At 71.0% G+C, this 53,764-nt stretch carries 46 protein-coding genes; 20 read left to right on the top strand and 26 right to left on the bottom strand.

The features are described 5' to 3' along the window. From HG542_RS28545 to thyX, 3 genes are all read right to left on the bottom strand, one after another. Positions 1-880: ribonuclease J (locus tag HG542_RS28545; RefSeq protein WP_171086430.1), on the bottom strand; the 880-nt coding region annotated here is incomplete at its 3' end. A gap of 187 nt (positions 881-1,067) precedes the next feature. Beyond that, positions 1,068-1,967, bottom strand: coding sequence for a 4-hydroxy-tetrahydrodipicolinate synthase (gene dapA / locus HG542_RS28540; protein ID WP_171086428.1), 900 nt, complete (start codon positions 1,965-1,967; stop codon positions 1,068-1,070). Between the two features lie 197 nt (positions 1,968-2,164). Further along, positions 2,165-2,935, bottom strand: a complete 771-nt coding sequence (gene thyX, locus HG542_RS28535; RefSeq protein WP_176607079.1) for an FAD-dependent thymidylate synthase — start codon at positions 2,933-2,935, stop codon at positions 2,165-2,167. Positions 2,936-3,122: 187 nt separating this feature from the next. Between thyX and HG542_RS28530 the strand changes: the two genes are divergently transcribed. Together HG542_RS28530 and HG542_RS28525 are read left to right on the top strand one after the other, a co-directional pair. Further along, the gene (locus HG542_RS28530) at positions 3,123-3,368 is read left to right on the top strand and encodes a hypothetical protein (RefSeq protein ID WP_171086424.1); all 246 of its coding nucleotides are present in this window, start codon (positions 3,123-3,125) and stop codon (positions 3,366-3,368) included. Between the two features lie 117 nt (positions 3,369-3,485). Further along, complete coding sequence (locus tag HG542_RS28525; RefSeq protein ID WP_171086422.1) at positions 3,486-4,013, top strand: SCO5741 family PH domain-containing membrane protein; 528 nt, start codon at positions 3,486-3,488, stop codon at positions 4,011-4,013. 13 nt (positions 4,014-4,026) lie between these two features. Here HG542_RS28525 and HG542_RS28520 read toward each other — a convergent pair whose 3' ends face one another. The 6 genes from HG542_RS28520 to eccD all read right to left on the bottom strand — a co-directional run bounded on the left by HG542_RS28520 (position 4,027) and on the right by eccD (position 11,038). After that, positions 4,027-4,473, bottom strand: coding sequence for a tetratricopeptide repeat protein (locus HG542_RS28520; protein ID WP_171086421.1), 447 nt, complete (start codon positions 4,471-4,473; stop codon positions 4,027-4,029). Between the two features lie 4 nt (positions 4,474-4,477). Next, positions 4,478-5,230 carry a 4-hydroxy-tetrahydrodipicolinate reductase gene (gene dapB / locus HG542_RS28515; protein WP_171086420.1) on the bottom strand — a complete coding sequence of 251 codons (753 nt, stop codon included), beginning with the start codon at positions 5,228-5,230 and terminating at the stop codon, positions 4,478-4,480. 38 nt (positions 5,231-5,268) lie between these two features. Further along, positions 5,269-6,648, bottom strand: a complete 1,380-nt coding sequence (locus HG542_RS28510) for a M16 family metallopeptidase (protein WP_171086419.1) — start codon at positions 6,646-6,648, stop codon at positions 5,269-5,271. Then, entirely contained in the window at positions 6,645-8,864 is a 2,220-nt protein-coding gene (locus HG542_RS28505) for a polyribonucleotide nucleotidyltransferase (protein WP_171086413.1), read from the bottom strand. Before HG542_RS28505 ends, HG542_RS28510 begins: the two co-directional genes overlap by 4 nt. A gap of 264 nt (positions 8,865-9,128) precedes the next feature. Then, positions 9,129-9,416: a 30S ribosomal protein S15 gene (gene rpsO / locus HG542_RS28500; protein WP_171086442.1), complete on the bottom strand. Its 288-nt coding sequence runs from the start codon at positions 9,414-9,416 to the stop codon at positions 9,129-9,131. 200 nt (positions 9,417-9,616) lie between these two features. After that, positions 9,617-11,038 (bottom strand): type VII secretion integral membrane protein EccD, encoded by a 1,422-nt coding sequence (gene eccD / locus HG542_RS28495; protein WP_229922924.1) that lies wholly within the window; start codon positions 11,036-11,038, stop codon positions 9,617-9,619. A 184-nt stretch (positions 11,039-11,222) separates the two neighbouring features. On the opposite strand from eccD, the gene eccCa reads away from it, so the two are divergent. From eccCa to HG542_RS28470, 5 genes are all read left to right on the top strand, one after another. After that, entirely contained in the window at positions 11,223-15,182 is a 3,960-nt protein-coding gene (gene eccCa / locus HG542_RS28490) for a type VII secretion protein EccCa (RefSeq protein WP_171086404.1), read from the top strand. 265 nt (positions 15,183-15,447) lie between these two features. Continuing rightward, positions 15,448-15,666: a hypothetical protein gene (locus tag HG542_RS28485; RefSeq protein ID WP_171086401.1), complete on the top strand. Its 219-nt coding sequence runs from the start codon at positions 15,448-15,450 to the stop codon at positions 15,664-15,666. Positions 15,667-15,681: 15 nt separating this feature from the next. Then, positions 15,682-16,341 (top strand): HAD family hydrolase, encoded by a 660-nt coding sequence (locus HG542_RS28480; protein WP_171086395.1) that lies wholly within the window; start codon positions 15,682-15,684, stop codon positions 16,339-16,341. Between the two features lie 20 nt (positions 16,342-16,361). Next, positions 16,362-17,174 carry an SAM-dependent methyltransferase gene (locus tag HG542_RS28475; RefSeq protein WP_171086394.1) on the top strand — a complete coding sequence of 271 codons (813 nt, stop codon included), beginning with the start codon at positions 16,362-16,364 and terminating at the stop codon, positions 17,172-17,174. 45 nt (positions 17,175-17,219) lie between these two features. Then, positions 17,220-17,747: a DinB family protein gene (locus tag HG542_RS28470; RefSeq protein WP_171086392.1), complete on the top strand. Its 528-nt coding sequence runs from the start codon at positions 17,220-17,222 to the stop codon at positions 17,745-17,747. A 102-nt stretch (positions 17,748-17,849) separates the two neighbouring features. On the opposite strand, the gene HG542_RS28465 is transcribed toward HG542_RS28470, so the two are convergent. After that, on the bottom strand, positions 17,850-18,215 hold the full coding sequence (locus HG542_RS28465; protein ID WP_171086391.1) for a hypothetical protein: 366 nt from the start codon (positions 18,213-18,215) through the stop codon (positions 17,850-17,852). A gap of 296 nt (positions 18,216-18,511) precedes the next feature. Between HG542_RS28465 and HG542_RS28460 the strand changes: the two genes are divergently transcribed. The 8 genes from HG542_RS28460 to HG542_RS28425 all read left to right on the top strand — a co-directional run bounded on the left by HG542_RS28460 (position 18,512) and on the right by HG542_RS28425 (position 24,439). Then, complete coding sequence (locus tag HG542_RS28460; protein ID WP_171086390.1) at positions 18,512-18,952, top strand: hypothetical protein; 441 nt, start codon at positions 18,512-18,514, stop codon at positions 18,950-18,952. An 87-nt stretch (positions 18,953-19,039) separates the two neighbouring features. Next, complete coding sequence (locus tag HG542_RS28455; RefSeq protein ID WP_227727983.1) at positions 19,040-19,789, top strand: TetR/AcrR family transcriptional regulator; 750 nt, start codon at positions 19,040-19,042, stop codon at positions 19,787-19,789. 29 nt (positions 19,790-19,818) lie between these two features. After that, the gene (locus HG542_RS28450) at positions 19,819-20,661 is read left to right on the top strand and encodes a M55 family metallopeptidase (protein WP_171086389.1); all 843 of its coding nucleotides are present in this window, start codon (positions 19,819-19,821) and stop codon (positions 20,659-20,661) included. A gap of 149 nt (positions 20,662-20,810) precedes the next feature. Further along, positions 20,811-21,344 carry a hypothetical protein gene (locus tag HG542_RS28445; RefSeq protein ID WP_171086388.1) on the top strand — a complete coding sequence of 178 codons (534 nt, stop codon included), beginning with the start codon at positions 20,811-20,813 and terminating at the stop codon, positions 21,342-21,344. A 200-nt stretch (positions 21,345-21,544) separates the two neighbouring features. Next, positions 21,545-22,018 carry a hypothetical protein gene (locus HG542_RS28440; protein WP_229922925.1) on the top strand — a complete coding sequence of 158 codons (474 nt, stop codon included), beginning with the start codon at positions 21,545-21,547 and terminating at the stop codon, positions 22,016-22,018. A 14-nt stretch (positions 22,019-22,032) separates the two neighbouring features. Further along, positions 22,033-23,364, top strand: a complete 1,332-nt coding sequence (locus HG542_RS28435; protein ID WP_171086387.1) for a hypothetical protein — start codon at positions 22,033-22,035, stop codon at positions 23,362-23,364. Beyond that, a complete protein-coding gene (locus HG542_RS28430) occupies positions 23,364-23,894 on the top strand; it encodes a hypothetical protein (protein WP_229922928.1) in 531 nt (176 codons plus the stop codon). Before HG542_RS28435 ends, HG542_RS28430 begins: the two co-directional genes overlap by 1 nt. A 23-nt stretch (positions 23,895-23,917) precedes the next feature. Continuing rightward, a complete protein-coding gene (locus HG542_RS28425; protein WP_171086386.1) occupies positions 23,918-24,439 on the top strand; it encodes a hypothetical protein in 522 nt (173 codons plus the stop codon). Between the two features lie 274 nt (positions 24,440-24,713). Here the strand turns inward: HG542_RS28425 and HG542_RS28420 are convergent, their stop codons facing one another. Beyond that, positions 24,714-25,523, bottom strand: a complete 810-nt coding sequence (locus tag HG542_RS28420; protein ID WP_171086385.1) for a helix-turn-helix domain-containing protein — start codon at positions 25,521-25,523, stop codon at positions 24,714-24,716. 282 nt (positions 25,524-25,805) lie between these two features. Between HG542_RS28420 and HG542_RS28415 the strand changes: the two genes are divergently transcribed. Continuing rightward, entirely contained in the window at positions 25,806-26,294 is a 489-nt protein-coding gene (locus HG542_RS28415; protein ID WP_171086383.1) for an ATP-binding protein, read from the top strand. 103 nt (positions 26,295-26,397) lie between these two features. On the opposite strand, the gene HG542_RS28410 is transcribed toward HG542_RS28415, so the two are convergent. The 4 genes from HG542_RS28410 to HG542_RS28395 all read right to left on the bottom strand — a co-directional run bounded on the left by HG542_RS28410 (position 26,398) and on the right by HG542_RS28395 (position 30,479). Then, positions 26,398-26,682 (bottom strand): WXG100 family type VII secretion target, encoded by a 285-nt coding sequence (locus HG542_RS28410; RefSeq protein ID WP_171086381.1) that lies wholly within the window; start codon positions 26,680-26,682, stop codon positions 26,398-26,400. A gap of 50 nt (positions 26,683-26,732) precedes the next feature. Beyond that, a complete protein-coding gene (locus HG542_RS28405; protein ID WP_171086377.1) occupies positions 26,733-27,122 on the bottom strand; it encodes a WXG100 family type VII secretion target in 390 nt (129 codons plus the stop codon). Positions 27,123-27,229: 107 nt separating this feature from the next. Further along, positions 27,230-28,294: a type VII secretion-associated serine protease mycosin gene (mycP, locus tag HG542_RS28400; protein ID WP_255316282.1), complete on the bottom strand. Its 1,065-nt coding sequence runs from the start codon at positions 28,292-28,294 to the stop codon at positions 27,230-27,232. Positions 28,295-30,026: 1,732 nt separating this feature from the next. Further along, positions 30,027-30,479, bottom strand: coding sequence for a DUF2563 family protein (locus tag HG542_RS28395; RefSeq protein WP_171086367.1), 453 nt, complete (start codon positions 30,477-30,479; stop codon positions 30,027-30,029). Positions 30,480-30,651: 172 nt separating this feature from the next. Here HG542_RS28395 and HG542_RS28390 point away from each other — a divergent pair, with 172 nt between their 5' ends. Next, positions 30,652-30,897, top strand: coding sequence for a DUF397 domain-containing protein (locus tag HG542_RS28390; protein ID WP_171086365.1), 246 nt, complete (start codon positions 30,652-30,654; stop codon positions 30,895-30,897). A 41-nt stretch (positions 30,898-30,938) separates the two neighbouring features. On the opposite strand, the gene HG542_RS28385 is transcribed toward HG542_RS28390, so the two are convergent. The 4 genes from HG542_RS28385 to eccB form a co-directional block, all read right to left on the bottom strand. Continuing rightward, a complete protein-coding gene (locus HG542_RS28385) occupies positions 30,939-32,348 on the bottom strand; it encodes an outer membrane protein assembly factor BamB family protein (RefSeq protein ID WP_171086364.1) in 1,410 nt (469 codons plus the stop codon). Between the two features lie 52 nt (positions 32,349-32,400). Beyond that, positions 32,401-33,723, bottom strand: coding sequence for an outer membrane protein assembly factor BamB family protein (locus tag HG542_RS28380; protein WP_171086362.1), 1,323 nt, complete (start codon positions 33,721-33,723; stop codon positions 32,401-32,403). Between the two features lie 205 nt (positions 33,724-33,928). Then, entirely contained in the window at positions 33,929-35,158 is a 1,230-nt protein-coding gene (mycP, locus tag HG542_RS28375) for a type VII secretion-associated serine protease mycosin (protein ID WP_171086360.1), read from the bottom strand. A gap of 12 nt (positions 35,159-35,170) precedes the next feature. Next, positions 35,171-36,736: a type VII secretion protein EccB gene (eccB, locus tag HG542_RS28370; protein ID WP_171086354.1), complete on the bottom strand. Its 1,566-nt coding sequence runs from the start codon at positions 36,734-36,736 to the stop codon at positions 35,171-35,173. Between the two features lie 167 nt (positions 36,737-36,903). On the opposite strand from eccB, the gene eccE reads away from it, so the two are divergent. From eccE to HG542_RS28355, 3 genes are all read left to right on the top strand, one after another. Next, positions 36,904-38,256, top strand: a complete 1,353-nt coding sequence (gene eccE, locus HG542_RS28365) for a type VII secretion protein EccE (RefSeq protein WP_171086348.1) — start codon at positions 36,904-36,906, stop codon at positions 38,254-38,256. Continuing rightward, on the top strand, positions 38,256-38,990 hold the full coding sequence (locus HG542_RS28360; protein WP_171086346.1) for a hypothetical protein: 735 nt from the start codon (positions 38,256-38,258) through the stop codon (positions 38,988-38,990). The genes eccE and HG542_RS28360 overlap by 1 nt, the downstream gene beginning before the upstream one ends. Before the next feature lie 316 nt (positions 38,991-39,306). Beyond that, positions 39,307-42,132 (top strand): SCO5717 family growth-regulating ATPase, encoded by a 2,826-nt coding sequence (locus HG542_RS28355; RefSeq protein WP_171086344.1) that lies wholly within the window; start codon positions 39,307-39,309, stop codon positions 42,130-42,132. Positions 42,133-42,162: 30 nt separating this feature from the next. Here HG542_RS28355 and HG542_RS28350 read toward each other — a convergent pair whose 3' ends face one another. The 7 genes from HG542_RS28350 to infB form a co-directional block, all read right to left on the bottom strand. Next, positions 42,163-43,908, bottom strand: coding sequence for an acyl-CoA dehydrogenase family protein (locus HG542_RS28350; protein WP_171086343.1), 1,746 nt, complete (start codon positions 43,906-43,908; stop codon positions 42,163-42,165). Positions 43,909-44,046: 138 nt separating this feature from the next. Further along, entirely contained in the window at positions 44,047-45,012 is a 966-nt protein-coding gene (locus HG542_RS28345) for a bifunctional riboflavin kinase/FAD synthetase (RefSeq protein WP_171086341.1), read from the bottom strand. Between the two features lie 50 nt (positions 45,013-45,062). Then, positions 45,063-49,661, bottom strand: a complete 4,599-nt coding sequence (locus HG542_RS28340; protein WP_229922921.1) for a serine protease — start codon at positions 49,659-49,661, stop codon at positions 45,063-45,065. A 224-nt stretch (positions 49,662-49,885) separates the two neighbouring features. After that, positions 49,886-50,788 (bottom strand): tRNA pseudouridine(55) synthase TruB, encoded by a 903-nt coding sequence (gene truB / locus HG542_RS28335; RefSeq protein ID WP_171086336.1) that lies wholly within the window; start codon positions 50,786-50,788, stop codon positions 49,886-49,888. Then, positions 50,785-51,231 carry a 30S ribosome-binding factor RbfA gene (rbfA, locus tag HG542_RS28330; RefSeq protein ID WP_171086334.1) on the bottom strand — a complete coding sequence of 149 codons (447 nt, stop codon included), beginning with the start codon at positions 51,229-51,231 and terminating at the stop codon, positions 50,785-50,787. Before rbfA ends, truB begins: the two co-directional genes overlap by 4 nt. A 54-nt stretch (positions 51,232-51,285) precedes the next feature. Then, on the bottom strand, positions 51,286-51,582 hold the full coding sequence (locus HG542_RS28325) for a DUF503 domain-containing protein (RefSeq protein ID WP_171086332.1): 297 nt from the start codon (positions 51,580-51,582) through the stop codon (positions 51,286-51,288). Positions 51,583-51,720: 138 nt separating this feature from the next. Next, positions 51,721-53,764 (bottom strand): translation initiation factor IF-2 (gene infB, locus HG542_RS28320; protein WP_171086330.1); only part of this gene is annotated, 2,044 nt, incomplete at its 5' end.

Here is a 53,764-nt window from a genome sequence, read left to right as displayed (position 1 = left end):
TCTTGACGTCCACGACCAGGCCGGCCGGGACGCGCAGGTAGCCCAGGTCGCGGGCGATGCCCATGTTGCGGACCATCGAGCGGCCGACGAAGGCGACCCGGCGGCCGTACTCGTGGGCGGCGTCGAGGATCTGCTGGATGCGGTGCACGTGGCTGGCGAAGCTGGCCACGATGATGCGCTTCTGGGCGCCCGCGAAGACCTGGCGCAGCACGCCCGAGATGTCGCGCTCGGGCGGGACGAAGCCGGGGACCTCGGCGTTGGTGGAGTCGACCAGCAGCAGGTCGATGCCCTCCTCGCCGAGCCGCGCGAAGGCGGGCAGGTCGGTGAGGCGGCGGTCCAGCGGGAGCTGGTCCATCTTGAAGTCGCCGGTGTGCACGGCCATGCCGGCGGGGGTGCGGATCGCGACCGCCAGGGCGTCCGGGATGGAGTGGTTGACCGCGATGAACTCGCAGTCGAAGGGGCCCAGGCGCTCGCGGTCGCCCTCGGCGACCTCGAGGGTGTACGGGCGGATGCGGTGCTCCTGGAGCTTGGCCTCGATCAGGGCGAGGGTCAGCTTGGAGCCGATCAGCGGGATGTCCGGCTTCTCGCGGAGGAGGAAGGGGACGCCGCCGATGTGGTCCTCGTGCCCGTGGGTGAGCACGATGCCGTCGATGTCGTCCAGGCGGTCCCGGATGGACGTGAAGTCCGGCAGGATCAGGTCGACTCCGGGCTGCTCCTCCTCGGGGAAGAGCACTCCGCAGTCGACGATCAGCAGACGGCCGCCGTACTCGAAGACCGTCATGTTGCGGCCGATCTCACCGAGGCCGCCGAGCGGGGTGACGCGCAGGCCGCCCTCGGGCAGCTTCGGCGGTGCGCCGAGTTCAGGGTGCGGGTGACTCAAAAGACTCTCCTCACCACGCACGCCACATGCCTCGGGGGCACATGGCGCGCGTGACCTTCGTGCACTTGCAAGTGATGTGTGGTGTTGCGTGGTGTTACGTGGTCTTGCGTATGGAGTTGTGAAGTCTGTGGTGCGCTGCGGTCACGCTGGGTGTCCGGCGCGGCGGCCCTCCCGGCCGCTCCCCCTGTTACAGCTGTACCCCGCCGGCCGCGAGATCGCGCTTGAGCTGCTCGGTCTCCTCGGGGCTCAGGCCGAGGAGCGGCAGCCGCAGCGGGCCCGCGGGCAGGCCCTGGAGGCCGAGGGCGGCCTTGGTGGTCATGGCGCCCTGGGTGCGGAAGATGCCGGTGAAGACCGGGAGCAGCCGCTGGTGGATCTCCGCGGCCTTGGCGACGTCGCCGGAGCGGTGCGCGTCGAGCATGGCGCGCAGTTCGGGGGCGACGAGGTGGCCCACGACGGAGACGAAGCCGACGGCGCCGATGGAGAGCAGCGGCAGGTTGAGCATGTCGTCGCCGGAGTACCAGGCGAGGCCCGACCGGGAGAGTGCCCAGCTCGCGGCCGCCAGGTCGCCCTTGGCGTCCTTGTTCGCCACGATGCACGGGTGCTCGGCGAGCCGGACGATGGTCTCGGTCTCGAGGGCGACGCCGCTGCGGCCGGGGATGTCGTAGAGCATCACCGGGAGGTCGGTGGCGTCGGCGACCGTCGTGAAGTGGCGGACGAGGCCTTCCTGCGGGGGCTTGTTGTAGTACGGCGTGACGACGAGCAGGCCGTGGGCGCCTGCGTCCTTCGCGGCGCGGGCGAGTTCGGTGCTGTGCCGGGTGTCGTTGGTGCCGGCTCCGGCGATGACGTGGGCTCGGTCTCCGACCGCTTCGACCACGGCACGTACGAGCTGGGCTTTCTCCGCATCGCTGGTGGTGGGGGACTCACCGGTGGTGCCGTTGACGACGAGGCCGTCGTTGCCTGCATCGACGAGGTGGCGGGCGAGCCGCTGCGCGCCGTCGAGATCGAGCGCACCCTCGCTGGTGAAAGGCGTGACCATGGCGGTCAGGACGCGCCCGAAGGGGGTCTGCGGTGTGGAGGTCGGAGCCATGGGGCCCACGCTACTCGTTGCTCACCGTGAGGTGCTCCCTCGGGGAGTGCCAAAGGGATCCCGGTACTGCCTGCTCGGGGGTTCAAGCAGTACCGGGTCCGTTTTTTCAGCCTAGATGAAGGTGTCGAAATGCCGCAATACGGACACCTGACGGGTGCCTGCCGCCCGCGCCGACAGGCACGGGCGATCGCCGCCGGCTACGGAGCGACACGGCCGTTCTTGTTGAAGGCCTCGTAGGTGAGCGGCATGAGCTTCGCCCACTCCGCCTCCATCTTCTCGCCCACCATCTCGATCTCCCGCTGCGGGAACGAGGGCACCGCCGCCAGCTCGTGCTGCGTGCGCAGGCCGAGGAAGTGCATCAGCGAACGGGCGTTGCACGTGGCGTACATCGAGGAGAAAAGGCCGACCGGCAGGACCGAACGGGCCACCTCGCGGGCCACGCCCGCGGCCAGCATCTCCTGGTAGGCCTCGTAGGCGTCCCGGTAGGAGCTCTCCATCACGCGCGCGGTCAGCTCGTGCTGCGCCTGGGTGCCCTCGACGAAGACGTACTTGCCGGGGCGGCCCTCCTGGACCAGCTTGCGAGACTCGCCCGGGACGTAGAAGACCGGCTGGAGCTCCCGGTAGCGGCCGGACTCCTCGTTGTACGACCAGCCCACGCGGTGCCGCATGAACTCGCGGAAGACGAAGATCGGGGCGCTGATGAAGAACGTCATCGAGTTGTGCTCGAAGGGGCTGCCGTGACGGTCGCGCATCAGGTAGTTGATGAGCCCCTTGGACCGCTCCGGGTCCTTGCTGATCTCTTCGAGGGACTGCTCGCCGGCCGTGGAGACGCGGGCCGCCCACAGCACATCGCTGTCGGCGGCGCTGTGCTTGACCAGCTCGACCGTCACGTCGCTGCGAAACGTCGGCTTGTCTGCCGTGGCGTCCTCGGTGGGGCTGTCGGTCACCGGCGGTCCTTCCAGTTGCATTGCTCGGGCGGCGCCAAGCCTACGGGCCACCACCGACAACGGGCCGGGGGACGCCGGTGCGAGCCGGGGGAAGAGGGGTGCCGGTTGAGATTTTTCACAGAAGTCACGGAAAACGGGCACCGTGAAGGCCGTTCGTACGTCCTTATGTGTGACACCACACGCGCCGAGGTTCCTAGGAGAGCCCACCATGTTCCGCCGGCGAGAGCCCGTACCGTTCGCCTTCGTCGCCGAAGCCGAGCGATACCGCAGCAACGTCACGCCGCCAGCCCCGGATCGCGCGAGCCGCTCGGAGATCGCCGGGCGCGCGCTCGTGGGGCTGACGGTGGCCGCCGGGCTGGTCGGTGCGCTGCTCTTCGGCTGGCCCGCGCTGCAGACGGCCGGCCCGCAGAGCGCACACCACACACAGCAGTCCGAGGCCAAAGACGGCCGTTGACCGACGAGTGCAGTCGGGCCCCGGAGCGGTATCGCTCCGGGGCCCGACTGTTTTTCGATCAGCAGGTAACCTCACCCGGCACAGACCTTCGAGCGTGCGTATGAGTGAGGAACCGTCGTGCCCCTGCCCTTTGTCGATGCGCCTGCGCCTGCCGCTCCGTCCCCGGTGTCCCTGTACGAGGACCCCGACCGGTGGCGACGGCCGTACCGGCCCGGGCCGTTGCGGGTCGGGGGCACGGCACTGGTGCTGCTGCTCGCGGCGTACGTACTCTGCTCGGCACTGATCATCGCCTGTGCCGGAGCGTTTCTCCTCGCCGGAATGTGGGGCGGGGTGGCCGTCGTCCTGCTCGTCCTGGCAGTGCGGCTGGTGCGCACGGGCATCTGGGTCGGCCCCGCAGGGCTGCGGCAGATCCGGCTCCTGTCGACCAGGACCCTGGCGTGGGCCGAGGTCGGCGCGGTGCGCGTGGTGGAGCAGCCGGTGCGCTGGCTGGGGCTGCCGCGGCGGGTTCCCGGGCGGGCCCTCGTCGTGGAGCCGTTCCCCGTGCTCGTCACCGATCACGGGGCGGATTTCCTGGAGCGGCCCCTGGCCTTCGCCGAGGCCGCTTCCGCATTGCAGGAGCGGGTGGCCGGGCTCGGGGGCCGCTGACGGAACCTGCCCCTTACGAGGCGCTCTTGGCGTGCAGGGCGATCGCGTGCTGCATCGCCTTGCGTGCCCTCGGGGTGTCCCGCGCGTCGTGGTACGCCACCGCCAGGCGGAACCACGAGCGCCAGTCCCCCGGTGCCGCCTCGGTCTCGGCCTGGCGGCGCCGGAACACCTCGTCCGCCGAGTCCCGGTCGATGCGGCCGCTCGGGGTGCGCACCAGCTCGTCCACCGGCAGGCCGCCCTCCGCCTCCAGCACCTGCGCCAGGCGGTTCGCGTCGCGCGCGAACTTGGTGGTCTTGTAGAGGAACCACGCGCCGATGAACGGCAGGACGAGCACGGCGACGCCGAAGGCGACCGTGATCACCGTCCCCTGCTCGATCAGCATCACGCCGCGGCTGCCGACCAGGACGAAGTAGACGACCAGGACGGCTGCCAGGGCGAAGTAGACGATCTTTGCGCGCATGTTCTCAGCCCAGGTCCAGGAAGTGTTCCAGGCCGAAGGTCAGGCCCGGGGTGGTCACCACGCGCCGCGCGCCGAGCAGGATGCCCGGCATGAAGCAGCTGTGGTGCAGCGAGTCGTGGCGGATGGTGAGCGTCTCGCCGGTGTCGCCGAGGAGCACCTCCTGGTGCGCCAGCAGGCCGCGCAGCCGCACGGCGTGCACCGGCACCCCGTCGACGTCCGCGCCGCGGGCGCCCTCCAGGGCCGTGGTCGTGGCGTCGGGCTGCGGGGCGCAGCCCGCCTCGCGGCGCGCGGCGGCGATCAGCTGCGCCGTGCGGGTGGCGGTGCCGGAGGGGGCGTCCGCCTTGTTCGGGTGGTGCAGCTCGACGACCTCGACGGACTCGAAGAACCGGGCCGCCTGCTGGGCGAAGGTCATGGTCAGGACCGCGCCGATGGAGAAGTTGGGGGCGATGAGCACGCCGGTGCCCGGCTTGGCGTCCAGCCAGGAGGTCAGCTGCGCGAGGCGCTCCTCGGTCCAGCCGGTGGTGCCGACCACGCCGTGGATGCCGTGGGCGACGCAGAACTCGAGGTTGTCCATCACCGAGTCGGGGTGGGTCAGCTCGACCGCGACCTGGGCTCCCGCCCCGGTCAGGGTCTCCAGGCTGTCGCCCCGGCCCAGCGCGGCCACCAGTTCCATGTCCTCGGCGGCCTCCACGGCCCGTACGGCCTCGGAGCCGATGCGGCCCTTGGCACCGATGACGGCCACGCGCAGCTTGCTCATCGTCCCTGCTTCCCTTGCTCGCCTGTTTGCGAAACGGCTTATGAAACGGCCTCGTGCAGGCGGGCTGCCTGCTTGTCCTTCAGCGGGCCGATGACGGACAGCGAAGGACGCTGTCCCAGTACATCGCGTGCCACTTCGCGGATCTCGTCCGGGGTGACGGCGGCGATGCGGGCCAGCATGTCGGAGACCGACATCTGGTCGCCCCAGCACAGCTCGCTCTTGCCGATGCGGTTCATCAGCGCACCGGTGTCCTCCAGGCCGAGGACCGTGGAGCCGGACAGCTGGCCGATGGCGCGGGCGATCTCGTCCTCCGGCAGACCCTCGGCGGCGACCCGGTCCAGCTCGTCGCGGCAGATCCTGAGCACGTCGTGGACCTGGGCGGGACGGCAGCCGGCGTAGACGCCGAAGAGGCCGCAGTCGGCGAAGCCGGAGGTGTAGGAGTAGACGGAGTAGGCCAGTCCGCGCTTCTCCCGGACCTCCTGGAAGAGCCGCGAGCTCATGCCGCCGCCGAGGGCGGTGTTGAGCACGCCGAGCGCCCAGCGGCGGTCGTCGGTGCGGGCCAGGCCGGGGACGCCGAGGACGACGTGCGCCTGCTCGGTCTTGCGGCCGAGCAGTTCCACGCGGCCGGCGGTGCGGATCGTGCGGCTGCCGTCGCGCGGGGCGACCGGCTCCGCGTCCGTACGGGTCAGGGCGCCGGCCTTCTCGAAGGCGGCCCGGACCTGGCGTACGACCTTGGCGTGGTCGACGTTGCCCGCGGCGGCCACGACCAGGTGGGTCGGGTCGTAGTGGCGCTTGTAGAAGCGGGCGATCTGGTCACGGCTCAGCGCGTTGATCGTGTCGACGGTGCCCAGCACCGGGCGGCCGAGGGGGGTGTCGCCGAGCATGGTGTGCGCGAACAGGTCGTGCACGCAGTCGCCCGGGTCGTCCTCGGTCATGGCGATCTCTTCGAGGATCACGCCGCGTTCGGCGTCCACGTCCTCGGCGGCGATCAGCGAGCCGGTGAGCATGTCGCAGACGACGTCGATGGCCAGCGGCAGATCCGTGTCGAGCACCCGCGCGTAGTAGCAGGTGTACTCCTTGGCCGTGAACGCGTTCATCTCGCCGCCGACCGCGTCGATGGCGGCGGAGATGTCGAGCGCGCTGCGCCTGGCCGTGCCCTTGAAGAGCAGGTGCTCCAGGTAGTGCGTGGCGCCGTTGAGCGTCGGGGTCTCGTCGCGGGAGCCGACGTTGGCCCAGATGCCGAAGGTCGCGGAGCGGACGGAGGGCAGGGTCTCGGTGACGACCCGCAGGCCGCCGGGGAGGGTGGTCCGGCGGACCGTGCCGATGCCGTTCTCGCCCTTGAGAAGCGTTTGGGTACGGGCGACGGCCCGCCCCTCCGAGGAGGTGCGGGCCGTCTTCCGGGGACTACGGGACGTCACTTGTCGGACTCGTCCTTGGTCTCGTCGTTGCTGTCCTCGCCCTCGATGACCGGGATCAGGGAGAGCTTGCCGCGCTGGTCGATCTCGGCGATCTCGACCTGGACCTTGGTACCGACCCCGAGCACGTCCTCGACGTTCTCCACGCGCTTGCCGCCGGCGAGCTTGCGGATCTGCGAGATGTGCAGCAGGCCGTCCTTGCCCGGGAGCAGGGAGACGAACGCACCGAAGGTCGTGGTCTTGACGACCGTGCCCAGGTAGCGCTCGCCGACCTCCGGCATGGTCGGGTTGGCGATGCCGTTGATCGTGGCGCGGGCGGCCTCGGCGGAGGGGCCGTCGGCGGCACCGATGTAGATGGTGCCGTCGTCCTCGATCGTGATCTCGGCGCCGGTGTCCTCCTGGATCTGGTTGATCATCTTGCCCTTGGGGCCGATGACCTCACCGATCTTGTCGACCGGGATCTTGACGGTGATGATCCGCGGGGCGTGCGGGGACATCTCGTCCGGACGGTCGATGGCCTCCATCATCACGTCGAGGATGTGCAGGCGGGCGTCGCGGGCCTGCTTCAGCGCGGCGGCCAGGACCGAGGCGGGGATGCCGTCGAGCTTGGTGTCGAGCTGGAGCGCGGTCACGAACTCCTTGGTGCCGGCGACCTTGAAGTCCATGTCACCGAACGCGTCCTCCGCACCGAGGATGTCGGTGAGGGTGACGTAGTGGGTCTCGCCCTCGATCTCCTGGGAGATCAGGCCCATGGCGATACCGGCGACGGGGGCCTTCAGCGGCACACCGGCGTTCAGCAGCGACATGGTGGAGGCGCAGACCGAGCCCATGGACGTCGAACCGTTGGAGCCGAGAGCCTCGGACACCTGGCGGATCGCGTACGGGAACTCCTCGCGCGTCGGCAGCACCGGCATGAGCGCGCGCTCGGCCAGGGCGCCGTGGCCGATCTCGCGGCGCTTCGGGGAGCCGACGCGGCCGGTCTCACCGGTGGAGTACGGCGGGAAGTTGTAGTTGTGCATGTAGCGCTTGCGCGTCACCGGGGAGAGGGTGTCGAGCTGCTGCTCCATGCGCAGCATGTTCAGCGTGGTGACACCCAGGATCTGGGTCTCGCCGCGCTCGAACAGCGCCGAGCCGTGGACGCGCGGGATGGCCTCGACCTCGGCGGCGAGCGTGCGGATGTCCGTCACGCCACGGCCGTCGATGCGCTTCTTCTCCTTGATGACGCGCTCGCGGACCAGGGTCTTGGTCAGCGAACGGTACGCGGCGGAGATCTCCTTCTCGCGGCCCTCGAACTCGGGGAGCAGCTTCTCGGCGGCCAGACCCTTGACGCGGTCCAGCTCGGCCTCGCGCTCCTGCTTGCCGGCGATGGTGAGCGCCTGCGCGAGCTCGGTCCTGACCGCGGCGGTCAGCGCCTCCAGGACGTCGTCCTGGTAGTCGAGGAACACCGGGAACTCGCCGGTCGGCTTGGCGGCCTTGGCGGCGAGGTCGGCCTGGGCCTTGCACAGGACCTTGATGAACGGCTTGGCGGCCTCGAGACCGGCGGCCACGACCTCCTCGGTCGGGGCCTCGGCGCCGTCCTTGACCATCTGGATGGTCTTCTCGGTGGCCTCGGCCTCGACCATCATGATCGCGACGTCGCCGTCGGGCAGCACGCGGCCGGCCACGACCATGTCGAAGACGGCGTCCTCGAGCTCGGTGTGGGTCGGGAACGCCACCCACTGGCCCTTGATCAGGGCGACGCGGGTGCCGCCGATGGGGCCGGAGAAGGGCAGGCCCGCGAGCTGCGTGGAGCAGGAGGCGGCGTTGATCGCGACCACGTCGTAGAGGTGGTCGGGGTTGAGCGCCATGACCGTCTCGACGATCTGGATCTCGTTGCGCAGGCCCTTCTTGAAGGACGGGCGCAGCGGGCGGTCGATCAGACGGCAGGTGAGGATCGCGTCCTCGGAGGGGCGGCCCTCGCGGCGGAAGAAGGATCCGGGGATCTTCCCGGCCGCGTACATGCGCTCCTCGACGTCGACGGTCAGCGGGAAGAAGTCCAGCTGGTCCTTCGGGTTCTTGGAGGCGGTGGTGGCCGACAGCACCATGGTGTCGTCGTCCAGGTACGCCACGGCGGAGCCGGCGGCCTGCTTGGCCAGGCGGCCCGTCTCGAAGCGGATGGTGCGGGTGCCGAAGGCGCCGTTGTCGATGACGGCCTCGGCGTAGTGGGTCTCGTTCTCCACCAGGGTTATCTCCTCGTCTGCGTCCCCTGCCCGTGTGGCGGGGGACGGTGGCGGAGGGCGCCTTCGTGCTCCGTGCGGGCCGGTCTTCGATCGAAGCACCCGGAATTCCCTGTTCCGGGGGCCACTACCGAGGACCGGCGGAGAGACCGGCGCTCCTCCTCGTCAGGTTGTGCGTTGTGGGACCAGACTACAAAGCTTCTGCTTCCCACGAGATACGCAAAGGGAGCGGTTCCCCTGGGTGGGAACCGCTCCCTTCATGGCGTCTTACTTGGCGCCGGCGGCACCGCGGCGGATGCCGAGGCGCTCGACCAGGGCGCGGAAGCGCGTGATGTCCTTCTTGGCCAGGTACTGCAGCAGGCGGCGGCGCTGGCCGACCAGGAGCAGCAGACCACGGCGGGAGTGGTGGTCGTGCTTGTGCGTCTTGAGGTGCTCCGTCAGGTCGGTGATCCGACGGGTGAGCAGCGCGACCTGGACCTCGGGGGAACCGGTGTCGCCCTCCTTGGTGGCGAACTCGGCCATGATCTGCTTCTTCGTAGCGGCGTCGAGCGACACGCGGTACTCCTTCTGGGTGTTCTGGGCCACCGAGTGCCCCTGGTCTCTGTCTCAGGGAGCTTCCGTTACTCGGGAGGCGTAGCCGCTGGGCGCTGACCTCAGAGGTATGACCTTCCGAGGGCGCGTACACAAACGGGTACCCGGCACTTTACCAGGCGCGGAGGGTGGTCCGGCCCGGTGCGGGCCGTCCCCCTGCGGGGCTACGCCCCCGTCAGGCCCCGTACCGTCCCGTACACGTCCAGTGCCCCCAGGCACAGCGGCACCAGGGCCAGCAGGAGCACGCTCTCCGCCAGCTCCGTGAAGCGGGCCCAGAAGGGGGACACCCCCTTGCGGGGGACGATCAGGGCCACACCGGTCAGGAGGGCGGCGACCGCGGCCGTGGCCGCCGAGAGCCAGACGGTGCGGACATCCGGGGAGCCGTGCGCCGGCGGGTTCAGGGCCAGGCCCACGACCAGCAGGGCCAGAGCCGCCAGGCCCGCGCCCAGCACCGCGCCGACCTGGGCCGTGTAGCGGAAGAGCCGCGCCCGCAGCAGCAGCGCCAGGCCGGAGGCCAGGGCCAGGGCCTGTGCCCAGGGCCCGGAGGAGAAGGCCAGTACGGCCGTGGCGCCGACGGCGACCGCCGCGCAGCCGCCGACCAGGCCCAGCAGCAGCTCGTGCCCGCGCCGCACCTGCACCGCGATGCGCTCCGCATCGACCGGCTCGGCCCGGAAGCCCTCCCCCTCCGCCGTCGCCGAGCGCGGCGCCGCATAGCCGACGGGCAGCCGGGCGACCCGCGCCGAGAGCCCGGGCAGGAAGGCGAGCGCGCCGATCGCGACGACCGCGCACACCGCCGCGGCCCCCGAGGGCGCGGCCCCGGTGAGGATCGTGCCGAAGCCGGCCAGCGTGCCGGTGGCCGAGGCGACCACGGCGGCGACGAAGGGGGCGTCGCCCCCCGGCAGCGCGGCGGTCAGCGCGACGGAGCCGACGAGCGCGGCCACGCAGGCCAGCAGGAACTGCAGCCGTCCGGTCCCCTGGCCGGGGTCCAGGGCGAGGATCCCGGAGCCGGCGGTCATCAGGTGCGGCAGGGCCGCCAGCCCGAGTGCGACGGCGGCGCCGCGGTCGTCGTAGACCCGGGCCCGTACACCTGCGAACGCGGCCAGCAGCACGCCGGCCGCCGCGGCGGTCACGCCCGGGAGGCCGTGCATGTCGTGCCGCACCGGGTCGGCGGACCACAGCGCGAACGCCATCAGCACGAGCAGCAGCGCACCGCCGAACAGACCTGCGCCCCGCAGGAGTTGGCCGCTCCAGAGGTTGTTCCCGCGGGTGACGGCCGAGGCGACCGCCTCGCTGACGTCGTCGTGGACGGCGGGCGGCAGGGACTCGGCGAAGGGCCGCAGCGACAGGAGTTCGCCGTCGAGAACGCGCTGGGCGAGCAGCGAGCGCGCGCCGTCGAGGACGGTGCCGTCGCGGCGGACGAGGTGGTAGCCGGTGGGTGCGCCGGCGGGCTGGGTCTGCCCGGTCAGGCGCAGGATCTCCGGGTACACGTCGGCGACGGCGATGTCGTCGGGGAGGGCGACGTCGATCCGGCTGTCGGGCGCGACGACGGTCACCCTGCAGAATCCGGTCGCAGCGGACGTGTTCACCTTGTGGGCCCCCTGAATCGGTACAACAACGCATGCCGTTCGCTCGTGCATACGCGCGGCGGTCACCCTATCGGGGCGGCGGAGCCGCGCGTCGGTAGGATCGCCGTCTCGCGGGGGGAGGCCGGCGCCACTGGGGCGTCCGCGCGGCACTGTTCCCCACCGCGCGGAGGGGTTGAGGGATCCGGTGAGCCAGGTCGTCGTCAAGCGCCAGCCGCGGGCCTACCCGCCGGAGGTGCCCAGCGAGGAACTCCGCCTGGAACCGCCGCCCGAGCTGCCGCGCGGGCCGCAAGAGGGCATGCTGATGCAGCTGTTGCCCACGCTGGGCATGGCCTCGTCGATGGTGTACTTCTTCATGCCGGGCGCCGCGCCCATGATGAAGATCATGGGCGTCATGATGATGTTCTCGACGGTCGGCATGACCGTCGCGATGCTCGTCAGGCACCGTCAGGGCTCGCAGGGGCGGCTGGCGGACATGCGCCGCGACTACCTCAAGTACCTCGCGCAGACGCGGCGCACGGTGCGCCGGACGGCGCGGGCGCAGCGCGATGCGCAGTTCTATCTGCACCCCTCCCCCGACCAGTTGTGGTCGGTGGTCGCCGAGGGGAGCCGGCTGTGGGAGCGGCGGGCGACCGACGACGACTTCGCGCAGGTGCGCGTCGGGCTGGGCGCGCAGCAGCTGGCCACTCCGCTGGTGGCCCCGGAGACCGCGCCGGTGGACGAGCTGGAGCCGCTGACGGCCGGTGCGATGCAGCAGTTCCTGGCGGCGCACGCGTCGCTGGACGGCATGCCGGTCGCCCTGTCGCTGCGCGCCTTCTACCACGTGACGGTCTCGGGCGAGCCGGAGACGGTGCAGGGCACGGCGCGTGCGCTCGTCGCGCAGCTGGTGACGCTGCACTCGCCGGAGGACCTGGTCGTCGCGGTGGTGCCGGCGCGCGGGGCGATGGCGCAGTGGGAGTGGGCCAAGTGGCTTCCGCACGTGCAGGTTCCGGGCGTCGTGGACGGCGCGGGCCCGCGGCGGCTGATCGGTGACGACCTGAGCGAGCTCGAAGAGCTGCTGATGCCGCGGCTGGAGGGCCGTACGCGGTTCAGCCGGGACGGGCAGCCGGTGCTCGACCAGCCGCATGTGGTCGTGGTGCTGGACGGCGCGATGGTGCCGCCGGGTTCGGTGTTCGCGGCTCCCGAGGGGCTGCAGGGCGTGACGATCGTGGAGCTCGTGCAGGGCGAGCTGGACGAGCCGCGCGGCGGGCTGTCCGTGGTCGTGCGGCCGGGTGCGCTGCAGTTGCTCTCGCAGGTCGCCGCGTACGACGGCGTGCCCGACACGCTCTCCCCCGAGGCGGCGGAGGCGCTCGCCCGTCAGTTGGCGCCGCTGCGCACGGGCGGGGGCGACGGCGACGAACCGCTGCTCGCCAACCTGGACTTCACCGATCTGCTGGGCCTGGGCGACGCGGGCTCGGTCGAGGTGTCGCGCACCTGGCGGCCCCGCTCGGCGGCCGAGCGGCTGCGCGTGCCGATCGGGGTCGGCGAGGACGGCGCGCCCGTGATGCTCGACATCAAGGAGGCGGCGCAGGACGGCATGGGCCCGCACGGCCTGTGCGTCGGCGCGACCGGCTCCGGCAAGTCGGAGCTGCTGCGCACGCTGGTGCTGGGTCTGGCCGTCACGCACACCTCGGAGACGCTCAACTTCGTCCTCGCGGACTTCAAGGGCGGTGCGACCTTCGCGGGCATGTCCGGTCTGCCGCACGTCGCCGCCGTCATCACCAACCTCGCCGACGACCTGACGCTCGTCGACCGCATGCGCGACTCCATCACCGGCGAACTGCAGCGCCGCCAGGAGCTGCTGAAGTCGGCGGGCAACTACGCGAACCTCCACGACTACGAGAAGGCGCGCGCGGCCGGTGCCCCGCTGGAGCCGCTGGCTTCACTCGTCCTGGTGATCGACGAGTTCAGCGAGCTGTTGACGGCGAAGCCGGACTTCATCGACATGTTCATCCAGATCGGCCGTATCGGCCGCTCGCTGGGGGTGCATCTGCTGCTGGCCTCCCAGCGTCTGGAGGAGGGCCGGCTGCGCGGTCTGGAGACGTACCTGTCGTACCGCATCGGCCTGCGGACCTTCTCGGCGGCGGAGTCGCGGACCGCGCTGGGCGTGCCGGACGCGTACCACCTGCCGTCCGTGCCGGGCTCGGGCTATCTGAAGTTCGGCACCGACGAGATGACGCGCTTCAAGGCCGCGTACGTCTCCGGTACGTACCGCTCGGCCGCGACGGCCGCGACGGGCGACGACGGGGGGCTGCCGGTCGAGCGGCGTCCGGTGCTGTTCACGGCGGAGCCGGTCCCGGTGACGTACGCCGCTCCCGACCCGGCCGCGCTGCGTGCGGTCCCGGGGCGCGGGGAGGAGGACGCCTTCGCCGACACCGTGCTCGACGTCGTCGTGCGCCGGATCGAGGGCCAGGGCCCGCCGGCCCACCAGGTGTGGCTGCCGCCGCTGGACAAGGCGCCGTCGCTGGACCAGCTGCTCCCGCCGCTGTCGGCGGTGCCGGGTCGCGGCCTGACCGCCGCCGAATACCCGCGCCCGGGCGGCCTCGTGGTGCCCCTGGGTCTGATCGACAAGCCCTTCGAGCAGCGCCGGGACGTGCTGTACCGGGACTTCTCGGGCGCGGCGGGCCACATGCTCGTCGTGGGCGGCCCGCAGTCCGGCAAGTCGACGCTGCTGCGCACGCTTGTGGCCTCGTTCGCGCTGACGCACACCCCGGCCGAAGTGCAGTTCTACGGGCTCGACTTCGGCGGCGGCGGGATGAGTGCCGTCGCCGGTCTGCCGCACGTCGGCGGGGTGGCCTCGCGGCTGGACCCCGAGCGGGTGCGGCGGACGGTCGCGGAGGTGGCGGGGATCCTGGCGCGGCGCGAGGAGTTCTTCCGCGACCGCGGCATCGACTCGATCGCCTCGTACCGGCGGCGCCGGGCGCTGGGCGAGTTCGCCGAGCAGGGCTGGGGCGATGTCTTCCTGCTCGTCGACGGCTGGGGCGCCTTCAAGCAGGAGTACGACATGCTGGAGGGCGTCGTCACCGACATCGCGGGCCGCGGCCTGGGCTACGGCGTGCACGTCGTCATCACCGCCTCCCGCAACATGGAGGTCCGCCCGGCGCTCAAGGACCAGCTGCTGGGCCGGCTGGAGCTGCGGCTCGGCGACACGATGGACTCCGAGTTCGACCGCAAGGTCGCCGCGAACGTCCCCGCCGGGGTGCCCGGCCGCGGCCAACTCCCCGAGAAGCTGCACTTCATGGGTGCGCAGCCGCGCATCGACGGCGGCGACGACCCGGGCGGCATGACGGAGGCCACGGCGGCGCTGGCCGACGCGGTCCGCGACGCCTGGTCCGGCCCGCACGCCCCGCACGTGCGGCTGCTGCCCCGCAGGCTCGACGCGGGCGAACTGCCCAAGGGGTCCGAGTTCCCGCAGCGCGGCGTGGCGATCGGCATCGACGAGACCCGGCTCGAACCGGTCTTCGTGGACTTCGAGACCGACCCCTTCTTCCTGGTCTTCGGCGAGAGCGAGTCCGGCAAGACGGCGTTGCTGCGGCTGCTGGCCAAGCAGATCACGGAGCGGTACGGCCCCGACGAGGCGAAGATCGTCGTCGGGGACTACCGGCGCACACTGCTGGACGTCGTCCCGCCGTCGCACCTGCTGGAGTACGCGCCGATCGCCTCGTCGCTGACGGTGCACGCGAACGCGCTGAAGGGCCTGATGGAGCGGCGCGCCCCGCAACCGGGCATCACGCCGCAGCAGTTGCGCGAGCGCAGCTGGTGGAAGGGCCCGCAGTTCTTCGTCTTCGTCGACGACTACGAACTGGTGGCGGCCGGCGGCAACAACCCGCTGGCGGTCCTCACGGAGAACCTGCCGTTCGCGCGGGACGTCGGCATCCGCTTCATCGTCGCGCGGAGCTCGGCGGGTGCGTCGCGCTCGATGTTCGAGTCGTTCATGCAGCGCATCAAGGAACTGGGCGCGCAGGGTGTGGTGTTGTCCGGCGACCCGGGCGAGGGCGACATCCTGGGCGGCGTCCGCCCACGGCCGATGCCGCCGGGGCGGGGCTTCTTCGTGTCCCGGAAGCGGGGGGCTCCGCTGGTGCAGGTGGGGTGGGTGCCGGAGGAGTGAGCGCTCCGCCGGGGGCGCGGCGCTGTTGACATATGCGGCTCCGCCGCGTGGGCGCGACCACGGGCGCCCCGTCAGGGGCGCGGGGAACTGCGCGAGCAACCCCCACCGGCCCGCAGCCGACGCACCACGCCCAGGGGTCCGGGGCGCAGCCCTGGGGGCACCCCCAGCGGTAGCTGGGGGAACCTCGACTGCGGGCGCGTCGTGGCCGATCGCGCAGTTCCCCGCGCCCCTTACGGGGCGCACCCCCTTCCCCGGCGGGGAGGAGATGGCCGACCGCTCGGGTCCGGCGTTCAGGGAGCGGTACCGCGAGCTGTTCGCGTCGAGCCCGGAGCTGCACGCGGAGCTGGTGTCGCGCGTCGTGCACGGCCGTGTGGTGATCGACCAGGAGCGCGTGAGCGGGTTTATGGGCGGTGACGTGCGTACCGCTGTCGCGATGTACGACGTCGGGCCGGAGAAGATCGAACGCGTCTGGTTCGTCGCCTGACGTACGGTGGCCCGCATGATCGATCCTGTGGAACTCGTCATCTTCGACTGCGACGGCGTGCTCGTCGACAGCGAATCCATCGCCGCCCGCATCAATGTCCGCCTGGGGGCGGAACTCGGGTGGCCGATGAGCGAGGCGGAGGTCGTCGAGCGGTTCATGGGCCGCTCCGCGGCGTCCATTCGTACCGACATCGTCGCGCACATAGGCGAGGAGCGGGCCACCGTCTGGGAGGAACGCTTCTGGACACTGCACCAGGAGGCGATGGACGCCGAGCTGACCGCGGTCCCGGGCATCGCCGAGGCCCTCGACGCGATCGAGGCGGCGGGCCTCCCCACGTGCGTCGCCTCCAGCGGCACACACGAGAAGATGCGGCACACCCTCGGCATCACCGGCCTGTACGGCCGCTTCGAGGGCCGCATCTTCAGCGCGACCGAGGTCGCGCACGGCAAGCCCGCGCCCGATCTGTTCCTGCACGCGGCGGCCGCGATGGGCGTGGCTCCCGCGGCGTGCGTCGTGGTCGAGGACAGCAAGTACGGCGTCCAGGCGGCCCGTTCGGCGGGCATGCGCTCCCTCGGGTACGCGGGCGGGCTGATCCCGGCGGAGTGGCTCGAAGGCCCGGGCACGGTCGTCTTCGACGACATGCGCAAGCTGCCGGCGCTGCTGGCCCGGGGCTGACGCCCGTATCCTCGGTGACCATGACAACTTCCGGACCGTTGAGCCCCGTCAGCAGGACGGCCCTGTCCGTCGCCAACGTGCGCGCGCTGGAGAGCGAGCGCCCCGGCGGGCTCTTCACGGACCCGTATGCGCGGGCGTTCGTCAGGACCGCCGGATACACCACGGGCCGGAAGCCCGGGCCGTACGCCCTGGCGCTCGCCCACTACACGGTGATCCGTACCCGTTTCTACGACGACTACCTGCTCGGGGCCGTCGACGGCGGCATCCGCCAAGTCGTCCTGCCGGCGGCCGGGTTGGACACCCGGGCCTACCGCCTGCCCTGGCCGGACGGGGTGCGGCTGTACGAGCTGGACCTGCCGCCGGTGCTGGAGTTCAAGGAGCGCGTCCTGGCGGGGCAGGGCGCCGCACCGCGCTGTGAACGGACCGCGCTCGACGTCGACCTCACCGGCGCGGACTGGGCCGCCCGGCTGGCCGCGGCCGGCTTCGACCGGGAGGCGCCGACGGCCTGGCTGGTCGAGGGGCTGTTCGTCTACCTCACCGAGGACGAGGCCGTCGGCCTGCTGGACACCCTGGGCGGGCTCTCCGCCCCCGGCAGCCGGCTCGCGCACGAACGCGGGCGGGACGTCTCGGCGGCGGGCGCCGGCGATCCGACCGTCGCCCACCTCGTCGCGCTCTGGAAGGGCGGCCTCGGCACCGGGCTCGGCGACTGGCTGGGCCGGCACGGCTGGAACGTCGAGACGCACCCGCTGGACGCCGTCGCGGAACGCTACGGGCGGTCCTGGTCCGGAACGGGCCCGGACATGGCCGGATTTCACGTCTCCACCCGCAGCTGATCGCGCCCCTGTCCATGCCGGCCGGCGTGTGCCAGGGTGAGCATCATGACCAAGACACCGGACGGTCGTCCGTTACCGCCCCCGCAGGCCGGTGAACGCGCCATGCTGGAGAGCTGGTTGGAGTTCCACCGCGCCACGCTCGTGCTGAAGTGCACGGGTCTCGACGACGCACTCGCGCGCCGCGCCTCGGCGGAGCCGTCGCCGCTGACCCTGCTCGGTCTGGTCCGGCACATGACGGACGTCGAACGGAACTGGTTCCAGCGTGTGTTCGCCCAGCGCGACGTACCGCTGCCGTACGGCGAGGAGCAGGCCTACGGGTTCGCACCGGCCCCGGACCTCGGTATGGACGAGGCGCTGGCCGCATGGCGCGCGGAGACCGATGCGAGCCGGGCGGCGGCAGCAGGCGCCTCGCTGGACGACACGGGCCGGCTCTCCGAGCGGGACGCGGCGCAGATCGGCTTCCGGGACGTCTCACTGCGCTGGATCATGGTGCACATGATCGAGGAGTATGCGCGCCACAACGGTCACGCGGATCTGATCCGCGAACGCATCGACGGCGCGACGGGGATCTGAGCGGCGAAGTGCGGTGCGCGATCGCGCCCCAAAGGGGCGCGGGGAACTGCGCGACCAGCCACAACGAGCCCGCAGTTGGCGCACCGCACTTCCCGCGGAGCGCTACGGCTCCAGGGTGATGGAGTTGATCGGCGTCATGTCCTTGTCGATGTACCAGCCGGCGGGCAGGTAGCCCTCACAACCACTGCCGTTGTAGCCCGTGCAGGTGCGCATGGTGGCGCCGCCGGTCTGGTTGTTGTAGATGCGGTAGGTCCCGTACATGTTGCTGAGGTTGTAGGTCCCGTACTTGTAGTACGTCTGGGACGGCTGGTCGTTGTTCCATCCGGCGCCCGGGTAGAAGCACACGTCGCCGGAGGGGCATCCGTGGCTGGCGTCGGCGGGCCGGGCGGAGGCGGTGGTCGCACCGACCGTGGTGAACGCTCCGACGGCGAGCGCGAGTGCCGCGGCGGTCTTCATCGTCCTGCGCATGATGGTTCCCCCTTGGGATCGTGCTTGGTCCTTGCCTGGTTCTTGCCTGGTTCTTGCTTGGTTCCTGCCTGTTCTCGGTCTGCCCGTGACGAGTGGGGCGTCCTCGGGCAGCCCCAATGTCCCGCGCGGGCCAACGGCGCACCAAGCCTTTTGACCAGGATCGAAATTGGACTCCTGACCCGTGGGTCACGTTGGACACCCCCAGGTTGAACGCGTTCAAAAACAGGTCTACAGTCCTGACCGACGCAGTTTTGAACGTGTTCAAGAAGTAGTTCGAGAAGGGGTGGGGACAAGACATGGACCTCACAGTCGTCGCGTACGTCGTCTACCTGCTGGCCAGCGTCGGCCTCACGATCTGGGTGGCGCGCACGCTCAGCCGCAACGGTCAGGTCTTCCTCGCCGACGTGCTGCACGGCAACGAGAAGCTCGCAGAAGCTGTCAACCACCTGCTGGTGGTGGGCTTCTACCTCGTGAACCTCGGGTTCATCGCGCTGTACCTGCAGGACGACGACAAGATCACGAACGCCCGTGGGGTGTTCGAGGCGCTGTCGCAGAAGCTCGGCGTCGTCCTGCTCGTCCTGGGCGTGATGCATCTCGGCAATGTCTTCGCGCTCAGCAAGTTCCGCCGCCGCGGGATGATGGAGCGGGAGCAGGTCACGCCGGTGCCGCCGATGCCGCCGCAGGGCTGGGCGGGCCCTGCCCAGCCGGGTCCGTGGGCCGCGCCGGCCGGGCAGTGAGCCGGATGACGGCGAGGGACGAGGGTCGACCGGGATGCGCGCCGCGTCCCGGTCCGCCGGCTTCGGCCGCGGTTTAGGCTCTGAACCGTGCCACCAGAGAACGAGCCCCCGCAGGCGAATCCCGCACCCAGGACCGAGAAGAGCGAGCAGACCCGCACCCTGATCCTCGAAACCGCGATGCGGCTCTTCCAGGAACGGGGCTACGACAAGACCACGATGCGGGCCATCGCCAAGGAGGCCGGGGTCTCCGTCGGCAACGCGTACTACTACTTCGCGGGCAAGGAGCACCTGATCCAGGGCTTCTACGACCGGATCGGCGCGGAACACCAGACGGCGGCCCGCGCCGTCCTGGACCGCGAGACCGATCTGCACGCTCGCCTGGCGGGGGTGCTCCAGGCGTGGCTGGACGTCGCGGAGCCGTACCACGAGTTCGCGGCCCAGTTCTTCAAGAACGCCGCGGACCCGGACAGCCCCCTGAGCCCCTTCTCCGCCGAGTCCGAGCACGCCCGGGAAGCCTCCATCGCGATCCACCGCGAGGCCTTGGCGGGCAGCAAGGCGAAGGTTCCGGACGAACTGGCGGACGTCCTCCCCGAGTTGATGTGGCTCTCCCAGATGGGCCTCGTCCTCTACTGGGTCTTCGACCGCTCTCCCGCCCGCGAACGCAGCCGCCGCCTGGCCGACCGCGGCGCCCGCCTGACGACGCGGGGCGTGTCACTGGCCCGCTTCCGGGTGCTGCGGCCGCTCGTGCACGAGGTGCACGAACTGTTCACGGACTTCCTGCCGGGGATGGCGCAGACGGCGGTTGCGGTGCGGAAGCGGCCGGAGGACGACCGGTAGGAGCTCCCCGGCCGGGGCACTGGTAGGGGGTGAAAATCTTCCTCTCCTCCGACATGGAGGGCACCGCAGGCGTCGTCGACTGGTCGCAGTGCCGGCCCGCGGAGGCCGCGGGCGACTACGCGTACTACCGGGACCTGCTGCAGCAGGAGGTCAACGCCGCGATCGAGGGGGCGATGGCGGCGGGCGCGACCGCATTCCTGGTCAACGACGCCCACTCGAAGATGACCAACCTGCGCCCCGACACCCTTGCGGGCCGGGCCCGTTACCTCTCCGGACGGCACAAGCCCCTCTACATGATGCAGGGGCTGGACGCCTCCTTCGACGCCGTCTTCTTCGTCTCGTACCACGGCTCCATGACGGGCGCGCCGGCCGCGCTCTCGCACACGTACAACCCTCTGGCGATCAGTGAGGTGCGGCTCAACGGCGTGACTGCCGGGGAGAGCGGCATCAACGCGCTGGTGGCGCTGGGCCACGGCGTGCCGGTGGTGCTGATCACGGGTGACGAGACGACGGCTGCCGAGATCGAGCCGTTCTGCCCGGGCATCCGGAGCGCCGTGGTCAAGTCGTCGGTGTCGCGGTTCGCCGCGGACAGCGTCCACCCGGCTACGGCCCGCGAATTGATCCACGAGGCGGCAAGGGATGCGGTCCGGGACGTTTTCCGGTCCCGGTCCCGGTCTGCACTGCCGTGCATCAACCTGCCGGCCACGCTGACCGTACGGTTCCGCAACCCGGACCTCGCCGAGATGGCGACGTGGATCGCGGACGTCGAGCGGGTCGACGCTGTGACGGTCCGGATGACGGACGAGGACCCGATCCGGCTGTACCGGAGGTTCGTTGCGGTGGTGATGCTGACGCGGGGCATTGCGGAGTGAGGAGGAGTGACGAGGAGTGAGGCGGCGGCAAAGACAGCGTATGGATTGCCTGTTCGCCCGGCACCTTGTGCCGATATGCGCAGTTGGGCGTGACCGGCGTCTGCCTACGGTGATCTCCGAAGAGATCGCCTACGGGGAGACAGAAGGACATGGCCAAGCGGTACAGGACGCCTCCGTCCAACGCGGCAGTACGGTTCGGCGGTGCGGCCATGCTCCTGATGGCGGTGCTCATCGGCAGCTTCTGCGTTCCGGCCCTCCCCTACGCCTCGGGCCTCGCGGGAACGCACGGCACGCTGACGGTGGACGGCTACAAGTACAGCTACAGCTCACGGGGCGGCACCACCAGGTCGTCGCAGGGCACGTTCCGCTCGGACGACGGCAGGACGACGGACCCGAAAGCGGTCATCGAACCGGACTACGCCCTGGGCCGCCGCGTCACGGTGACCCGCGCCCCGTGGACGTACTACGCGGTAGGCCCGGCCTACTTCCTGGGCTGGCTCGCCGGAACGTGCTTCGCGGCGTGCTTTCTGGTCTTCGGGGTGCCGGCGCTCGTGTTCGGGGCACGGTGGAACAACGGCACGAGGGCTGGGGCGGTGCGGGTGCAGGTACGGATCGCCGTGGGGGCTTTCTACGGTGCGGTGGGGGTGGGGGTACTGGCGGTGGGGGTTGGTGTGGTGACGTGAACGGGTCCGTCCAGAAGCAGGCCGGGGAGGTAAGGACGCACTTCCTCGACGACACGCCTGCTGCCTGACGAAACAAGACCGGAACGGCGCTGACGGACAGGAACCGCTGAGCGAAGTCTGTAAGGTACACGCCAGGTACCTGTGGTGCGCCCGCTCAGTGCTGAGCAGCTAGGGGCGCAAGCGCGAGGGGGGATTTACGCATGAGTTCCGGGGGCTCTGCGGAACAGCAGCTGCAGCTCGACCAGGCGAATACCGGTGGAGTGGGCGGCGGCCAGGGGACGTTGGCGAGCTCGGCGAGCGACAAGCAGCATGCCGTAACGTTCATGCAGCAGCACCTGCTGCCGGACACCCAGGCCGCGGCCCGAATGGGAGAAGGCGGCGGCAGAGTCCAGCCGCCCCTGGCCGGTTCGGGCGCTCTGCAGTCGAGTCTGCTGAAGCCGGACACGGGGCTGCACGGTCTGTCCGCGTGGGCGACGGCCGCGGGGCTGTCCGAAGCGACATCTCTCTGGCAGGGCCAGGCAAACCGGCTCATGGACCGACTGCATCGGGAACTGGACGCGCTGCACAGCACGAACACCCTTTTCCAGGGCCAGGACGCCGCCATCGGCGCGCAATTCAACTCGACGGGCGGCGCGACACAGGAACCTTTCAGCAGCCGTCTCGACCGGTACTGATCAGGGGTTCGACCATGGCACTGCGCTACCAGGACGTGATGACCACCGATCTTTCGCCGCTCTTGGACGTGTCCGAGGCGTGGCAGAAGATGGGCAAGCGCTTCGGCGAGCTGAAGGGCGACTACGAGAAGAACGTGCAGCGCGCCCTGGCCAACGGGAAGTGGCAGGGGGAGGCCTTCGCTGCGCATCAGGACAGTTCTGCGGCTACGGCTTCCGAATACGCTGGCGCCGAGAAAGAGGCGTTGGCCGTTGCCAGTCTCCTCAGGCAGGCGTACACCGAGCTGACTGTGCTGCAGAAGGCCACGAAGGATCTGGTTGCCGAGGCCGAGACGAAAGACTTCAAGGTCGACAGCTCGGGCAAGGCCACCTACGTCGGATTCGAGAAGCTCTCCGCACAGGACCGGTATGCCCTCCAGCACGACCCGGACTACCCGACGCTGGCAGCCCAGGCCCGGCAGGCGGCCCAGGAGTGGACCGACACCATCGCCAGAGCTGTCCGCGCCGTGGACGAAGCGGACCAGGGCGCGAAACGCGCGTTGAGCCGCGCCGCGACCGACCCTTCCGCGGCCGTGGGCGCCCTGAGTGGGTTCAATGCGCACGCCGAGGGCGACTTGATGAAAGCCGGCGCGCCAGAGGTGGCCGCCACGAAGACCGACGGGTGGAAGACCGAGGGCAAAATCACGGCGACTGGGCCGGCCCTCGGATTCACCGTCTCTGACGGCCCGAAGTCCGGCAAGGAGGGCTCGGCCAAAGCGTATGCCGATCTCTTTCATGTCACCGCGCAAGGATCCGCCACCAACGGGCCGTTGAAACTGTCGGGGTCCGCGGACCTCTACGAGGGAGCCAGAGCCTCCGCAAACTACGGTTTCAACGAAAAGGGCGCAGTGGCCAAGGCCGAGGCCTCCGTGGGGCAACGGGCAATGGCCGAGGGCCGGGCCGAGTACGGGCAGGTTGGATATTACGGGCGGGCCGAGGGGTTCAACGGTGCCGAAATTTCGCTCAACGCCAAGGCGACAACAGAGGAGTTCACTGTCGGAGGAAAGGCATTCGCCGGCAAGAAGACCGGCATAACCGGAGGTCTGGAGGCTGCCGGGATAGGAATCGGCGCCACAGCCGAGGAGTGGGAAGGCCCTGGTGGGGAAGCTTGGTGGGGCCTGAAGAAAGACGCGGAGACCGGGGCCTGGAAGCTCGGCGGCAAGGTGGGCGCCTCCCCTGAGGCAGGCGCGGGGGTGGGACTCGAGATCACCGTCGATCCGCACAAGCTGAGTAAGGCCGCTGACGACGTGGCCGACGCCGTCGGCGACGCCGCCCGTTCCGTCAAGCACACCGTCAGTAGGTGGTTCTGATGTACGTCCCCTCGGAAGAGCCCGGGGCGGCCATGAAATTGCCGGTACCCATCGCATTCCACCTGACGGAGGACTGGTTCCCTGCCCGTCCAGAGGGGTTCGACGCCACAGGTGTCGCCTTCGCTGCGGTGCACACGCAGCCGGATAACGGATTCGCCGCCAATATCGCCATCAGCGGCGAATACCGCCCGGACTCGGCGACGCTGGCCGAACTCGCCGACGAATCGGTGGAGCGCCTGCACTCGATCGCCGAGTCGGTGGTGGTGGCCGACCGCCGTGAGGCCGGCTCCGCCGACGCACCTTCCCTGGCCCAACAGCTGACCTTCTCGGCGGTCGTCGGCACCGCTCGCCGTGACCTCGTACAGTCCCAGGCGTACCTGTCCATGTTCGACATCAAGGAGCCGCACAAGCGTGCAGTGATCCGGTTGGTTCTCACCGCCACCGCAGCCCAGCATGAGAGCGTCCTGGGCGATTTCCAAGACTTCATACGCACGGTGCGCCCGAACACCGGGGCAGGGGCAGGGGCTTAGTGATGGGTAGCCTTCGAAAGAAGATGGACGGCATTCGGGACCAGATGGCCGGCACCAGGTACCCCGACAGCAGTGTCACGCCACTTACCGCCATGGAGCTGCGGGACGCACTGCTCGCGGTCAACGGCCCGGACGTACCGTTCGTCGTGAGCCAAGCCCACTTCGCGGACAAGGCCGACCTGGTGGCGGAGTGGCAGGTCTGGGAGCCGGCCTACGGTTCCGGCTCCTCTCCCAAGCATGTGGAGCGGAAGTTCAAGGTCCGGATGCGCTTCGTCCCCTCGATCCGCGAAGTGCAGTCCATCGACGAGCAGTGGACAGTGACGTGGGCGGGTAACCCGGGCATATGGGCCGAGTCGCGCGAGTACAGCCGTGGGCAGGTGATCGAGGTTTCCTGGAGGGGGAGTTACGAGCGCGGGCCCGACGGCCGCCGACACAAGGTCGAAACGTTCCGCTACGACACACGGGCCATGAAAGATCCCCTTCGAGATACGGTCGTCGGCGCTGGATGGACCTGGCGCGGGGTCATGCGCATGAGCAAGTGGTGATCACCCTGTCCGCGCATACCGAAGCCTAAACAGTGAGGTGGTCGAGGTCACCGCGTTTTGCGGCTTCGATGAAATTGCGTAGACCGTCTCGCGTGATGACCAGTAGTTCGTGAGGACGGGCGGTCTCTCGGAGTATGGGCGTACCGTCAGCCGTATGGCCGATCTGTATGCAGGCGTTCCCGCTGTTCCCGCAGAACGGTTCTTGCCACTGGATCTCAGGCATGTCAACCTCTCAGATCTGCTGAGCAATTGCATGGATGAATTTGCGTGAGTCTCACTCGTCAAGCGCGTTGCCCTCCATCTTGTCGAGGAGCCGCCGGTAATTGGCAAGTTGCATCGCGGAGTCGATGAAAACAGATCCGTGGGACGTGTCGAGCGAAACCGTGTCCAGGTCGGCCACCGGCCCGCACGCGTACAGGATCGTCTGGCCTGCACCCGGGAAGCCACCGGCTGAGAACGGGATCACCTTGAGGGTGACGCCCTCTCGCTCACCGACCTCCAACAGGTGCATCAACTGCGCGCGTGCGACCTTTCGGCCTCCGAACTGCATGCGCAGGGCGCTCTCATGGACGATCGCCTCGTAGGCCGGCGGATCGTCGCGGTCGAGGACTTGGCAACGCTGCGTCCGCTGGGCGACCCGCAGGGCCACCTCCGACGCCGGGAGCCCCGGGATCACCATGTCGAAGAGCGCCCGCGCATGGTCTTCCGTCTGCAGCAGCCCTGGGATATGTGACGTCAGCGCGTTGCGGATCCTGACGGCATGCCATTCAAGTTCGGCCACGTCCAGGAAGGAGGCGGGGAGCAAACCCCGGTACTCCTCCCACCAGCCCTTCGTTCGACCCTGGGCCATGCCGGCAAGCGCATCGACCAAACCAGGGTCGGGGCAGCGATAGTTGCACGCCAACGTACGCACGCGCGATGCGCTGATCCCGAAGCGGCCGGCTTCGGTGTTGGAGATGCGGGTTCTGTCGACGCCCAGCAGGGCTGCGGCATCGGATGCGGACATGCCCGCCTGCTCCCGCAACTGCCGCAGGGCGGCCCCCAGTCGTCGCTGGCGGATCGTCGGGTTGCTCCTCGGCGGCATGGGCCCCTCCCTGAAGTCGGCAACAGTCTGCCGCGAGGGAATGGTGAGATCCAGCGAGTCACCCGTAGCACGGGGGCTCCCGGCAAGCAGGTAGCACAGGGCTTCCAGGCTGCGCTACGTTCGGTGTCGCTTAGCTCACACGCCGTGGAGCCGGAAGAGCACCGCGCGAGCATGCCCACCATCCCTGGGTGAGGTGCGCTCGCGCCCAGGGAGGCGGGCCACCGGTTCCGCTGCGCGTGCGAGGACCCCCCATCACCGCCCAGCGCTCTGGAGTGGCCGCGCATGAGCAACAACCCGTCTTCGTGCCTGCCCGAAGCAACACCTGCGACCTGGCTGACGCCGATCCCCGCCAACCTCGACTACTCATTCGACCTGCCCGCCGCGGCGTACTGCCTCTCCATGGCGCGGACGGCCGTGAGACGTCTGCTCACCGACCACGGGCTCTCCGACATGAGCGACCTCGGTACGTTCGCTGCGTCGGAACTACTCGCGAACGCCTACCAGTTCACCCCGGGCCGGAACGCCAGCCTGACCATGCGATGGCGATTCGGCGTGCTGCGACTGACCGTCTTCGACGAGCACCCTGCACATTCCAGGAGAGCTCAGCAGACCTGTCAGGCGCGGCGACGCGCGTCGCTCTCCACGCTGGACGCCATGGTCAGCGCGTGCGGCGGCATCGTCGGCCTGGACGACGCAGGCGGGCCACTCGCCGGCAGCAAGATGTGGGTCGCGATCTCGCGAGAGGCGGCGCGGGCGTACGCCGCACTCTGAGCCACGGGCTGCCCACCCCTTGCAAGACCTCTTCAACTGATGGGCCCACATGTGGGGGAGAGCGAAACAAGGCGGTCCGCTCTCCCCCGCTCATCAGTACTGCTCAGAAGAGCCCAGCAGCCTTACGGTCGGTCTCGCGGTAGGAAGTGCTGCCGTGGTCAACCCTCTTGGCGACATCTTCGAGAACCTGCTGGATGTGCTGGGCGCGGGCGTCCCACTGACTCTTGGCGGCCTGCATCATGTCAGCGGCCTCACCCTGCCACCCGTGCGTCACATCGCTGACGGCCTTCCAGAGAGTGTCGAGCTGCTGCTGGACCACATTGGCAGCGGCCGAGACGCCGCCGACGGTGTGCTCCATGCCGCCGTAGACAACCTTGATGTCGGACATGCTGTCCCCCACTTCGTGAAATCGCTTGATTGGTTCGTGTCTTTGGCGCTTCAGTACAAGTTGAGCTTGCTGTCCAGTCCAGCGCTCAGCCCCGTCTGATGGCTGTGGGGGGCGAGGTGGCCGCCGGGAGCGGCACCGTTCACGTCGATGGCCCGCATACTTGCCATGACATCGCCGTCGTTGGCATGGGCAGACTTGCGGGTCAGGCTCACGGCCTCGTGAATACCGTCGAGCAGGCGGCGCAGTGCGTCGTGGTCCTCGTTCAGAGCATGCTGTGCCTGAACGAATGCGTCAGCGGCCTGTCCCTGCCATGCAGCCTTGGCTGTATCGATCACACCGACCAGCGACTTCAGGTTGGCCGAGAGAGCGGCGCTGGCCTCCTTGAGCGTGTTCTCGAACTTGCTGAACGACTCGTCTGAAATCTGCTGAATGTTCGACATGCTTCACCTTCCCCCATGAGTTGTGTACGAGCCGAATTCGCTCGGCTCACCCTTTTCTGACTGAAATGACCCTTGCATTCGGGCCAAGTTGTGCGCTGCTGCCGCGACTAGCGCGGTCCGCGCCGCCGCAGGAACACGATGCCGATTGCGACCACGGCGACAACTGCCGCACCGATGGTGATACCCGGCCACGGAAAGGCCGTACCGCCTTCGTCCTGCTTCGGCGCGGCCGCGGAGTCCCGGGCCGGGCTCGATGGCTTCGGGTCGCCGGAGGAAGAGGGCTTCGGCGATGCGGACTGGCTTGCCGCCAGCAGCGGGTTGACGTCCGCGGGGCCGGGGTTGCCTTCGCCGTCCACCAGGACCTTGCGCGGGCGGACGATACCGTAACCGAGATAGATGCTGGGCACTCCTCCGGTGGCCGGCTTGCCGGCCGTGTCCATCATGACGCGCAGGACCTGATTGTTGGTCCAGTCAGGATGCTTGGACCAGATCAGGGCTGCGGAGGCGGAGGCGAGGGCAGTGGCCTGGCTGGTGCCTCGAGTGGCGCAGAACCCGGAACTCTCCTTGCACCGGCCCGGGATCTCGTCCCCTGGAGCAGCGAGGGTCACATGGCTGGCGCTGTTCGACCACTTGGTGACCTTACGGCTGCTGTCGACAGCCCCTACGGACACCACTCCGGGAAACGATGCAGGGTAGTTCTCGACGTTCCCCTTGTCTCCGTCATTCCCCGCTGCGGCAAAGACCAGACTTCCTTTGTCCCGGGCGTACTTTACAGCTTCCTGCGTCTGCGAAGAACTGGAAAGCAGCCCAGGAGATCCCGCCGAAATATTGATCACACGGGCATCATGGTCCACCGCGTAGCGAATGGCTTTTGACCAAAGAGAGTCTACGAACCCCAACTTGAAATCACCGGGCATCTTGACCGGCAAGATCTTGGCTCCGGGCGCAAGTCCCTGAATGCCGCCAGCGGATCCCGTTCCCGCGATCAAGGCTGCCATCTCGGTACCGTGACCGTCCTGGTCGACTTTGCCGCCCTTCGGCTCACTGGACAGGTCGGCACCGTCCAACACTTGGCCTTGCAGTTCAGGGACGGACGACTCGATACCACTGTCGAGGACCGCCACCGTCACTCCCTCGCCTCGGCTCACCTGCCACATGTCATCGGCCTGCATCGCGTCGAGGTACCACTCCCGGGAACGCATGCCGTCCGCAATCGCAGGTGAGGCAAGTACGCCCGACGGGATGAGGCAGACGCCCAGCAGTGACAGCGCTGGCACAGCACACCGCCGAGTTGCTCGGGGCAGGGATGACATCTGTCGGCGATCTCTTTCAGGTTGGAGGAACAGGCGGACTACTCGATGACGGGTGGGACAGTATCGCGTCGGCCGCCCGCCCACGTTTCCTCGTCCTCCGTAAGGTAATCGGGCCTACTGACAGCGCGACGACGCCCACTAGCCCCTGCCGCACTGGAGTGCAGAGGTCCTGGGGCCGGGTTCTCTCGCACAAGCCCAGAACCACCCGGCGTGAAATCTGCGCGATCTCCCCGCCGTGCACGCAGCATGTCTGCTGCACCATGGGTGTCACGTTCCGCCCCGGCAACGGTTCCCCGCGGCAACCGCGACCCAGGAGGCGGCAACTGCCCGCTGGCGTGCGGGCCAGCCACAACACCGCCCGGCTCCGTGGCCAACCTCCGGCTCGGTCCGACTCGCTGCGGGTTTGGGACGCCTCCACTGGCCGCACCGGCAGGTCCGCTCACTCCCACAGGGCCCCGGCTCATCCCCCCACGCTCTTCCCCGACAACCATCCCGCGTGGCAACCGCTGGCTGCCAAAGTCGCCACCTGACCGTGTCGGAGTGCCGCCAACGATCCCATCACTTGCGCCAGTACGGGGAATACCCCCATACCTCGGTACTGAGGCGCTGCCGTTGCCTCTGGCGCCCCCTCCCACGGCCGGCCCGGCGGGCAGTCCGGCCATCGTCCGGCCGCCCCCTGAGGAGGGCACGCTCGGCAGGGGCACGCCTGGCGTAACCAGCCCCGGGAGCCAGGAAGACCCACCCAAGTGCTTCGGGCCGTCAGGAACTGCGCCGTTGCCAGATCTCGCTGTGAGATCTGGCGGCGGAGCAGCAACGCCGGTCGAATCGATGGCTGTTCCCGCCGTCCCTCCAGCTCCTGAGGGCATTTGAGAATGCGCAGCGCCGACCGGATCGCTCACCGTTCCCACGCCGGTGTTCGCAGGAGTGTCGTGATGCTGTGGCTGAGCCACCTGTGCGCTACTGGTCAGGCTGCCTGGGGAGTAGACGGAAGAAGAACGGGCACCACCGCTTCCAGGCTCCGTCCCACCAGCGGTCACCGGTTCCTCGTAAGGCCGCTCCCACTCGTCCCCCAAGCCGAGCCTGCCCGCTGGCATCGGCCGAAACGCTGGCTCCTCCAACCCCGCCAACCCCTCATGCGCAACCCGGTAATAGGAGTCGAGCTTGTTCATCAGGTTGATCGCTTCCTGACGATGCGACTCCGTAACCTTCAGCCGCGCCTGCTCCTTCTCCGGATCGGTCAGGCATTCCGCAGTCGGATCCGGCTTCGGCATGGCGGACTTCACCTCGGACAGGCCATCGCCGGCCTGTCCGATATAGCTGCCCGCGAAGACGGTGTAGTCGGCCAGCTTGGCCGCCTGCTTCACCATCTCCCCGCCCCACTCGCGGAACGCGTCGCCCCCCTCGCCCTCCCACTTCACGCGCTCCACGTGGTGGCGCAGCAGATCGCTGATCGCATTCAGCTCCATGGACGCTTCACTCAGCGCCGAGCCCATCTCCGTCAGCTGACTCGGGTTCGCGTCGGCCACCATCGCGTAGAGCTCGTTGTGGCTGAGGCCGTCGAACTTCCCCGCACCCATCTCTTCGCTTCCCCCTAGAAGCCGTCGGCTCCGCCGGCATCGCCGGTGTGCTGCTGCGTCGTGCCACTGCCCTTCGCCGGGGCATTGGTCCCCGCCGCATCGCGGTAGTGCTTCTGCGTGCTCTCCTGGATCGCCCGCATGCGCGCCGCCTGCTCCGCGTCGACGCCGTCGTACCCGCGGTCGGAGATCAGCGCCGCAAGGCCCGTCGCCTCGATCTGGTCCCCGAAGAGCTTGGACAGCTCCTGCAGCCGTCCATGGACCTTGTCGTAGAGCGCGGCGAGATCGCCGGCCGAGTCGAAACCCCTGCCGTACGCCTCCTTGGCGATCCGGCGTTCGCCGATCGCCTTCGGCGATGCCGACGACTTCTCCAGCTTGGCCAGAAGCTCGTCGATGCGCCCCTTGAACGTCGTCAGCGTCTCGGCCTCCTTGGCCAAGTAACTGCCGCCGCGCGAAACCAGGTTGTCCACCCCGTCCCTCCCCATACGGTGCTACCCAGCACCAACGTCAACTCTAGTCACCCGCAAGGGCGATCCCCCACCACATAACGGCCGAGTCGCCCGAACCCCTGTCCCGCCCTCTTCCCTGTTGCTAGCGTCGGCCCCGCTACCGTCCGTACCGTCGATCGAGGAGCCCCGCGCAGTGGCGACCGAACAGGAAAAAGACGAGCTGTACGCCATGGACATCTCGGGGGTCGAGTGGCTCAGCGCCCCCGACAGCCCGCCCGACATGGCGCGGGTCGAGATCGCCTATCTGCCGGGCGGCGCCGTGGCCATGCGGTCGTCCGAGGACCCCGACACCGTGCTGCGGTACACCGAGGCCGAATGGCGCGCCTTCGTACTCGGCGCGCGGGACGGGGAGTTCGACATCGAGGTGCCCGAGTCCTGAGTCGGGCAGGGGCGTGCCCGCCGGCACGCCCCTGAGCCCTCTCAACCCCGCCCCGTCCGTGCCCCGATCGCCACGATCTCGTCGTTGTCCTGCGACTCCAACAGGCCCTCGTTCACCACCAGCAGGCGCCCCTCCGCCAGATACGGCACCGCGCTCTTGCTGTGGGCCAATTGGTATTCCGTCGTCCGGAGGTCCGGGGAGTTGTCCGTGGTGCGGATCTCCTTGCCCGTCCGCGTCGTCACGCGGATCAGCTTGCCCTCGCGTTCGGGTGTCGCGGCCACGTAGATGCCGACCTCCCGGTCGTCGGCCGACACCGGCAGGGCGAGCCGGTTCTCGTCCGCCTTGAACGTCCAGCGTTCACGGCCGGTGGAGAGGTCGTAGGCCGTCGTCGAGCCCTTTCCGGCGACGTACACCACATCTCCCGCTACCAGGTATTCCGCGCACCTGCTCATGCTCGATGTGCAGTAGCTGACCTCATGGTCGTGCTGGAGCGGTATGCGGGTCCGTTCCTTGCCGTCGGTGTCACCCAGGACGATCAGCTGGGTCGGTTTGCCGAAGTTCTTGCCGGCCGCGTCGCTCATGAGCAGCACGACGGGCTTGGTCGAGAGGATGTCGGAGATCGTCTGGTCCTCGGGGCCGTCCCATTGCCAGTTGGCCTTTGCCAGCGACTTCAGGTTCTGGGAGCGCAGCGTCGCCCGTTTCCCGCAGAATCGCTGAGTGAGGAGTTGTGCTCCGCCGGCCGTGCCGACGTCGTTGCACGCATCCTGCTTTCCCGTGTCGCCGACCAGCTGGCCGTCCGAGAGGCGCACGATGTGGGCGCCGGTGGCCCAGCTGATCAGGCCGTGTCCCTGGCTGACCGACACCTCCATGTCCGCGGGCCACTTGTCCGGCCTGAAGTTGTCCATCTCGGGGTCGTCGGCCTTCAGGAGAACGATGGGCTGCGTCCACAGCGTCTTCCCCTGGCGGATGTCGATGACGGTCATCGCGTCACAGGCGTCCGTGTACCGGAGGGCGATGAGCACCCGGTCCGCATCGATGTCCCGCGAGGCCGCGCACTGTGTGCCGGGCAGGATCAGGGACCATTTCCTCTCGCCGGTTCTGATGTCGTAGGACGTGACCGTGTCGGGTTCCGCCTTCACCACCGTCGTCTGCGTGAACCAAGTGCCCCACGCATTGCGGGAGTTCTTCGACGGCGCGGTGCTCGGCGTCTTCTTCCACACCAGGGAACCGGGTGCCGCAGCGGAACCGGCGGTCTCCGGCGACGTTCCGCCGCCCGGTCGGCCCCACAGGGCATAGGCGCCGCCGGCAGCGAGCACGAGGAGGATCACCAGGCCGGTGATCCACACCGTGCGCCGGCCCGGCCCCTTGCCGGTCTTCGTGATGCCGGAATGCGAGAACTGGGACAGCGAGGGCCGTGGCGGCGGCGGTCCGTACGGTGGCGGTTGGGACACAGGTACATCTCCGTGTGCGGTGCGGTGCGGACGTCGGCGTGGTCGTCGGCCGTCACTTGAACGACATGATCAGGTAGTTGGACGGGATGGTGATGTCGGCCACGATGAAGACCCGGTCGTCCTGCAAATAGATCTCGCTGCCGAAATCCACGTCGTACTGGATCGAACTGCTCTCCGCCGGAAGCTTCTTGCGCACGGACGGTGAACCGTCGCGCAGGTCCAGGTCGACCAGCTTTCCTCCCTCACCGGCCTGAGGTGCCTGATAGACGAGCAGCTTGTCCCCGTCGAAATCGAGCGACCGGTTGACCCGGTTACCGCCCGCCGTGCTCGACCAGCGCTTCTCACCCGTCTTGAGGTCGATGGCCTGGATCTCGTTCTGCTTGATGCCCGCCGAGGTCTCCTTCGGCTGGGTCGCCAGATATGCCGTGTCTCCTCGCACCGAGACGTGTCCGCCCGCCTGTCCCGTGAGCGAGTAGGTGGACTGGGTACGGCCTTCGGAGTTGACGCTCAGCAGGTCGGTCGGGCCGTCCGCCTCGCTCTTGCCGACGGAGACTGTGACGGGGTCGATGGAGGGGACGCTCAGGATGTCGAGACCCTCCGGGGCCTTCCACGTCCAGTCCACCCGTCCGGTTGCGGAATCGATTTTCCGCAAGAACTCACGATTGCTGCTCGAGCATTTGACGATCGAAATCAGAATCTTGCCGTCGGTGGGGGCATCGGTTTCCGCGCAGTCGTAGATGACGTTGGTCTTGGGGTGGTCGAGAACCTTGCCGTCGGCGACTGCGAAGGTGGCCTGCTCGCTCGTCCCCATGACCTTGACCGTGCCGCGCGACAGGCGGACTTGAGGGTCGATGTACTCCCCGTCACCGGAGTACGAGGGAAGTTTCTGTTCCCACTTCGCGCGCCCACTCTTCAGGTCCACCACGATCAAGTTGTTGCACTTGTACTTCTCCTTCTCGTACAACACCGCGACCATGTCGTTCTCGGGCCGGCGTGCCGCCTTGCACACCTCCCCCGCCAGCGGGACGTTCCACTGCTGCTTGCCGTGCTCGATGTCGTAGGCCGTGATCTGCCGGTCGCGCGTGCGGACGATGTTGCCGTGCGCGAACCAGGTCATCGGGTTCGAGGCGTGGACGTCGGCGCTCTTCTCCTTGTCGGGAGTCGGGATCATCCAGTCCAGCCGGGTGTCGATCTGCCCCGACGACTCGGCAGGCCCCGAGTTCCGTTTCGTCGCCTTGCCGTGACCGCCCCAGAGCAGCCAGCCTCCTCCGCCCAGGCCCGCGACGAGCAGGAGCGCGAGGACGATGAGCAGCGCCTTGCGCCGGCCGCGGGCCGGGCCGGACGACACCGGTGCCGGCCCGAACCCTTGCGGCACGGAAGGCACGGAAGGCACGGACGCCCCGGATGCCCCGGAAGGGCCCGGCGATGACGAAGACGATGACGACGAAGGCGAAGGCGGCGGCGGGTCGAAGCGTGTATCCCACACCTGGGGGGGGCGCCGGGCGCCCGGCCCCTGTGGCGGCACGGGTTCAGTCATGAGCGGGTGTTCCTTCGTGTGAATGGGACCGGCACGGAACGCCTCAGGCGGCGGCCCTGCGACGGCGGTTGTGGTCGCGTACGACGACGGCAACGCCCGTGATCGCCGCGACCAGGACCGCCGCTCCGCCCAGGGCATAGGTGGCCAGACGTTCCTGGCGCTGTCCGGGGGTCTCGCCGAGGGCCAGGCGTGCGGGCGTCGGCGGGTGGACGTCGTGGGCCGGGCCCTCGGGGAGGGACACCGCGTCGACGGGGTGCCCGTCGTCCGTCAGGGCGCGGACCGGATCCACCACGCCCCAGCCGATGTAGCGGTCGCGGCCGTTGACGGCCCGTTCCGCGGTCTGCTCGATCTGGGCGACGACCTGGTACTGCTTCCAGTCCGGGTGCTTCGCGCGGATGAGGGCGGCGACGCCGGCGACGTACGGGGCCGAGAAGCTCGTGCCGTCGTCCACGCACTGGCCGCCCTTGGGCACCGTCGAGACCATCTCCACGCCCGGTGCCGCGACGCCGATGAAGTCGCCCGCCTGGGAGAAGACCGCGCGCTCGTTGTTGCGGTCGGAGGCGCCTACCGCCAGAACGCCCTTGTAGGCGGCGGGATATGTCTCCTTCACGCTGCCGTCCGTGCCGTCGTTGCCCGCCGAGGCGATGACGACGACGTCCTTGGCGAGCGCGTCCTTGACGGCGAGCTCCAGGTCCGAGTCGGGGCTCAGCGGCTTCGTCGTGTCCTGCGAGATGTTGATGACGTCCGCGCCGTCGGCCACGGCCTTGGCGATGCCCTGGGCCAGGGTCTTCGACGTGCCCGTGCCCTTCTCGTCGTTCTGCCGGACCGGAATGATCACCGACTCGGGCGCGAGCCCCACGAAGCCCGTGTCGGGCTGCGGGCGGGCCGCGATGATGCCCGCCACCTTCGTGCCGTGACCGACCACGTCCGTCGTCGGGCCCTTGTCGGGATCCTCGGGCCGGGAGAGCAGGTCCGCCCCGCTCTTGCTGTCGACCGCATCCTTCAGCTGCGGGTTCGTGGCGTCGACGCCCGTGTCGATGACCGCCACGCGCACCGGACGGCCGTCCGGCCGCTTGCCCTTCGTGTCCTGCCAGAGCCGGTCGAGCATGACGCGCTGCAGCGACCAGGGCGTGCCCTTGATGGGCTTGGCGGGATACGTGCACTGGCCCCTGCCCGTCAGGGACATGGGAGTCGCCGCCATTGCAATGCCCGTCACCGGTGCTGCCATCAGCATCAGCGTCAGCAGAACGGTCACTCGTCCTGTCGTCCTCATATGTGCCCCGCCCTACGAACCCTGCGGCTGCCGCGCGCTGTTGGTGTCCAGACGCGGCCCGGTCGGCAGGAAGCCCGACCAGTTCGCCGGTACGGGTACGGGATCGACGTTCTGGTAACCGAGGCGCACCTGGGCCTGGTTGACCTCCTGCGGCGCCGTCGGGTCCTCGGCCGCACCTTTGCCGTCGCTACCGATCTTCGACTTGCCCGTTCCGCTGTCGTTGTTGGACTGCACCGCGTACCGCAGGCCCGTGTCCGTGACGAGGAAGACCGATCCGCTCTTCGTCTGGTGTCCGGTCACCTGGCGGTACAGCAGCCCGGAGCCCGGGGTGACGTACGCGCTGGTGGCGCCGTCGGGGGTGGTGGCCGGGTAGTCGGTGCCGGCCCAGGTGGCCAGTTGGGGCGTGCCCTTGTCGTCGAGACCGCCGAAGATGCTGCAGACGGTGTTCCTGGGGTCGGCCGCCGTCGGGTCGACGGAGTTGGCCTGGACCGGTACGCGGGCCGGCCAGTGCTGCCCTCCGGCGAACTCGGTGCCGTCCGGGGTGAAGGCGGACGCGGCGACGCGCGTGGGACGGCCGGCCTGGTCGAGGACGGCGAGCTTTCTGCTGTCGAGCAGCAGCTTGGCGACGAACTCCGAGACGCGCTGCACCTTGCCGGGCAGCACCACGTAGTTCTGCGTGCCGTTGCCGGTCGGGGCCTCCAGAACGGTGCCGACGCGGTCGGCCTGCGCCGGCAGCGTGGTCACCCCGGCCTTCGCGCCGGGCTCGCCCGGGAGGTCCGGGAAGGCGATGGGGGCACCGTCGGTGAAGGTGTCGAGCCAGTCCTTGGTGACGCGCTGCGGCTCGGCGCCGTCCTTGAAGACGGAGCGGAGCAGCAGGTTGCGGTCGCCGGGGTCGGCCGACTTCCAGTCGGTGCCGCCCAGCAGGTACTTGGTGCCCTGCGGGTCGACGAGGTAGCGGGCGTCGTCCGGCCCCTGGACGTACAGGGCCTGGTTGTCGTGCAGCCGCTGTGCGCCCGTCAGCTTCTTGAGCTTCGGGTCGCGGTCGGCGAAGACGAAGACGGCCTTCTGGGTCGTCTTGCCGTTGCCGCCGGGCTGTTCGCACACCGCCCACTGCTTCTTCCTGCCGGCCTCCGGGGCGGCGGGCATGCGGTCGGGCGCGTAGGGGATGCCGAGCGTCGGGCCGCGCGGAATATGGCCGTTGTCGAGTTCGGACTCCTTCACCTTGATGACGGTGGACTTGTCGGGGGTGAGAAGGAGTTTGGCCGAGGCGAAGTTGAGGACGGGGTGCAGCTGCTTCTTGCCGTCGGTCTTCAGGACGACGTAGCGGGTGGTGGAGTCGCTGCCGACGATGACGTGCGCCTCGGGGTCGTCCCAGCCCTTGGGCGCGGTCGGCCGGAACATGCCCCAGGCTCCGCAGCCCGCGACGAGCAGGGCCCCGGCGACGATGCCGGGCAGGACGGTGCGCAGGGGGCGCGGCGCGCCCTCCTCCGTGCCGGTGGGCGAGGGTTGCAGAAACGCGGCAACCGTCCGTTTCTTCGCAAACGTGTAGGCGTTGAGCTCATCCCGGCGTGATGCCATCTGTCGCCGTTTCTCCCCGTTGTCCGGCCTTCGTCGGCGGTCCGCCGAGGGGTTCGCCCCGGCCCCGCTGTCATACCGACCCTCTACTATGCCGGTAAGTGATCGACACACGATGCCGGGGGCGGTTCCCGGTGCGGGGCTCGGGGTTTGAGGGGGTGTTGGCGCGGATGGGTGTCGCTGCGCGGGTACGGAGCGGGCGCGGTGCCGCGGGCGGGCAGGGGCCTGCCGGGCGGGGCCGGGCGCGTGCGTCCGCCGTGGCCCCGGCCCTTCCCCCGGCCGGGCGGGGCCCGGTGGCGCCGCGGCTCGCCGCGCGGGCGGGCAGCCTCGGTCCTGTGCGATTGCAACAGCTCGTTCTGGTCGAGCTCGCGGCCGCCGTGGTGCTGGCCGGCTGGATCGCCGGGCCGATGCTGCTGGCGCCCGCCGTGGCCGTCGCAGTGGGCCTGTTGCTCCTGGCACTGGTCCGCCGCGGCCGCCGGCCCGTCGCGGAATGGCTGTTCGCGGCGGCCGCGCTGCGCCGGCGGGCCCGCCGGGCCGCGGCGGAGCCGGTGCCGCCCGGGACGGACCCGCGCTTCGCCCCCGTGGCCGAGTGCGAACCGGCCCTGCGCACCGGCTCGTTCACGGACCGCGAGCAGCGGCCGGTCGGCGTGGTCGGGGACGGCACGTTCCTGACGGCCGTCCTCCAGGTGGAGGCGGTGGACGCGCCGCTGCGGCGGCACCGCACGGAGAAGGGCCTCCCGCTCGCGCTGCTGCGGGATGCGATGGAGGTCGACGGGATCCTCCTGGAGTCGGTCCAGGTGGTGCAGAGCGCCCTGCCCGCCCCCGCTCCGCATCTGCCCGCGCAGACGCTGGCCGCCCGCAACTATGCGCCGTTGCAGGAGCAGACGGGCGCCCCGGCGGCCCGGCTCACCTGGGTGGCGCTGAAGTTCGACCCGCAGTTGTGCCCGGAGGCCGTCGCCGCGCGGGGCGGCGGACTGGAGGGCGCGCAGCGCTGTCTGCTACGGGCGGGCGAGCAGCTGGCGAGCCGGCTGCGCGGGGCCGGCTTCTCCGCGACGTTGCTGTCCGAGGACGGGCTGACGGCCGCGCTCGCCGTCGCCGCGAACGTCAATCCGGTGGCCACCGCGCAGGCGGGCCTCGCCGCCGCGCCCGCGCGGCGGACGCAGGAGACCGTGCGGGCCTGGCGCTGCGACGACCGGTGGCACGCCACGTACTGGGTGGGCCGCTGGCCGCAGTTGGGGCCGGGGGCGGCGTCCCTGCCCCAGCTGGCCGCGCTGCTCACGTCGATGCCCGCCCTGTCGTCGACGATGAGCCTCACGTTGGGACGCGGCAGCGTGCAGGGCGGGCGGCACGCGCCGACGCTGGCAGGACACATACGGATATGCGGCCGCAGCGCCGACGAACTGGCCACGGTCGGCCGGGCGTTGGAGCGCGCCTCCCGGGCAGTGAAGGCCGGGCTGGTGCGCCTGGACCACGAGCAGGTGCCCGGGGTGCTGGCGACGCTGCCGCTGGGAGGGACGCACTGATGGCGGCGAGGCCCCTCATGCCCACGGCCCGCAGGCCGCGGCCCGGCTTCGGGCTGCTCGGCCCGCGGCGCGGCAGGCACGAGCTGCTGCCCGAGCAGTTCGACGCGCTGGAACTGCCCGTCGGCGACGACGGGGTCGTCATCGGTGCCGACCCGAACGGCACACCGGCCGTGCTCGGGATCGGCCGGCCGGCTCCGTACGAGATCGTGCTGGTCGGCGGCGCGTGGACGGCTCAGGTCATCGCGCTGCGCGCGGTCGCCACGGGCGCCCGGGTCGCGGTCGAGACGGGCCGCCGGGAGCTGTGGACGCCCCTGGCACAGGCCGCCAACAGCGGGCAGCAGTCCATCACGCTGCACGATGTCGGCCGCGTGCCCCCGCAAGGGCCGTCGGTGCACAGCCCGGTGCTCGTCGTCCGCGACTGCGGCGTGCGGCCGCCGCGCGGGCGGGCCGGTGCCGCGCCCTGGCAGGCCGTGCTGACCCTGCTCCCCTACCCCGGGCCCACCACACCGCGACTCCTGTCCGGTGCGGACCTCGTGGGCGTGCAGCGGGTCTCGCCGGACGAGGCGCGCGGCATGGGCCGGTCGATGGGGCTGCCGCCGGACGACGTCGAGACGCTGTCCACGCTGCCCGACGGGGTCACTTTGTGGTGCACCCGGACGGCGCGGACGTACGTCGCCACGACGCCGACCGAACCAGAGACGGGCCTGTTGGGCGCTGCGCGCCGGATGGAGTGACCGGCACCACACCGCCATTCACCTGAAACGGAGCGAATCGGGCGCATATATGGCGGTGTTGAGGCCGTTGAGTGGGCAAGTCACATGGAATCGGTGATTCGGGGCAGGTGACCCGGGGGTCCGCCGGTGCGCCGGGGGCGGGCCTGCCCCCGCGGTACGGACGGCGTTTAGTCTTGGTGGGCGTACGCACGTGAAGAATCCCCGGCACCGGGGCCTGTCGCGTAGCAGACGGGGCAATCCCGGACAGTCGGACGACAGGAACAGGTCGGCCCCGACGAGGAATCATGGGCGCCGGACCACACCAGCAGGAGGCATTGTGAGCAGCGATCGGGACGAGATCCGCGCGGCCGGGACCACAGCCGGCGAGGGCCTGCCCGGCGCCGGGCACGATCCCGAGCACGAGCTGGAACCGGAGCACACGGGCGAGTTCACGATCGACTACACGCCGCCCGCGTGGTACACGCAGTCCCCTGCGGGGGGCTCGGCGAACACGGCTCCGGCTGCTGCTCCCGTCACGGAGAGCGGGGGCGGGCGGAGCCCGTCCACGATGCGGTTCCCCGGCGTGACGCCGCGCGAGCCGGAGCCGGAGCCGGCGAAGCCGGCCGAGCCGGTGCCGGGCGCCCCCTCCGCCCCGCAGGGGTGGAGCGTTCCGGGCGCGCCGCAGGCCCCGTTGCCGCCGCTGCCGCCGAACTTCCCGCCCGCGGCGCCCGCCACGCCGCCGCCGGGGCCGCAGGGCGGCCACGGATACGGGCCGGGGCACCCGGCTCCCAACGCGCCGGTGGCGCAGGGCGGTTACGGCTACCCGGGCGCACCCGCACCCACGCCCGCACCGGCGGTTCCCGGCGTGCCGGTGCCGCACATTCCTGCGCAGCAGGGCGGTTACGGGTTTCCGCCTCCCGGTGCGCCGGTGACGGCGCCGCAGGGCGGTGAGGACAGGCCCGGCGCCGCCGACAACACGGATGCCTCGACGCCGGCCGCGGGCCCTGCGGACGGTGCCGAGGCAACGTCTCCGGCTGCCCCGGAGGACGCGCCCACGCCTGCACCGGAGAGCGACAACACCGAGGCACCGACGGCCACTCCGGCCTCTTTCGACCTGCCCGGTGCCCAGGAGCCCGCCGCCGCGGCCACCGCCGACGACGACGCACAGGCACCGACTGCTCCGCCGGCACCCGCTGCCGACGGCAACGGCGCCGCGCAGCCGCCCGCCGCGCCGCAGGACGCACCTGCACCGACCGGCGCAGCCGAGCCGACGGCCGCCCCCGCCCCGCACGGCGACAACGCCCAGGCACCGACGGCCCCTCCGGCCCCGTTCGACGCTCCCGGCGCCGAGGAGCCCGCCGCCGACAGCAACGGGCACGCCCAGGCGTCGACAGCTCCCCCGGCCCCCTTCGGCGCGCCGGGCACCCAGGCACCCCCCGCCCAGCCGCCCACCGCCGACGGCACCCCCCAGGCACCGACGGCTCCCCCGGTCCCCTTCGGCTCGCCCATCGCCAACGGGACCGCCCAGGCGCCACCGCTCCCGTTCGCCCCGCCCGGCACCCAGGAGCCCGCCGCTCAGCAGCCCGCCGCCGACGGTGCCGCCCAGGCGTCCCCCGCCCCGCAGGACGCCCACGCGCAAGCCGCAACGCCCCCCGCCCCCCAGGACGTTCACGACCGGCCCGGCGCCGAAGCGGCCGGCGCCCCGACGAGCGCTCCGTGGGGCGGCCCCGCGCCGCAGGGGCCGTACGGGCACGCGAGCCCGTACGGTGCCGTCCCCACGCCGCCCGGCGGCTACGGGTACCCGAACACCACCCCGCCGGGCGCACCGGCACCCGCGCCCGGGGGCTACGGCTACCCCAACTCCCCCGCACCGGCCGCCCCGCAGCCCGGTGACGGCTACGGCAACCCGTTCCCGCCGTCGCCCGAGGCCCCGCAGGGCCCGGTCGACCCGCGGGCCGGCGGCTGGCCCTCCGTGACGCCCGAGCAGCGGCAGCGGTCCGTGCACGGGGCGCCGCTCGGGTTCACGGCCGCCGTGGAGCTGTCCTCGGAGCGGCTGCTGAAGAGCAAGCCCAAGCCGAAGAAGCAGAACCCGGTGGGCAGGTTCAAGCTGGGCGGCAAGAAGGAGGAGGCCGAGCGGCAGCGCAAGCTGGAGCTGATCCGCACCCCGGTGCTCTCCTGCTACCGCATCGCCGTCATCAGCCTCAAGGGCGGCGTCGGCAAGACGACCACGACCACCGCTCTCGGCTCGACGCTGGCCACCGAGCGCCAGGACAAGATCCTCGCGATCGACGCCAACCCGGACGCCGGCACCCTCGGCCGCCGCGTGCGCCGGGAGACGGGCGCGACGATCCGCGACCTCGTCCAGGCGATCCCGCACCTCAACAGCTACATGGACATCCGGCGTTACACCTCGCAGGCGCCCTCCGGACTGGAGATCATCGCCAACGACGTGGACCCGGCGGTCTCCACGACCTTCAACGACGAGGACTACCGGCGCGCCATAGACGTCCTGGGCAAGCAGTACCCGATCATCCTCACCGACTCGGGCACCGGTCTGCTCTACAGCGCGATGCGCGGAGTGCTCGATCTCGCCGACCAGTTGATCATCATCTCGACGCCGTCCGTCGACGGCGCGAGCAGCGCCAGCACCACGCTGGACTGGCTGGCCGCGCACGGCTACGGCGAGCTCGTCTCGCGCAGCATCACGGTCATCTCCGGCGTCCGCGAGACCGGCAAGATGATCAAGGTCGAGGACATCGTGTCGCACTTCGAGACCCGCTGCCGCGGCGTCGTCGTGGTGCCGTTCGACGAGCACCTCGCCGCGGGTGCCGAGGTGGACCTGGAGATGATGCGGCCCAAGACCCGGGAGGCGTACTTCAACCTCTCGGCCATGGTCGCCGAGGACTTCGTCCGGGCCCAGCAGCAACAGGGGCTGTGGACCGGCACGGGCACCGCCCCGCAACACCAGGCACCGCCCCTGCCGGGCACGTACCAGGCGCCGGCCGGCCCCGGTCAGGTTCCCGGACAGGTGCCTGGTCAGATCCCCGGCCAGGGCGCCGCCCCGGGCCCGTACGCCCCGTACACCCCGGAGCAGTTGCCTCCGCCGGGCGCGGGCTGGCCCGTCCCCCCGCAGCAGCCCGGGCACGGCTACCCGCAGCAGTGACGACGGAGGGAGGGCCCGCGGGCCCTCCCTTCACTGCAACTGCAGGACGTCGCGCCAAGCCTGCACATAGTCCGCTGCCGCTATGGGTGCCGTCAGCAGATCGTCCGGAATGCCGAACGCGTCCAGCAGCGCCGGGACATGGGGCACCAACCGGTCGCACAGCTCCGTCGTACGCTTCTCGATCCGGCTCGCCTGCGCGGGCGTCAGCAGCCCCTCGCACAGGTACCAGCCGCCGTGACGGCCGGCGTGGTCGACGGCATGGAGCTCGGCGAGCAGGGTGAGCGCTTCGGCGTCCGAGGCGTCAGTGCACCGCTCGGCGCCCTCCAGCAGGGCGTCGACCGCGAGGCGTTGGGCGTGGGCATCGGCCAGCGCGGCGGCCGGCAGGACCTGCGCGTTCCAGACGTCGAAGTCGTCGCCTTCCTCCGCCGGGCACGGGACACGCCCGCGCAGGCGCCGCTCACGTTCGGCCATGAGCTCGGACCACGCCGACGACGCACAGTCGGAAGGCGCCCGTTCGGGGCAGCGGCGCAGCCGGCGCCCCGCCGTGATCTTCAGGACCTGGTTGTCCCCCTCGCTCGTGACGAACTCCTCGCACGCGCTGAGGTATTCGGCGATCCGGTTGACCGGAAACAGCCCCTGAGCCCCGCAGCGGGCGCGACACATCTGAACGGTCTGCAGGGCGGTTTCGGTCAGCAGGACCTTGACCACCATGACGAACAGCTCGTCCGCCTCACGGTCCAGACTCGGCACCGCGACGCCGTCCTTGGCACGCTCCGCCAGCAGGCTCCCGGCGAACACCCGGGCCAGACCGGTGAACAGGTCCCGCTGCACGGTGCGGTAGGCGAGCATCGGGACGGTGCCGCCGCCGGACCCGGGGACCTGCCGCTGCGCGGCGTACCGCAGGGTGATGACGAGGGCGGCCCTGGCCATCGCCATGGCGGCGGCCGCGAGGGACGTCCTGCTGTGGTACAGCTGCCCGATCGTCTGCCGGAACCGCTCCCGCGGTGCGGTGATGCTGCTGCGGAACGAACCGTCGGCGCGGAAGCCGGCGGTGCCGCCGGTGAGCAGGGCGTGGCCGGGGATCCGGACCCGCTCGAACGAGACCACCGCGCAGTCCGTCGGCGGAAACGGCTTCTCGGGAAGGGGCGTTATGGTGACGCCGCGGACAGGGCGGCCGTCCCGGTCCCGCAGGCGCATGACGAACGGGAAGACGCCGTGGTCCTCGCCGTCGACGATCAGGCGGGCCGCGACCACACCGGTCCTGGCAGCGCCCGGATGCGCCGGACCGGCCATGAACTTCACGGCGCGCGTGGTCGGCGTACCGACGACGAACTCCCCCGTCGTAGCGTCGTACACCGCCCGCGTCTCCAGACCGGGGCCCGAGCCGCCGTGTCCGAGCTCGGCCAGGAGGAAGGCACCGGCCGCGGAGGCGTCGTCCAACTCGGCCAGGTACTCCTCCAGTTCGGCGCAGCCCTCGCCCAGCGCGAGGAGGGTGCCGACCGCCAGCTGGTAGTGGAGCAGGAACGCGGGCACGGCATCCGGTGCCGCCACGGCCGTCCATTCCATGAAGGCCGACAACTTCCTGGGGTACAGGGTCAGTTCGCGCGCCGGGCCCAACGCGGCGCACGCCGCGCGCAGTTGCGCGTGGACCCGCGCGACACGGTCGGTTCCGCGTCCGTCCCGCCGGAACGGCTCGCTGCGTACGACGTCCTGGAGCTCCTTGTGCAGGGCGTCGGGGTCGGCGCCGCGCAGCATTCCCCGAAGGTCCACAGGCACCTGGCTTTCGGTAACAGTAACGACGGTACTGAACGCAACTGCCGGTATTGCCCGCTCGTGAGAGCCTTGTCCGTAGCGTACGGGGCCTGCCCGGGCCGAGGAAGAGGGCCTCGGCCCGGCCGGTGGACGATCCTGCGGTCAGCCCGCGGTGACGGCCGCCTCGTGCGCCGCCACCAGGGCGCGGGCGCGGTCCACGTCGTTCGCCATGCACTCCAGGAGCGCCTCGATGGAGTCGAACTTCTCCATCCCGCGCAGGTAGGCGAGGAAGTCCACGCCCACGTGCTGCCCGTAGAGGTCGAGGCCGACCCGGTCGATCGCGTACGCCTCGACCGTCCGCTCCGTCGCGTCGAACTGCACGTTCGTGCCGACGGAGATCGCGGCGGGCATGGCCTCGCCGCCGGCGTTCAGCCAGCCCGCGTAGACGCCGTCCGCGGGGATCGCGGTGTGCGGGAGCGTCTCCACGTTGGCCGTCGGGTAGCCCAGTTCACGGCCGCGCTGCGCGCCGCGCACGACCTCGCCCTCGACGCGGTGCGGGCGGCCGAGGATCTCCATGGCGCCCGCGACGTCGCCCTCGGCGACCAGGCGGCGGGTCAGCGTCGAGGAGAAGGGCAGGCCGCCGCCCGCCTCGCCGGTCACATAGAGGTCGATGACCTCCACGTCGTAGTCGTAGGTGCCGCCGAGCTCCTTCAGGAAGTCGACGTCGCCCGCGGCCCGGTGGCCGAAGCGGAAGTTGGGGCCCTCGACGACGAGCTTGGCGTGCAGCTTGTCGACCAGGACCTTCACCACGAACTCGGCGGCGGGGAGCTTCGAGAACTCCGCCGTGAACGGCAGCACCAGCACCGCGTCCACGCCCAGTCCGGCGATCAGCTCGGCGCGGCGGTGGTGCGGCGCGAGCAGCGGCGGGTGGCTGCCGGGGCGCACCACCTCGCTGGGGTGCGGGTCGAACGTCACGACGACCGCGGGCATCCCGAGATCCCGCGCCCGGTCCACCGTGCGCCCGATGATCAACTGGTGTCCCCGGTGGACTCCGTCGTACGAGCCGATGGTGACGACGCTGCGCCCCCAGTCCTGGGGGATGTCCTCCAAGCCACGCCAGCGCTGCACTGTGCCCGCTCCTCGCCGAACCCGAACCTTTGTCTGTCGATTACGCAGAACTAAGAGTGCCATGCCGGTTCGCGGCGCCCCGCATCGGCCGGGTCGGTCGTCCGTCCCTCCGCCTGTTGTGCATCCGCCGTGAGCCGGATCCGGGCGCTCGGCCCCACGACCACGGCCCACAGCGCCGGGGCCTCCTTCAGCCAGCCGCGCACCTGGCTGCCGAAGACCGGGACCTCCCTGGCCAGCTGCGTGATCCGCCGGTCGAAGCACGCGGCGCCCTCCGGGGTGCGGGACATCAACAGGCCGGTGCGGTGAACAAGATCACGGGTGCGGTGCTCCAGCCGCTCGGGGGCGCCCTGGGCGATCGCCCTCAACAGGGCGTCGAGCACCGTGACGTCCCGCTCGTACGGCCCGAACTCCTCGCGTTCCAGCAGCACCTCCAGCAACTCCTGCCGCAGCGGCCGCGAGACCGCGGTGCCCGGGGCGGCCAGGACGGGCGCCAGGGCGCGCCGGACCTGCGGGGGGCGGGTGCGCAGCAGGGAGACGACGAGGGGGAAGAGGACCGCGCGGGCCGACGGGCCGTCCTCCAGGCGCCGGTCGATGAACTCGGCGGCGTTCGCCGCGCCCTCGGGGTGGTGGTCGACGTGCTCGCGCACGAGCGCGGCGGCGTGCCGGGCGAGGGAAGGGGCCGTGACCCGCGCCAGGGTGCGCAGCACGGCCGCGGGCCCCTCCCCCGGTTCGTACAGCCGCGCGCGGAAGGCGGCGAGGACGGGCTCGGGGTGGGTGCTCAGGGCCGGGGCGAGGACGTCGGGCGGCAGGTGCGGGTCGCCTGCGGCGAAGCGGGCGACGGCCTGCGGCAGGTGCTGCTCGCGGGTCTCGCGGTCCAGGACGAGCAGTCCGAGCGCGGCCCCGTGCAGGGCCCCCTCGGCGGGGCGGGCGAGCAGCGCGAGCGCGGAGAAGCGGAGCAGCTCGCGGTCGGCCTCCGTGGTGACGTGGTGGGCGGTCCTGAGCCCGTACGCGGCCGCGGCCACGTGCCGCTCCAAGCGCTCGTCGTGCGCCCATCGGTCGACGGCCCGGCACAGCGCGGAGGGCTCGTCCTCGGCGAGGGCGGCCAGCAGCTCGTCGGCCTTCGGGTGGCCCGCGTCGACGAGCGCCTCGGCGAGATCGTCGATGGCCCGGCGGCGATGGGTGTGCAGCAGCGCCTGCGCGGCGGTCGCCACGGTGGGCCGGGGCCCGGCACCGGGCGCGGTCTGCAGGGGCCGGTCGTCGCTGAACCAGCGGCAGAGCAACGGCTGGGCGGCGAACGGATCGTGGGCGAGGAGGGTGGCGACGGAGGGAAGGAAACGGTTGGCCTGGGGGGCGGGGCGCTTGTGGGGCGCCGCTGACGGCGGTGCCTCCGGCGGTTGCGAGGCCGGGGCCTCCGGCGGTTGCGAGGCCTCGGGGGCGGGGGTGCGGGGCTCGTCGTCGCCTGCGCCGGCGCGGGCGGCCTCGGGGCCGGCGGTGGACGGATCGCCGGCCACGGGGCCGTGGCCGGCCGCCGACGCGGCGGGGTCCCGGTGGTCGCTGCCGGACGCGTCCGGGGCCACGGACCCGGAGCCGACACGCTCTGCCCCCGACACCACCCGCTCTTCGGCGCCGAAGCCGGACCGCTCCGGGGCAGCGGATTCGTAGTCGACCGACGGCGCGGCGGGGTCTCGCAGCTCGCTGCCGGACGCATCCGGGGCCACCGCCCCGTAGCCGGCGCGACCGGCCGTCGGCGCGGCCGGTTCTCGCCGTCCGCTGCTGGACGGCGCCGTCCGCCCGTCGCCAGGCCCCCCGCCCGCGGAGGCGGTCGCCCCTTGCGGCCCGCTGGACGCCGACGAGCCGGCCGCGGCCTCCGGGCTGCGGGACCACGGCTCGGACGAGACCTCCGGCGCAGTGGCCCCTGCCGCGGCCTCCGCCCGGGTCGGGATCCGGCCCACGCGCTCCCACTTGGGCGTCCGCGCCCGGGGAACCGCGGGCGCCTCCGGCGGTTCCCCGGACGAGGCGGGCTGCCCCGCCGCCCGCGCCCGGCCGAACGGCCCCTCGGCGCCGTCCCGCGCCGCCCCCGCGGGACGCGTACCCCGCAGCCCCCGTGGTGCCGCCTCCGCGTGGGCCGCCGTGCTGCCGCCCAGGACGCGGGCCGCGGCCGCCTGGGCCGAACCGCGGGGCGGGCCGTCCGCGGGGACGAGGAGGCGGAGCAGGTCGAGGCGGTCGGCGAGGTCGAGCTTCAGGCGGAGCCAGAACCAGGGGCCGAATTCGGCGAGGCCGCCCAGCGTGCGGTCCCGGTCGTTGTCGAAGCCCCCGGCGGCCCGGGAGAGGGCCGTGATGCGCTCGGCGAGGAGCCGCAGCACGCCCATGTACGGCGTCGCGTCCGGGACGCGCAGCAGCGCCTCGCCCAGCAGGTGGGCCGCCCACCAGGACGGATCGCTGACGGCCGTGGCATGGCCGGCATACCCGGCACCGCCGCGCCGCGCACCGGCCAGCGTCTCCACGGCGTGGACCAGCGCGGTCAGCCGGCGCGAGAGCTCGGTGGGCCCGGAGCGGCGGGCCAGCAGCAGGAGGGCCTGGATGACCGGGCCGATCCGGTGCCGCGGCACGGGCAGCGGCTTGGGCGGCTCCGGCGGGTCGCCGCGCCGCCTGCGGCGGGCCGCCGTGGGGCGCGGCGAGGAGCCGGGCGGGGGCGGGACATGCCCCGCGGGCGCCGGCGCCGGGCCGTTGCCCGGCCGGGACGGCAGCCGGACGGGCGCCTCGGCGGGCGGGCCCTCCGGTTCGTACCAGCGGTGGACGAGCGCGTACAGCGCGGCGTCCAGGTCGAGGTGGGCGCCCTGGAGCCAGTCGGCGAACTCCTCGTGCGCGAAGCGGTACCCGGTGCCCGCCGGCACCAGCAGGCCCTCGGTGAGGACGGCCGAGGCCCAGCCCGTGCGCCACGGGAAGAGCTCCTCGAAGGCCTCCCGTTCCAGCTCGCCCTGCCCGGGCCCGAGGCACCGCCGGGCCGCCTCGTGCACCTGCCCGGCGACCCGGGCCGCCAGCCGGCGCACCGCGGTGCCGCGCAGAGGCGGGCGGCGCGCCGCGGCGAGCCGGACCGCGATCCGCAGGCAGACCAGGTCGAGGTAGCCGGAGAAGATCTCCCACCGGTCCGGCGCGGCCCCGCCCGTGCCGTCGGGCAGGGCGGCGCGGATCTCGGCGAGCAGCCGCAGCGCCAGCGGGTGCCCGGCGTCGGCCGGGTCGACCGCATCCGGCGGGATGCCGTAGGAGGCGAGGACGGCGGTGGCCTGACCGGAGGTGAGCCCGCCCATGCGCGAGCAGGGCGGCAGCGCGCGCGGATCGTCCCCCTCCGGGCCGCGCTCCGGGGTGTGCAGCATGCCGGGCGGGAAGAGGGCACCGGCCATCTCCCAGTGCTCGGGCCGGCAGGCCACGACCATCCGAGTCTCGGTGGCGGCGAGCCACTCGGCGGTGGCCTCGGTCCAGCCGGCCAGGCCGTGGGCGAGGACGGGCGGCATCTCCTCGGGGCAGTCGAGGAGGACGAGCAGCGGGCGCCCCACGCGGTGGCCCAGCTCGGCGACGGCCTCCGGGGTGGGCGCGGCCGTGCCGCCGACCAGGCCCGCCGCCCCCGCGGAGGCGGCGACGATCCGGCCGGCCGCCTCCAGGGCGCGCGCGACGGCGTCGCGCACGCTCTCGTCGCCCACCTGGAGGTCGGCGCCGCGCAGCCACAGCGTGGGCGCGGGCTCGGCACCGCGCGCCCGCCGTGCGGCCAGTGCGCCCAGCTCGGTCGTCCGTCCGGTGCCGGGATCGCCGACGAGGCCGAGGACGTGGGCCTGGCAGCCCGGTTCATCGGCACCGTCCGGATCATCCGGTTCGTCCGGCGCATCCGACCCGCGGTCCAGGAAGCGGGCGAACTCCCGCTCCGCATCCGGCCGCTCGACCGGTTCGCGCCAGGGCCGCGGCGTGACGACCGAGCCCAGCGAGGTGGCGGTGAGGTGCAGCGCGCCGGCGAGGTTGAGCTCGCTGCCGTAGGCGGGGACGGTGGCCGCGTTGCGCTCCAGGAGGTCCGCGAGCGGGCCGCCTGCCGCCGTGCGGGCCGCGGCGCGCAGGGGGATCGCGAAGCCGCCCGCGCGACGGTCCGAGTGGTGGGCGGTGCCGAGGACGGCGATCACCGCGCCCGTCGCGGCGTCGAGGACCGGCCCGCCGGTGGCCTCCTCGCCGAGGCGCAGCTGGGCGCGGCCGGGCAGCGAGAGTTCGAGCGCGGAGCCGAGGAGGTGGAATCGGTCGGTCGCGGTGTAGGTGATCTCGGCATGGCCGACGACCTTGGCCGTCTGCCAGCGGCTCGTCCGCAGCCGGACCTCCGCCCCGCCCGCGACGTGCTCCGCGGCCGCGACGGGCAGCGGCGGGACGGGGAGCCCCTCCGTGCGGACCAGGGCCAGGTTGCACTCGGGCAGCGGAACGACGTCCTCGGTGCCGACCACGCAGGTCAGCTCGCCGGGAGCGTGCAGGACGAGACGGGCGAGACCGTCGACGGCCTCGTGGCTGGTGACCAGCGTGCCGCGGTCGTCGGCGAGGAATCCCGTGCCCCGCACGCGCCCGGCGAGATCGCGGATACGCACCAGAGAGTCTTCCGCGTCGGTCCGCCGACCGTTCATCCGTCGAACCTCCCCGCCGTGCTCGTACACACGACGGTAGGCAGCGGATGATCGGCGAGACCAGATCACATCCTGAACGCGCCCCCTTCCACCCCCCTGGTTCACTCCGAGCGCCTGCCCGTTGGGGTGAATCAAGGGGCCGGGATGGATAGAGAGCTGTGGGAGGGGGATCGTGGGGCGGGGAGCGTGTCCGGTGACACCTCCCCGTCCCACGGTGGGCCGCGTCAGGCGAAGACGGCCAGGCTCTTGGCCCGTCCCTGGTGGTCCTCCACGAGGACCTTGAAGCGGCCGTCCGGGCCGAAGACGGCGATCGGGCCGCTGCCCTCGAAGAGCGGCAGCCGCAGCCGCACGCCGTTGCCCAGCAGCCGGGCCTGCTCCTCGTTCACGTCCCAGCGCCGGAAGGCTGCCGCGGCCGCCTCGGCGACGGGCATCACGGTCAGCTCCTCCTGGAGCTGGTCGAGCGTCCGGGCGTCGTTGATCCGGTACGGCCCGACGCGGGTGCGCCGCAGGGCCGTCAGGTGCCCGCCGACCCCCGTGTCGGCGCCGAGGTCGCGCGCCAGGGCGCGGACGTAGGTGCCGGAGGAGCAGACGACGGAGACCAGCAGGTCCTGCACCGGGGTGCCGTCCTCGGCCTCGGCCGGGAGCACGGCGTGCAGGGTGAAGGAGGAGACGGTCACCGGGCGGGCGGGGATCTCGAAGTCCTCGCCCTCGCGCGCCCGCTTGTACGAGCGCACGCCGTCGATCTTGATCGCGCTGACCTTCGACGGCACCTGCATGATGTCGCCGGTGAGCTTGGCGATCCCGGCGTCGATCGCCTCGCGGGTGACGCCGGAGGCGTCCGTCGACGAGGTGATCTCGCCCTCCGCGTCGTCCGTCACGGTGTTCTGGCCGAGCCGGATCGTCGCGACGTACTCCTTCTCGGTCAGCGCGAGGTGGCCGAGGAGCTTGGTGGCCCGCTCGACGCCGAGGACGAGCACGCCGGTGGCCATCGGGTCGAGGGTCCCGGCGTGGCCCACGCGGCGCGTCTTCGCGATGCCGCGCATCTTCGCCACGACGTCGTGCGAGGTGAAGCCGGCGGGCTTGTCGACGATGACGAGCCCGTCCGGCGGTGTGCTCTTGTGCTTCATTCGGCGGTTGCGTCCCCGTCCTCGCCCGGCTTGCGGTACGGGTCGGCCTCGCCGGCGTACTTCGCGCCCGAGGAGGCCTCGCGGACCTGGGCGTCGGACGAGCGCGCACGGTCGAGGAGGTCCTCGATCGTCCGGGCGTTCTCCGGCAGGGCGTCGGGGACGAAGGTCAGCGTCGGCGTGAACTTGATGCCCGCCGCGCGCCCGACCTCCGAGCGCAGGATGCCCTTGGCGCTCTCCAGGCCCGCTGCCACGCCGGCCCGGTCCTCGTCGTCGCCGTAGACCGTGTAGAAGACCGTCGCCTCCCGCAGGTCGCCGGTGACCCGGGTGTCCGTGATGGTCACGTGCGTGCCCAGCCGCGGGTCCTTGATTCCGCGCTGGAGCTTCCGGGCGATCACCTCGCGAATGAGGTCCGCCAGCCTCTTCGCCCGCGCGTTGTCGGCCACTGGTCCTACTCCTTCTCGTCTTCCACCATTGTGCTGTCGGCGCCCGCGACGTGCTCAGTCGTCGTGTTCGCCGTGGAACCGCCGTCTGACCGACAGCAGCTCCACTTCGGGCCGTGCGGCGACCAGGCGCTCGCAGCGGTCCAGTATGTCCGTGAGGTGCCCCGTGTCCCCGGAGACCGCCGCCACCCCGATCACGGCCCGGCGGTAGAGGTCCTGGTCGCCGACCTCCGCCACGCTGACCGCGTACTTGCGGTGCAGCTCGGCGACGATCGGGCGGACGACGGAGCGCTTCTCCTTCAGCGACCGGACGTCGCCGAGGAGGAGGTCGAAGGACAGCGTCCCTACATACATGTGTGACGGGTGAAGCCCACCCGGGAGGCGTGTGGTGCCTGTGCCTGGTGCACGGCGCTCCTCGCACCGTACACGCAACGGCCGGGGCCGATCGACGGATATTCATTCCGCCGACCGGCCCCGGTAGCTGTGCGGTGATCAGCCGCGCGGCTTCTCGCGCATCTCGTACGTCGCGATGACGTCGTCGATCTTGATGTCGTTGAAGTTTCCGAGGTTGATACCGCCCTCGTAGCCTTCGCGGATCTCGGTGACGTCGTCCTTGAAGCGACGCAGACCGACGATGGTGAGGTCCTCGGCCACGACCTTGCCGTCGCGGATGAGGCGCGCCTTGGTGTTGCGCTTGACCTCGCCGGAGCGGATGAGGACACCCGCGATGTTGCCCAGCTTGGACGAGCGGAAGATCTCGCGGATCTCCGCCGTACCGAGCTCGACCTCTTCGTACTCCGGCTTCAGCATGCCCTTGAGGGCCGCCTCGATCTCCTCGATCGCCTGGTAGATGACCGAGTAGTACCGGACGTCGACGCCCTCGCGCTCGGCCATCTGCGTGGCACGGCCCTCGGCGCGGACGTTGAAGCCGATGACGATCGCGTCGGAGCCGGACGCCAGGTTGATGTCGGACTCGGTGACCGCACCCACGCCGCGGTGCAGCACGCGGATGTCGACCTCCTCGCCCACATCGAGCTGGAGCAGCGAGGACTCGAGAGCCTCGACCGAACCGGACGCGTCGCCCTTGATGATGAGGTTGAGCTGCTGGATCTCGCCGGCCTTGAGCACCTTGTCCAGGTCCTCGAGGGACACCCGGCGGGTGCGCTTGGCGAAGGCGGCGTTGCGCTCGCGCGCAGCGCGCTTCTCGGCGATCTGGCGTGCCGTGCGGTCCTCGTCGACGACGAGGAAGTTGTCGCCGGCGCCCGGGACGTTGGTCAGACCGAGGACGAGGACCGGGGTCGACGGACCCGCCTCCTCCACGTTCTGGCCCTTGTCGTCGAGCATGGCGCGGACACGGCCGTAGGCGTCACCGGCGACCATCGTGTCACCGACGCGGAGGGTACCGCGCTGGACGAGCACGGTGGCCACGGCGCCGCGGCCACGGTCGAGGTGGGCCTCGATCGCGATGCCCTGCGCGTCCTGCTCCGCGTTGGCGCGCAGGTCGAGCGCGGCGTCGGCGGTGAGGACGACGGCCTCGAGCAGCTTGTCGATGTTCAGACCCTGCTTGGCGGAGATGTCGACGAACATCGTGTCGCCGCCGTACTCCTCGGCCACCAGACCGAACTCGGTCAGCTGACCGCGGACCTTGGTCGGGTCGGCACCCTCGACGTCGATCTTGTTGACCGCGACCACGATCGGCACGTCGGCCGCCTTGGCGTGGTTCAGGGCCTCGACCGTCTGCGGCATGACACCGTCGTTGGCCGCCACCACGAGGATCGCGATGTCGGTCGACTTCGCACCACGGGCACGCATGGCGGTGAACGCCTCGTGACCCGGGGTGTCGATGAAGGTGATCTTGCGCTCTTCGTCGTTGACCTCGGTCGCGACCTGGTAGGCACCGATGTGCTGGGTGATGCCGCCGGCCTCGCCCGCGACCACGTTGGTCTTGCGGATCGCGTCGAGGAGTCGCGTCTTGCCGTGGTCGACGTGACCCATGACGGTCACGACCGGCGGACGCGCGACGAGCATCTCCTCGCCGCCCTCGTTCTCACCGAACTCGATGTCGAAGGACTCGAGCAGCTCGCGGTCCTCCTCCTCCGGGCTGACGATCTGAACCTGGTAGTTCATCTCGCCGCCGAGGAGCTGCAGCGTCTCGTCGGAGACCGACTGCGTGGCCGTGACCATCTCGCCGAGGTTCATCATCACGGCGACGAGCGACGCCGGGTTGGCGCCGATCTTCTCCGCGAAGTCGGTGAGGGAGGCACCGCGCGACAGGCGAATGGTGTCGCCGTTGCCGCGGGGCAGCATCACGCCGCCCACGGACGGGGCCTGCATGGCCTCGTACTCCTGGCGACGCTGACGCTTGGACTTGCGACCGCGACGAGCCGGACCGCCGGGACGGCCGAAGGCGCCCTGCGTGCCGCCACGGGCACCCGGACCGCCGGGACGACCGCCGAAGCCGCCGGGACGACCGCCGCCGAAGCCGCCGCCGCCACCGGGGCCGCCGCCACCGGGACGACCGCCGCCGAAGCCGCCG

This window comes from Streptomyces morookaense (genome assembly GCF_013030945.1).
Taxonomy (GTDB): Bacteria; Actinomycetota; Actinomycetes; order Streptomycetales; family Streptomycetaceae; genus Streptomyces; species Streptomyces morookaensis.
Note: the sequence above shows the minus strand (reverse complement) of the source record. Positions and strands in the feature narration are given on the sequence as shown.

What these genes read in the sequence shown, in the direction of transcription:
- HG542_RS28435 (WP_171086387.1), top strand. Translation starts at nt 22,033, where the DNA reads ATGGCACTGCGCTACCAGGACGTGATGACCACCGATCTTTCGCCGCTC.
- HG542_RS28460 (WP_171086390.1), top strand. Translation starts at nt 18,512, where the DNA reads ATGGACCTCACAGTCGTCGCGTACGTCGTCTACCTGCTGGCCAGCGTC.
- HG542_RS28340 (WP_229922921.1), bottom strand. Translation starts at nt 49,661, where the DNA reads ATGAACGGTCGGCGGACCGACGCGGAAGACTCTCTGGTGCGTATCCGC.
- HG542_RS28475 (WP_171086394.1), top strand. Translation starts at nt 16,362, where the DNA reads ATGACAACTTCCGGACCGTTGAGCCCCGTCAGCAGGACGGCCCTGTCC.
- HG542_RS28415 (WP_171086383.1), top strand. Translation starts at nt 25,806, where the DNA reads ATGAGCAACAACCCGTCTTCGTGCCTGCCCGAAGCAACACCTGCGACC.
- HG542_RS28445 (WP_171086388.1), top strand. Translation starts at nt 20,811, where the DNA reads ATGGCCAAGCGGTACAGGACGCCTCCGTCCAACGCGGCAGTACGGTTC.
- dapA (WP_171086428.1), bottom strand. Translation starts at nt 1,967, where the DNA reads ATGGCTCCGACCTCCACACCGCAGACCCCCTTCGGGCGCGTCCTGACC.
- HG542_RS28425 (WP_171086386.1), top strand. Translation starts at nt 23,918, where the DNA reads ATGGACGGCATTCGGGACCAGATGGCCGGCACCAGGTACCCCGACAGC.
- HG542_RS28360 (WP_171086346.1), top strand. Translation starts at nt 38,256, where the DNA reads ATGGCGGCGAGGCCCCTCATGCCCACGGCCCGCAGGCCGCGGCCCGGC.
- HG542_RS28520 (WP_171086421.1), bottom strand. Translation starts at nt 4,473, where the DNA reads ATGCGCGCAAAGATCGTCTACTTCGCCCTGGCAGCCGTCCTGGTCGTC.
- HG542_RS28485 (WP_171086401.1), top strand. Translation starts at nt 15,448, where the DNA reads ATGGCCGACCGCTCGGGTCCGGCGTTCAGGGAGCGGTACCGCGAGCTG.
- HG542_RS28530 (WP_171086424.1), top strand. Translation starts at nt 3,123, where the DNA reads ATGTTCCGCCGGCGAGAGCCCGTACCGTTCGCCTTCGTCGCCGAAGCC.
- mycP (WP_171086360.1), bottom strand. Translation starts at nt 35,158, where the DNA reads ATGAGGACGACAGGACGAGTGACCGTTCTGCTGACGCTGATGCTGATG.
- HG542_RS28325 (WP_171086332.1), bottom strand. Translation starts at nt 51,582, where the DNA reads ATGTATGTAGGGACGCTGTCCTTCGACCTCCTCCTCGGCGACGTCCGG.
- HG542_RS28420 (WP_171086385.1), bottom strand. Translation starts at nt 25,523, where the DNA reads ATGCCGCCGAGGAGCAACCCGACGATCCGCCAGCGACGACTGGGGGCC.
- HG542_RS28480 (WP_171086395.1), top strand. Translation starts at nt 15,682, where the DNA reads ATGATCGATCCTGTGGAACTCGTCATCTTCGACTGCGACGGCGTGCTC.
- HG542_RS28465 (WP_171086391.1), bottom strand. Translation starts at nt 18,215, where the DNA reads ATGCGCAGGACGATGAAGACCGCCGCGGCACTCGCGCTCGCCGTCGGA.
- HG542_RS28405 (WP_171086377.1), bottom strand. Translation starts at nt 27,122, where the DNA reads ATGTCGAACATTCAGCAGATTTCAGACGAGTCGTTCAGCAAGTTCGAG.
- dapB (WP_171086420.1), bottom strand. Translation starts at nt 5,230, where the DNA reads ATGAGCAAGCTGCGCGTGGCCGTCATCGGTGCCAAGGGCCGCATCGGC.
- HG542_RS28430 (WP_229922928.1), top strand. Translation starts at nt 23,364, where the DNA reads ATGTACGTCCCCTCGGAAGAGCCCGGGGCGGCCATGAAATTGCCGGTA.
- eccE (WP_171086348.1), top strand. Translation starts at nt 36,904, where the DNA reads ATGGGTGTCGCTGCGCGGGTACGGAGCGGGCGCGGTGCCGCGGGCGGG.
- HG542_RS28470 (WP_171086392.1), top strand. Translation starts at nt 17,220, where the DNA reads ATGACCAAGACACCGGACGGTCGTCCGTTACCGCCCCCGCAGGCCGGT.
- thyX (WP_176607079.1), bottom strand. Translation starts at nt 2,935, where the DNA reads ATGCAACTGGAAGGACCGCCGGTGACCGACAGCCCCACCGAGGACGCC.
- truB (WP_171086336.1), bottom strand. Translation starts at nt 50,788, where the DNA reads ATGAAGCACAAGAGCACACCGCCGGACGGGCTCGTCATCGTCGACAAG.
- mycP (WP_255316282.1), bottom strand. Translation starts at nt 28,294, where the DNA reads ATGCAGGCCGATGACATGTGGCAGGTGAGCCGAGGCGAGGGAGTGACG.
- HG542_RS28440 (WP_229922925.1), top strand. Translation starts at nt 21,545, where the DNA reads ATGAGTTCCGGGGGCTCTGCGGAACAGCAGCTGCAGCTCGACCAGGCG.
- HG542_RS28410 (WP_171086381.1), bottom strand. Translation starts at nt 26,682, where the DNA reads ATGTCCGACATCAAGGTTGTCTACGGCGGCATGGAGCACACCGTCGGC.
- eccB (WP_171086354.1), bottom strand. Translation starts at nt 36,736, where the DNA reads ATGGCATCACGCCGGGATGAGCTCAACGCCTACACGTTTGCGAAGAAA.